The organism is Micromonospora sp. NPDC005194, assembly GCF_040608335.1.
In the GTDB taxonomy this organism is placed as follows: Bacteria; Actinomycetota; Actinomycetes; order Mycobacteriales; family Micromonosporaceae; genus Micromonospora.
This window is the reverse complement of record NZ_JBEXIA010000009.1, coordinates 114,404-171,239: the sequence shown is the minus strand read 5'-3', so window position 1 is coordinate 171,239 and position 56,836 is coordinate 114,404. Positions and strand designations below refer to the sequence as shown.

Genomic DNA, 56,836 nt, shown 5'->3' with positions numbered 1-56,836 from the left:
GCAGCGGCCGGGTCAGCGTGGTGGAGGGCGTCTCACCCCGCTACGCCACCACCATCGGCACCGTCTGCGCCGGCTCCAGCTCCGGCATCCAGCGCCACGAGGACGTGCACATCTTCCAGGCGCGGCTGCTCGGCCCGCTCTACATCCCGCTGGTGCTGGCGAACTACGTGCTGTTCACCATCGCGCCGGTCTGGCTGCTCTACCACGACCACACCAACGCGCCGATCAACCGGTTCACCCGCTACTTCGAGATCGGCGTCTACCCACACGTGTGGAACGAGGCCATCGCCTACCGGATCCAGGGGACGCCGCCGCGATGACCACCGACGGGCGCGGACCGATCGAGACGGCCACCGCCGAGCTGGCCGCATGGCTGACCGGCGTGGCGGGGCAACCCGTCCCGATCGGCCCGCCCCACGCGGGCGTCGACGCCGACGGGCTGACCCTGTGGCCCCTCGAACTGCGCCCGGCCCAGCAGACGCGCTCCAGCGGCGCGGTCCGCGAGCCGTACCGGTTCACGGTCCGCTACCTGCTCTGCGTGGCCGGGCCGGCCGGGCTGGCCGTCCTGGACCGGGTGCTCACCGCCGCGACCAGCGACGGCAGCTACCCGCTGGTGCTGGAGGCCGGCGACGCCGCGCTGTGGAACGCGTTCGACGCCGCGCCCCGACCGGCGCTGCTGATCGACGTGCCCACGCAGGTGGAGCACCCGACGCCGGCCGCGCCGCCGGTCCTGCAACCGCTGCGGCTGCGCCAGCTGTCGATGCGCACCCTCGCCGGCCGGGTGGTCGGCCCCGCGGACCAGCCGCTCGCCGCCATGCGCGTCGAACTGCCCGGCACGGCGTCCGCGACCCGCACCGGCCCCGACGGCCGGTTCCTGATCGCCGGGGTCCCGCACGACCCCGAACACCCCGGCCCGGTACGGCTGCGGCTCAGCGGGCGCGGTCTCGTGCTCACCGCCGACGTCGACGCCGGCGAGGACGACATCGTCATCGTCTGCGCACCACCGACCCACTGACGCCCACCCGCACAGGAGGACCGATGCCCAGCTACTTCTCCCCCGGCATCTACGTCGAGGAGGTCCCCAGCGGCGCCCGACCGATCGGACCGGCGAGCACCAGCATCGCCGCGTTCGTCGGCGTCGCCCCGAACCGCGGCGCCCACCTGGGCAAGGCGGTACCGGTCAACAACTGGACCGAGTTCCTGCGGCTCTTCGCCGACGGGAACCAGATCGAGAGCACCCCACTGGCCCGGGCCGTGTTCGGTTTCCTGGACAACGGGGGCGCCCGATGCTGGGTGGTCAACGTCGGCGAGGGCGGCGCCATCACCGGCACCGGCCAGCGACGCGGTGGCCTGCAACTGCTGGAGGCCATCGACGAGATCTCCATCATCGCCGCTCCGGGCTTTTCCGACGTGGTGTCCCACGAGGCGCTGCTCAGCATGGCCGAGCGCACCCGCACCATGGTGGCGATCTGCGACCCGGCCCCGGACATCGACGACATCTCCGCGCTGACCCGGGTCGCCACCCCGTCGTCCGGCAAGCCGCCCAAGCCCGCCGAGGGCGCGGCCGGCAGCGCGGGACCCGGTGGGTCCGGCGGCGGCGAGGGACCGGCGTACCGGCCCCGGCAGTCCGAGTTCGGCGCGTTCTACTACCCGTGGATCGAGGTACGCGACCCGATCAGCGGGGAGTTGGAACTCACCCCGCCGAGCGGGCACCTCGCCGGCATCTGGGCCCGCACCGACGCCCTGCGGGGCGTGCACAAGGCGCCGGCCAACGAACCCGTCCGCGGCGCGGTCAACCTGGGCTACCTGGTCACCCGCCCGGAGCACGACGTGCTCAACCCCAAGGGCGTCAACGTGATCCGCTACTTCGCCGGCGAGGGCATCCGCGTCTGGGGCGCCCGTACGCTCGCCGCCGAGGCCAGCGAGTGGCGCTACCTCAACGTACGGCGGCTCAGCATCGCCATCGAGCAGGCCATCGCCAACGGCACCCGCTGGATGGTCTTCGAGCCGAACGACTTCACCCTCTGGCGCTCGATCCGGCGCGACATCGGTGCGTTCCTCACCCGGGTGTGGCGCGACGGCGCGCTGCTCGGGCGCAGCCCCGAGGAGGCGTTCTTCGTCAAGTGCGACGAGGAGACCAACCCGGTGGACGTCCGCGACGCCGGCATGGTGATCGCCCACATCGGCATCGCCGTCGTCAAGCCCGCCGAATTCGTGGTGTTCAAGTTGAGCCAGTGGGCCGGCGGCACCGAGACCGAGACGATCGGAGGCTGACACATGCCCACCACAGCCACCCCGCAGCCGGGCGCCCCGGTCGACCCGTACCGGGCGTACAACTTCCGGCTCCTCATCAACGGCGTCACCAACGGCCACTTCACCGAGATGAGCGGACTGGAGGTGAACATCCCCGGGCAGCCGTACCGCGAGCACGGCCCCGGACCGACGCGGATGGTCCCCGGCCAGGCCGAGTACGAGCCGGTGACCCTGCACTTCGGCCTCACCGCGTCCCGCGAGCTGTGGGACTGGGTGAACGCCACCGCCCAGGGCACCCTCAACCGCCGCAACGTGTCGGTGGTGCTGCTGGACTCGGCGGGCACCGCCGAGGTGCTGCGCTGGAACCTGATCGACGCCTGGCCCACCCGGTGGCGCGGGGCGCACCTCAACACGGTCAGCCACGAGATCGCCATCGCGTCGCTGACGCTGCGCTACGAGGGCCTGGAGTTGGAGACCGGCGGTGCCGCCGCGCCGACGCCCGCGTAGCTGGCTGGCCGGTCGGCTCCGCTCCGCGGCCGGCGCGGTGCAGCGCCTCGCCGGACTCGTCGAGAACACCGGCGTACCCCCGGCGATTCCGGCGGAGGTGCCACGTCGTCTCGGGGAGCCGCCCCAGCACTGGCTGAACCTGGTCGCCGCACACGCCCCCGGCCTGCTGCGCGAACTGGACCTCGACGCGACCCCTGGCGGCGTCGAGCAGACGCCGGGCCGCGACGACCGGCAGGACGGCCGGGGAGAAGGTGGCCTGCCGTCGTCCGCTCAGGCTCACCCTTACGAGGTCGTGGAAGGAACCGGCTCTGCCGATGAGAAGGACCGGCGCCTCGCCGAGCGGGCCGGCCGCCGCGCTCGCGGCCCGGCCACCCAACCCGACGACGACGCACGCGGCGTCCGGGCATCCGGTACGGCGGACGACCTCGGCGCGACGGACGGCCCGAGCACGGTAGGCGGCCCCGGTGCACCCGACGGCCACGGCCTCAGCAGGACGGCCGGCCTCGGCGGGAGAGACGGCCTCGGCCGGACAGCCGGTCTCGCCGGGACAGCCGGCGTCGCCGGGACGGGCGGGTCAGACGTCCTCGGCCGGATGGGTGCGGTGGGGGCGGACGGGAGACCGGACGGATGGCGGCCATCGGGCCGGGATGGGAGGTCGGGTCGGGTGGTCGACGCCGGCCCGGACGGTCGACCGGGCGGCTCGGGGATCGGCAGCGTCAGCCCTGGTGGCGATTCCGACGCCGCCATTCACGTGTCGGGCGGGCACGGCGGGGAGGCGGCGTCCTCGCCGGCGAATCGGCGCTGGTCCGGCCGGATACTGGATCGTTGGCCCTCGCGCCCGTCATCGTGGTCGGGCGCGGCGACCCAGACGGCCACGTCCGCCGCACCGGTGGGACCGGCACGACGTGACACCACGACCACCGACGCACGCGTCCCGACCCGGGCAGGCGTGCCCGCCGCCCCGCCGCTGGCCACCCGGCGCGGCTCCCCGCCCGAGATCGTCGAGGAATTCGGCCCCTCCAGGGGCACCTTCCAGCCACGATCCACTACCGCCCCCACCGCCGTCGGCGGGATGGCGGTGGGCGGCGCTGACAGGTGGCCCGCCCTACCGGACGAACGAGCGCAGCAGGGCGGCGTACGGGCCACGCGGCCCGCCGAGCCCGACCGCAGCCACCGCGATCAACGCGAACCGAGTGCCGGGCAATGGTCGGTCGGCACGATGTTCCCGGCGTCCACGGCCGTCGACCCGTGGCCGGAACTGCCGGACGACACTCCGCTGTGGACGGTGCCCGGGGCGGCGCTCGACGCCGGTCACGTGGACCGCCTGGATCGGGAACAGGCGGGCAGCTGATGGAACGTGTCGCCTTCCTCATCGACTCCTCCGGGGAGCGGGTGGACTGCCTGCTCAACCCGGAGACCGTGCAGGTGACCCGGCTCGCCGGCGTACGTCATCGAGGCGCGGGCGCCGGGCAGCTCACCGGGTCCGGCCTGGCCGACGACCCGCTGGTCTTCACCGGCGGCGGCCGTACGGAGCTGGTGCTCGACCTGCTGTTCGACGTCGACTTCGTCCAGGCCCAGGTCCGCCCCACCGACGTACGGGTGCTCACCCGGCCGCTGTGGATGCTGGCCGAGAACTCCACCGCCGAGCACGGGTGGCTGCGCCCGCCGCTGGTCCGGCTGGTCTGGGGTAAGACCTGGAACGTGCCCGGCGTGATCATCGCGGTGGCCGAGCGGTTCGACGCGTTCACCGGCACGGGCTCGCCGCGGCGCTCCTGGCTGCGGCTGAAGCTGGTCCGGGCCGCCGAGACGGCCGACCAGGCGCAGGCGGGATTCGCCGAGGAGCTGGCCGCGGTGAGCACCCCGGCGGCCGCCCCGGGCAGCGCCGTGGTCGCCGCCGGTGACGGTGCCGCCGAACCGGGTCAGTCCGGGGTGCGCTTCGACCTGCTGGCCAACGACGCGCTCGGGTCGCCGCTGCGGTGGCGGTTGCTGGCCGAGCACAACCGGATCACCGACCCGCTCGCGGTGCCCGCCGGCACGACCCTCGCGGTCCCCACCAGCGCCTCGGGCGGTGGCGGGCCGGAGTCGACGCTGGCCGGGATGGCGCGGGCGGTGGCCGGCGCGGTGGGCGCCGGCGCGTCGTTCGTGGGCGCCTCGATCGCCACCGCGAGCTGGGCCACGCCGACCGGCACGACGACCGCCAGCACCAACCCGGACAGCACGCCGCTCGGCACCGGCTCGGGGAGTGCGCCATGACCAGCGTCGCGCCCCGCGCGCTGACCGTTTCGCTGGACGGGGTGGAACTGAACGCCGCGGCCCGCCAGCGGGTCCGCTCGCTGCGCGTGGCCGCTCGACTCGACCAGCCGACCCAGGCCGAGCTGGTGCTCGCCACCGCCGCCGGGGGTGGCGCTCTCGACCCGGCGGCGCGGCCGGGCACGACCCTCGACGTGCGGCTCGCCGATCATCCCGACGCGCTGTTCACCGGTGAGGTGACCGCCGTGGAGGTCGAGTACGCCGCCGACGGCGCGGCCGTGCTGCGCCTGCGGGCGTACGACGCGCTGCACCGCCTGCGCAAGCGGCAGGACCTGCGGGTCTTCACCTCGGTGACGGCGACCGAACTGGCCCGTGAGCTGTGCGGCGAGGTGGGGCTGACCGTGACGGCGGAGAGCGACGGGCCGCGACTGGAACGGCTGCTTCAGCACCGGCACAGCGACCTGGAGCTGCTCCGGGAGGTCACCGGCCGGGCCGGGCTGCACCTGGCCGTCGACGGCGACGACGTCCGGCTGATCACCCTCGCCGGCTACGGGGAGCCCGTCGCGCTGGCCCTGGGCGCGAATGTGCACACCCTGCGGCTGTCCACCAACGCCGACCAGGCCAGCGGCGCCAGCGCCGCGCTGGGTTGGCATCCGCAGCGGGCCGAGCCGATCAGCCAGCAGGCCGACGAGGCGCGCTGCGGCCGACCGGCCGGTGACCGGCCGGACCCGGCCGACGTCGGGGCGGACGGGGTACGCACCGCCGTCGACCAGCCGGGGCGCAGCGACGACGAGTTGGCGGCCCTGGCCCAGGCGCGACTGGACCTGCGCGCCGCCGCGCTGGCCACCGCCGAAGGGCTGGCCGAGGGCGATCCGGCGCTGCGGCCGGGCCGGCGGATCGACCTGACGGGTGTGCCCGACCCGCTCGCCGGGGCGTACGTGCTGACCGAGGTGGTGCACACCGTGGACGGCGACGGGCACCTGACCCGCTTCTCCACCGTGCCACCGCCCGCTGCCCCCACGACGGCGGGCGGCGCGGTGGTCACCCTGGGCACCGTCACCGACGTGGCCGACCCCGACGGGTTGGGCCGGGTGCGGCTGACCCTGCCGGCGTACGGGGACCTGGACGCCGGCTGGCTCGGCGTGCTCTGTCCCGGTGCGGGACGCGGCAAGGGCCTGGTGGCGCTCCCCGATCCGGACGACACCGTGCTGGTGGTGCTGCCCGGTGGCGAGCCCGCCTCGGGCGTCGTGCTGGGCTCGCTGTTCGGCGCCGTCGAGCCGTACGACGCGGGTGTCGACGACGGGAAGTCCCGCCGCTGGTCCCTGCGGACCGCCGGCGGGCAGTCGATCGTCGTGGACGACGTCCAGCGCAGCCTGCGGCTCGCCACCGAGGGCGGCAGTTGGCTGGAACTCACCCCCGACCTGGCCACCCTGCACGCGGCGAGCGACCTGGTGATCTCCGCGCCGGGCCGGGCCATGGTGGTCCGCGCCCGCAGCGTGGACTTCCTGCACGCCGAGGCGCCCGAGGACGCGACCACCGCGGCGCAGCAGGCCCGTTCGCTCGCCCGCGCCCATCACGAAGGAGGCGGCTGATGCGCTGGATCCACCGCGACTCGGTGATCACCTGCGACCACGACGGCCGGGTCGAGAACCAGCCCTCGCAGCGCTGGGTGACAGTCACCGCCGTGCCGGTGCTTGTGGACGACGACCCGGAGGGACGAAAGATCACCGCCTGCCCGAACTACGGCCCGACCATCAAGCCGTGCGCGAAGACGCTTACCGTCCGGGTCGGCTACAGCGACTGGCTGCGCGTCGACGGGCACCGGGTGGTGCTCTCGCACCTGGAGGGGTTCACCGACGGCACACCGCCGGGAGCGGTCCACCACACCGTCCGCGACCCGCGCCAGCAGTTCCTGGGGGCGGACCGATGAGGGCGTTCCGTTTCGTCGGCGCGGGCTTCGACGCCGGCCGGGGCGGCGGGCTGGCGCTCACCGCGGCCGGCGGCCTGGCCATGACCGAGGGCGACGAGAGCGTACGCCAGGCGCTGTTTCTGTTGTTGTCCACGACGCCGGGCGAGCGGCTGATGCGACCCGGGTACGGCTCCCGGCTGCACCGGCTGGTCTTCGCGCCCAACGACGACACGACGGCCGGGCTGGCCATCCACTACGTCCGGCAGGCCATCGCCCGCTGGGAGCCCCGGGTGGAGGTCATCGACACCGACGCCGGACCGGACCCGAACGACGCGTGGCGGCTGGTGATCCGGCTGGACTACCGGGTGCGGGCCAGCCTGACGCCCGGGCAGCTGGTGTTCTCCGTGGACCTGCTCCCCGCCGACGACGAACCGGGAGGACAGTCATGACGCTGCCCGTGCCGCACCTGGACGACCGTGGGTTCCTCGACCTCGTCACCGAGGCCCGCGAGCGGATCCAACAGTCCTGCCCCGCCTGGACCGACCTGTCGGCGCACGACCCGGGCATGGCGCTGGTGGAGGCGTTCGCGCACCTCACCGAAGTGATGATCTACCGGCTGAACCAGTTGCCGGAGAAGGCGTACGTCTCGTTTCTGAACCTGCTCGGGGTGGCGCGGCACGCGCCTACCGCGGCCTGGGCGGACGTCGTGTTCACCCGCGCCGGCACCGACCGGGACGCGGTGCGGATCCCGGCCGGCCTGCGGGTCGCGGCGGCGCGCGGCGCCGATCCCCGACCGGTCCTGTTCGTCACCACCGAACCGGCCCTGCTGGCAGCCGGGGAAGCGTCGGTGACGGTCCGCATGCACCACTGCGAGCCCGTCGAGGCGGAGCTGCTGGGTGTCGGCACCGGCCAGCCCGGCCAGGTGCTCCGGGCGGCGCACGCTCCCCTCACCCACACCGGCGAGCCGCTGGACCTGCTGCTCGGGGTGGAGGTGCCGGCCGGCTCGGTGGAGCTGGGGGTGGCAGCCCGCGAGCACGACGGCCGCACGTTCGAGATCTGGCAGCCGGTGGACAGCTTCGCCGGGCTCGGTCCGCAGGCCAAGGCCTACCTCGTCGACCGCTGCTCGGGCACCGTCACCTTCGCCCCGGCCCTCGACCTGCGACCGCCCGCCGGTGCGGGCGAGGCCGCCGGGCCGGGCGGGGCGGTGACGGTGGCGGCCGTGCCGCCGGCCGGGCGACAGGTCCGGCTCTGGTACCGGGCCGGCGGCGGTCCGACCGGCAACGTGGCGGCCGGCACGCTGACCAGCCTGCGCGATCCACTGCCCGGGGTACGGGTCGACAACCCCGCGCCCGCGGCCGGCGGCCGGGAGATGGAGGCGCTGGAATCGGTGCTGCTGCGCGGCCCGTACGAGTTCTTCGCCCAGCAGCGCGCCGTCACCGCCCGCGACTTCGAGGTGCTGGCCACCAGCTCCGGCGCGGTGGCGCGGGCCCGCGCGTTCACCCGCTCGGCCGTCTACAGCTTCGCCCGGCCCGGTGAGGTCGAGGTGGTGCTGGTGCCGTACGTGCCGCCGACGGCCCGTCCGGGCGGCCGGCTGCCGGTGGCGGTGCTGCGCGAGCACGAGGTGCCCGAGGCCCGCCACCGCGTCGAGGGCGACCTGGAACAGCGCCGGATGGTCGGCATCCGCTCGCGGGCCACCTGGGCCCGGTTCAAGGCGGTGTCGGTGCGGGCCCGGGTGGTGGTGCGCCGGGAGGAGGACGTGGACGCGGTCCGGCGACGCATCCACGACCGGCTGCACCAGACGCTCAGCCCGCTGCCCACCGCGCTCAACCCGACCGGGTGGCCGTTCGGTGAGCCGCTGCGCGCGTCCAACGTGTACCGGTTGTTGGAGCACGCCGAGCCGGGCGTGCGCTACGTCGAGTCGGTGCGGTTCGTGGTCGACGAGGCCCCCGACGCCGAGGTCCGCGCCCTCGCCGTCGACCAGTACCAGCCGCGCACCTGGTACGCCGGACGCGGCCCGGTGCTGTTCCGCTCCAGCAACGCGGGCTCCGGCTGGGAGCCGGCCGGCCGGTTCGACGACGAGACCGTGCTGCGGGTGGCGCCCGCGCCCGCGCCGGTGCGACCGGGCATCGTCGCGCGCCCCGGCTCGGTGGCCGTGGTGACGCTGCGCGCCTCGGGCGGCTCCCGGGTGCACCTGAGCACCGACCTGGGTGAGACGTGGTCGCTGCTGACCGACCTGGACTCGCGCATCTCCGACGTGGCGTGGCTGGACCGCGACGGCGCCGGCGCGCTGCTGGTGGCGACCGACACCGGGCTGTACGAGGTGTCGCTGCTGCCCGGCGCGGTGCCGCTGCAGATCCTCGTCGATTCGTCCGACGCCGACCGGGGCTTCTACGCCGTACGCGCGTTCGTCTCCGAGCGGGGCGCTCCCGGTGTGGCGGTCGCCGCGCAGGCGGGCTTCGGGGTGTACCTGTCGACCGCCGGTGGCCGGCCGGGCAGCTTCGCGCACGTCGGCCTCTCCAACGTGGACAACCGGGTCCTCGCGGTGCAGTACGACGGCCCGGCCACCCTGCTGTGGAGCGGCGCGGGCGAGCCGGACCCGAAGAAGCCCGGCCAGGGCTGCCACCGCACCCGGCTGTTCGAGTCCGACGTGCAGTGGCAGACCGTGCAGAGCGGCTGGATCGGCGGGACCTGCCGCGACCTGGCGTTCGCCGGATCGCAGGCCCTCGCCGCCACGCAGAGCGGCGGGGTGCTGCGGCTGGACACCCTCGCGGCCCAGCCGCAGTGGCAGTCGGTGTCGGTCAACTGCGGGCTGCCGCTGCGCGACCGGACCCGGTTCGTGCCGGTGGACGCCGTCGCCGTGAGCGGCCCGGCGACCGTCGGTGCGAACGGTCCCACGGCGGGCGACCGACTGGTCCTGGCCTGCGGTGAGCGCGGCGTGTACCGCAGTGCCGACGCGGTCAACTGGACCGCCAGCGCCAACCAGGCCACCGCCGACGTGGTGACCGTCCCGGACACGTGGCTGCTCTGCTCCGGCGAGCACGACATCGAGGTGGTGCGCCAGGATGCGACGCTCGGCGATTGAGCGGCTGCTGCCCGCCGCCTACCAGCGGGCGTGCGTGCCGGGCAGCGTGCTCTGGGCGCTGCTGGACGTCATGGAGGGGCTGCACGCTCCGGACGAGGCGATCCTCGCCGAGGTGGACGCCCTGTTCGACCCGTACCGGGCGCCCGACCACCTGGTCGTGCGGTTGACCCGCTGGGTGGCGATGGACCACGTGGTGGCCTCGCCCCGACCGGACGCCCCGCTGCCGCTGCCGGTGGGCCGGCTCCGTGACCTGGTGGCCAACGGCGCGCTGCTGGCCCGGTGGCGCGGCACCCCGTACGGGATGCGCCGAGCGCTGGAGCTGGCCACCGGGTTGCCGGGGTTCGTCATCGACGAACCCGACGAGCGGCCCTTCCACATCGTGGTGCGGGTGCCGGCGGCCGCCGCCGGTCAGCTCGCCGTGATCACCCGAATCGTCGAGGCGGAGAAGCCCGCGTCGACCACCGCCGAGATCGTCGTCGCCGCTTCGCCGCCACCCAGCCCGCCGAGCGCGACACCGTCCGCAGAGGAGCCGTCATGACCACCGAATGGACCGTCGTCGCCGCCGCGTCGCAGTTCACCCTGGATGCCGCCAACCACGGCGAGCTGACCTTCACCGTCTCCAATCCGGGCCTGGCGCCGGACACCGTGGTCTTCGACGTGGCACCCGGCGAGGGCAGCCAGCGGGCCTGGTTCACGGTCACCGAGCCGCAGCGGGTGGTCCCCGGGCAGGGCTCGGTGTCCTTCCTGGTCCGCCTCGCCGTGCCGGCGGGCACCGCGCCGCGCCGCTACGACATGACCGGGTTCGCGTACTCGGCGAACACCGCGCCGGAGGAGAGCTCGCGCTCCAGCGGCCGGGTGACGTACGAGGTCCGCGCGGTCGCCGCGCCGAAGCGGACGCCCTGGCCGTGGATCGCCGCCGCGGCGGCGCTGGTGCTGGTGGTCGGCGGCGTGGTCGGCTACCTGCTGACCCGACCCGACGGCACACCCACGCCGGGCACGCCACGGGTCGTGACGGTGGAGGCGGAGAGCCTGGTCGACGGCGCTCGAATCGAATCCCCGGCGAAGACCGCCGCGGCGGTCGGGGCGCAACCGAACTGCTGCGACGTGACCTGGTCGGGCGACAAGCAGCTGTTCTTCACCGGCCTGGCACCCGGCGACCGGGTGAGCGTCACGGTCGAGCTGCCCGCCGACGCGCTCTGGCGGTTCTCCACCAGGCGCACCACGTCCTTCGACTACGCCAACACCATCTGGCAGGTCGACGGGGTGCAGCTCGGCGGCACCTTCTTCGGCTTCACGCCGACGGTCGTCCTGCAGGACTTCACCGACGTGGGCACCGTCCGGCTCGGGCCGGGTCGGCACACGCTCACCCTGGTCGCGGTGGGCAAGACGCAGGGCTTCGACAGGTACTTCGCCGGCGTGGACCAGATCCGGTTCACCGAGGTGACCGGGGCGGTCGCGCAGCGATGAGCGGTCGGCAGAAGGTGGTGCTGGTGACCCTGGCGGCGCTGCTGGTGGCGTTCTTCGTCCTCGCCGTCGGTGTCTCCGGCGGCGACCAGGGCCGCGCGGACGATCCGCCGGGGGTCGTCGAGCGGCTCGGCCGGCTGGCCGGCGCGAGTACGAGCGTCGACCCGGCGACCGTTCAGGCCGACTGCGACCGCACCGGCGACGTGCTCAGCTTCGTCGGCGGCTGCGCGGTGCGCATCGCCGACCCGGGCGAGCTGCGGACGCTGGTGCTGCGCAGTGGTCGCCCGTTCGCGGTGCGCGCTCCGGCGCCCCGCGACGCCGACCTCACCGTGCGCTCCGAGGTCGAGCCGGACGACGGCGGCGAGGCGGTCGCCCGGATCGCCGTCGACCGTGCGGTCACTGTGCTGCTGAGCTGTCCGGGAGGTGTCGGATGCACGGTCACCGTCGCCGCCGACTGACCCGTCCCCCGGCCGGGCCCGTGCCGGCCGCCGGCCCCGGCCGCGCACCTGTCGGCCGGCACGACCGCGAGGAGGCCCGACATGGGTGACCTGCGCAAGCCCTTCCTGCTGCTCGCGCTGGTCGCGGTCACGCTGGTGGTCCTCGTCGAGGTCGGATCGTCACTGCTCACCGGGGGCGGGGACGCCACCGGCGCGCTGCTGGCCGGCGCGGCGGACCTCGGCGTGGAGGTGGACGCCGGCGGAATCAGCGAGCCCTCCGGGCGGGGTACGAGCTACCTGGCGCTGATCGACGTGGTGGCGCTGTGGACCACCGGTCTGTTCTGCCTGAGCCTGGTCGTGCCCGAGCGGGTGCAGGGCCGGATCCAGGGTGTGGCGACGCTGATCTTCTCGATCCTGCTCATCCTGGGCTCGCTCGTGCTGCTGATCATCGCTTTCGTGGAGCTGACCATCATGGTGTCGCTGTTTTTGGCCGTGCCGTTCGGCACCCTGGCGTACCTGGCGTTGTGGGGCTTCTTCCCGGTGGGTGAGGCGAGCCTGCTGCTGGGGCTGGCGCTGCTGCTGAAGCTGGTCTGGGTGGTGCTGCTGCTGATCGCCCAGCCACGGTTCGCGCAGAACAAGGGCCTCGTGCTGCTGGCGCTCACCACCCTGCTTTGCACCGTCGTGCTGGAGTTCCTGCACCGGCTCGTCCCGGTCATCGTGGTGAGCATCCTCGACGACGTGGGCGCGCTGGTCTTCGCCATCGTGGCCATCATCTGGGGTCTGGTCCTGCTGATCGGCTCCATCCCCGCCATCGTCAAGTCCGTGCGGGTGACCGCCGCCCTGCCCACCCGCTGACAAACGCGACCCCCTGTGCGGTTGATCCACACCATATCGCCGAAATGGGGGCATCCAGACGCCCGGACACCCCCATGTCGGCGACCTGGAGTGGATCAACCGCTCGTTGACCTCTGTTTCACCACATGATCACCGCTCACCACGTCAACACGGGCGGAGTTCGCGGCCACTGCCGCGGCGGTGGCAGGGTCCAGGGCTCCATCGGCGACGACCACGCCGTGCCGGCCCTGCCGCTGCAGGCCAGCCGCGATGGTGACCGGCCGTTCGAAGGCGAACGCCACCCCCACACCCGGGTACATCGCGGTCCGCACGAACCACCGGTCGTCGACCCCGAGACCGGTAAAGACCAGGGTGTACGCCCGACCGTCCGGCCCGGTGCCGCAGAGCGCAATCCACGGCTCGGCGGAGCCGTTGACCGCCTCCTCCCCCGTCGCCGAGGCGCTGAACACCGACGCGGGCGAGGCCGAGACCGCCCGCCAGAAAAACCCCCCGTAGCCGGCCCCGCCGGGGCGGCCGTTGGTGGCGGGGCTGCCCAGCCGCACGTCCTGCTCCGCCGGGGCGCTGAGCGTGTAGTCCATCTCCAGCCGCCAGGCCGACACGCCGCCGGTCAGCGGAACGGCGGCGAGCCGCCGCTGCTCCGTGAGCAGCACCGACCCGTGCCGGTCGCGCCACTGCAGCCGGTGCGCCAGCCGGTCGACGGCCCGCTCGGACCAGCCGGTGTGCGCGATGACGCCGTGGTCGTCGCGCCACGTGTAGCCGACGTCGCGCACGTAGGTGCGCCCGCCCCAGAGGTTGCTGCCGTTGACGTCCTGCACGGCGAGGGAGGCGCCGAGGTGCCACACGTGGTCGGCGGCAAGCGCGTCGGTGACCACCGTGCCGCCGAGGGTGCGTACCGGGTGCAGGTACGGCCGGGGCCCGTGCCGCGCGTCCAGCGCCGGGTCCACCACGTACCGGGCCACCTCCGTCCCGCCGACCAGCAGTCGCGCCGGCTCCTCGGCGGCCGTCTCGACCTGGTCGGGGCCGGTACGGGCCGCCGCGTCACCGCCGGCGGCGGCCGGGTCGGCGCTCACGGCAGCTCCGGCTGGGCGGAGACCGGCCGGTGGCCGGCGACGGGAGCGGAGACCGGCCGGGGATTGGCGACGCCGGCAAGAGCCGGGCGGCCGCCGTCGGTGCCGGCGAGGGCCGGGCGGCGGCTGGCGACGGCGTGCAGGGCGGCCACGGTGTAGCCGGCGAGGATCGGCACGGCGACCGGGGATACCAGGACGGCGAGCAGCCCGGCCAGCGCCGTCACCCCGGTGAGCGCGGCCCAGCGGGTCGGCGCGTCGAGGCAGGCGCGGGCGGCGGAGCGGGCCGCGACCCGCCACCGCCCGCCCCCGTCGCCGCCCACCTCGACGACGACCAGCCCGGCGTACCCGGCCAGACCGGCCGCGACCAGCGCGGTCACCGCCAGCGCCGGCGGGCCGCCCGGCACCCGGCCGGCGGCCAGCGCCGCCAGGTCGGCGGCGAGCAGCCCGGCCACGGCGAGCGCGAGCAGACTGACCGGCACGCCGGGCAGCACCGCGCGGCCGAACCGGCGGGCGGTGGCCCGCGCCGACGGCCAGCTGCCGGTACGCGTCCAGTCGTGCACGGCCGCGCTGGCCGCGCCGACGGCCGCGGCGGCGGTGAGCACCGGTGCCGCGGCGAGGGTCAGCAGGATGCCGAGCAGCGCGAGGTCGGCGGCGTCACGGGCGACGTCCCGCCAGTCCCGCCGCCCGCCGGTGTCGACCGGTTCAGCCCTTGATGCCACTGGTGTTGATCCCCTCGACGAGCATCCGCTGGAAGGCGACGAAGAACAGGAAGACCGGCAGCAGCGACAGCACCGACATGGCGAACATCGGCCCGACCGCGCTCTGGCTGGTCGAGTCGATGAACAGGGTCAGCGCGACCGGCACGGTGTAGTCCTCCAGTTGGGACAGGAAGACCAACTGGCGGAAGAAGTCGTTCCAGGTCCAGATGAACGAGAAGATCGCTGTGGTGACCAGCGCGGGACGGCTCAGCGGCAGGATGATGTGCCGGAAGATGCCGTACGGGCCGGCGCCGTCGATCCGGGCCGCCTCGTCCAACTCGCGCGGGACGCCGCGCATGAACTGCACCATGAGGAAGACGAAGAACGCCTCGGTGGCCAGGAACTGCGGGATGAGCAGTGGCAGGTACGGCCAGTCGCCGCCGACCAGCCCGAGCGTCCGGAACAGGATGTACTGCGGCACGATCAGCACGTGCTGGGGCAGCAGCAGCGTGCCGATCATGACGGCGAACCACATGCCGCGCAGCCGGAACCGCAGCCGGGCGAACGCGTACGCGGCCAGCAGGCAGGAGAGCCCGTTGCCAACGACGGTGAGCAGGCTGACCATCGCGCTGTTGAGAAAGAACCGGCCGAAGCTGACGTCGAAGTTGGACCACCCGGCGGTGTAGTTGCCCGGGGTGAAGCGCTCGGGCAGCAGCCCGACGTTGTTGACGATCTCCTCCTGGGACTTCACCGACGTGCCCACCATCCAGATCAGCGGGTAGAGCACCACGACGACGATCACCACCAGGATCAGCAGCCGCAGCAGGGACCGGCCGCCCGGCCGTCGACGCGCGTTCGGCGGCGCTGTGGTCGACGCCGCGGCCGCCGGGTTCACCGCCACCATCACCGGTCCTCCCCGTCGGAGTAGTGCACCCAGAACCGTCCGGTGCTGAAGAAGATCGCGGTGATGACCGCGATGGCGAGCAGGAACACCCAGGCCATCGCCGAGGCGTAGCCCATGTTGAGGTCGGTGAAGCCGGTGATGTAGAGGTTCAGCGTGTACATGAGGGTGGAGTCGACCGGGCCGCCGGTGCCGTTGCTGAGCACGAACGCGGCGGTGAAGCCCTGGAAGCCGTTGATCGTCTCCAGCACCAGGTTGAAGAAGATGACCGGGGAGAGCATCGGCAGCGTGACGTTGCGGAACTGGCGGAACCTGCCGGCGCCGTCGACCGAGGCGGCCTCGTACAGCTCGGTGGGCACCTGCTTGAGCCCGGCCAGGAAGATCACCATCGGCGCCCCGAACTGCCAGATGGCGAGCACCATCAGCGTCTCCAGCGCCCAGTCGGGGTCGTTGACCCACGGTCTGCCGGTGACGCCGACGAGGCTCAGCAGCGAGTTGAACGCCCCGTCGCGGTTGAACATGTTGACCCAGACGATGGCCAGCGCGACGCTGCCGCCGAGCAGCGACGGCAGGTAGAACAGCCCGCGGAACAGCCCGACGCCGCGCCAGGCACGGTTGAGCAGCAACGCCACGCCGAGCGCGGCGGCCAGCTTCAGCGGCACCGCGACCAGCGCGAACGTCAGGGTGACCCGCACCGCGTGCCAGTACGACGGGTCGGCGGTGAACATCCGTTCGTAGTTGGCCAACCCCACCCACCGCACCTCGGAGAAGGGGGTGAGGATGTCGTAGTTGGTGAAGCTCAGGTAGAGCGACAGCAGCATGGGGACCGCCGTGACACCCATCAGGCCGATGAGCCACGGCGACAGGAAGACGTACCCCGCCAGACCTTCGCTGTGCCGGATGCTGCCGGGCCCACGCCTCTCGGCGTGAGCCCGGCCGGATCCGGGGCCGCGTCGGGTCGGGTCGGGCGCCGTGGTCAATGCCACGAACAGCTCCTCTCCTCGCCTCGTGCGGCGGTCAGGCGATGGCGGACTTGCACGCCTCGACGAACTGGGCGGCGGCCTGCGCGGACGTGGCCCGGCCGTACTGCACGTTCTCGGCGGCCTTGACCAGCTCGGACTTGACCTTGCTGTGTCCCTTGATCGGCACCTGCGGGGACTGGCCGAACTTCTGCGCCAGCTCGGTCTCGACCGCGATGGACTGCTTCATCGCCGGGTCGGTGGTGTCGTCGCTGACCACCCGACGCAGGTCCAGGTTGGACGGCAGACCGCGGTCGGTGCCGAGCAGCTTGACCGCCTCCTGGTCGTTGTTCAGGAAGTTGATCACGTCGACGGCGACGTCCTTGTTCTTGCTGCCCTTGAAGACCGACCAGTACATGGAGGCCCGGGCCCACTGCGCGCTGGGGTCACCGGGATAGGCGACGACCCCCAGCTCGTCCTTGGTGTTCTTCTTCAGGTCGGGCATCTGGTTGGCCCAGACCCAACTGGTGCCGGCCTTGCCGGTGACCACCAGCTGCTTGGTGACGTCGCTGGAGTTGCCCTCGTGGATGACGTCGGGGGTCGGGGTGGCCTTGCGGTCGCGGGCGCCCTTCCACAGGTCGAACCACGCGGTCACGTCCTCGGCCGTGAAGCCCAGCTCGTTGCCCTTGTAGAGGTCCTTGCCCTGCTGGCGCAGCCAGATCCAGTACGCCTTGTAGTCGGCGCTCGGGTCCTGGGTGCCGGGCACCTTGGTCTTGGCGGTGACCTGCTCGGCCCAGGCGATGTGCTGCTCCCAGGTCATCCCGGTGGTGGGCTCGGGCAGGTTGTGCTTGGTCAGCAGGGTCTTGTTGTAGACCAGGCCCTGGGTGTTCTCCCCGGCGGCCACCCCGGCGAGCTTGCCATCGACCACGCCGTACTCCAGCAGGCTCTTGGGGAACTTGGTGACGTCGAGCTTGCCGGAGTCCTGGTAGCTCTTCAGGTCGAGGGTGGTGCTGCGGGCCGCGTACTCGGCGAGGTAGTTGTCGTCGATCTGGAACAGGTCCGGCGGGTTGCCGCCGGCGGTGAGCGTGGCGAGCTTGTCGAAGTAGCCCTGGTTGGCCTGCCAGGTCTTCTCGAAGGTCACGTTCGGGTGCTTCTTCGTGTAGAGGGCCAGGGCGTCCTCGGTCAGCTTGGCGCGGGCGTCGCCGCCCCACCAGAAGATCGAGAGCTTGACCGGGGCGTTCGGGTCGGCGGCGCCGTCGTCGTCTCCGCAGGCGGCAGCGCCGAACATCAGCGGCGCGGCGACGGTCGCGGCGAGCAGGCCGCGCAGGAGTCGCCGACGGGGCACCGGGGTACCGTGATGGCGCCCGACGGGCGTGTCAGTGGTGGGGGGCGTTGCGGGGTGCATGTGCGCTCACTCCTCGGCATTAGGAGGCGACGGCGTCACCGGTGGCCGCGGTCGGGACGCCCGGGCCCGCAGGGCAATGCGGGTCCGGGCCAGGCGGCGCGGCCAGGGGACGTGCCGGTCGGGCGTGCGGGCCCGGGCCGGTCGAGTCGCGGATGACCAGGTCGGTCTGGAGCATTACCTGTGCGGTGGTACGACGGACGCCGAGCGCCGTGCCGGCACCGGGGCTCCGCGCGCCGCGCGGTGACTCGATGTCCTGTTGCAGCAGCATGTCGACGGCCGTCCGGCCAGCGGCCCCGGTGGGTGTGGCCACCGTCGTCAGTTTGGGGCGGGTGAGCCGACTCAGGGCGATGTCGTCGACCCCGACGACGCTCACCTCCTGTGGCACCCGGACCCCGAGCGCGTCCAGCCCCTCGATGAGGCCGATCGCCATCAGGTCGTTGTAGGCGAGCACGGCCGTCACGCCACTGCGCCGCACCTGGTCGGCGACGGCGAGGCCGCCGGTCTCGGTGGGCGCGTTGGGGCCGAGCACGGTCAGCTCCGCGCCGCCGCTGCGGGCGGCCGTGGCGGCGGCGCGGCGCATCTCCCGGTTGGTCCACGAGCTGCGGGGGCCGCCGAGCAACGCGATGCCGCGGTGACCGAGACCGATCAGGTGCTCGATCGCCGCCCGGGCGCCCTGCCCGACGTCCATCAGCACGCAGGGCAGGCCGGTCACCTGGCGGTTCACCACCACCAACGGCACCTCCCGGCTGAGCTGCTCGATCAGGCTGTTGCTCATCCGTGGGCTGCACAGCAGCACCCCGTCGACCTGCTTGGCGAGCGCGTGGACCAGTTCCTCCTCGGCGGTCGGGTCCTCGTTGGTGTCGGCCACGAAGACGTGGTAGTCGCGATGGCGGGCCTGGCTCTCCGCCGCCTTGATCAGCGGCGGGAAGAACGGGTTCGCGATGTCCGCGATGATCAGGCCGATGTTGTGCGTCCGCCCGGTGATCAGGGCCCGGGCGGCGCGGTTCGGCCGGTAGCCCAGGTCCTCCGCGCAGGCGAGCACCCGGACCCGGGTCTCCGGGTTGACCAGGTGCGGGGCGGAGAAGGTGCGGGACACGGTGGAGATGTGCACCCCGGAGGCGCGGGCGACGTCCCGGATGGTGACTGGCACGGCGGGCCCTTCGTCCGATGTGGCGACGGTCACGTGGGTGCCGCCAATTAATGCAAACGGTTGCGCCAGTGTCAACGGTCAATGGTTGCGGTTCTGTTGCGTCGACGCTCCCCGTGGTGACCTACAACGCCGCAAACACTGACATTTATCGCCGATTGCGCCGTTGGCGTTGACGCGATCGCATCGATCGTGGTTACTTCACTGCAAACCTTTGCAGGGATCACCTGGGGGCGACCACATGTCACCGAGATCCGACGGGCGAGTCCGGTACGCCGTCGTGGGCACCGGCGCACGGGCCGAGATGTTCGTCCGGGCCCTGGTGCTCGACCACGCCGACACCACCGAGCTGGTCGCCTTCGCCGACGTGAACCAGGCCCGGATGGACGCGCACAACCGCTGGCTCGCCGAGCTGGGCCACCGCCCGGCGCCGACGTACCCGGCCGGTGAGTTCCGGGCCATGCTGGACAAGGAGCGGGTCGACGTCGTGCTGGTGACCAGTGTGGACGTCACCCACGACGAGTACGTGGTGGCCGCGCTGCGCGCCGGCCGGGACGTGGTCACCGAGAAGCCGATGACCGTCGACGCCGCGCGCTGCCGACGCATCCTGGACGCGGTGACCGAGACCGGCGGCCGGGTGACGGTCGCCTTCAACTACCGCTACAACCCGCTGCACGAGCAGGTCCGCCGCCTGCTCGCCGACGGCGCGGTCGGTGAGATCGGCTCAGTGCACTTCGAGTGGCTGCTCGACGTTCGGCACGGCGCCGACTACTTCCGGCGCTGGCACCGCGACAAGGCCACCTCCGGCGGGCTGATGGTGCACAAGGCCAGCCACCACTTCGACCTGGTCAACTGGTGGCTGGGGGCCACCCCGGTCGAGGTGTACGCCGCCGGCCGCCTGTTCTTCTACGGCGAGGACGGTCGCCGGCACGGCTACGCCCGCGACTACGAGCGGGCGTACGGCTCCCCCGCCGCCGTCGACGACCCGTTCGCGCTGCGGCTGGACGCCCACCCCCGGCTGCGCGAGCTCTACCTCAACGCCGAGGCCGAGGACGGCTACCAGCGCGACCGCAACGTGTTCGCCCCGGGCGTGAGCATCGAGGACGACATGGCCGTGCTCGCCCGCTACTCCACCGGCGCCACGATGACCTACCACCTCACGGCGTACGCCCCCTGGGAGGGCTACCGGGTGATGGTCAACGGCAGCCGGGGTCGCCTGGAGCTGGAGGTGACCGAGAACGACTTCGTCGACCGGGGCACCGCGGGCGCGGTCAAGGGCGCCGCGCTGCACGGCGTCGAGGCGCCGGCCGAAGGGGGCGGCGCGACGCTCACCCTGCGCCCGTTCTGGGAACCGCCCCGGCAGATCCCCGTCGAGGGTCGTACCCGACACGGGCACGGCGGCGCGGACGCCCGGATGACCGCGGTGCTCCTCGGCGGCCAGCCCGATCCGCTGGGCCGCGCCGCGACGGCCGACGACGGCGCGCTGGCCCTGCTCACCGGCCTGGCCGCCAACCGGTCCTTCGAGACCGGGCAACCGGTCCGGGTCGCCGATCTGCTCACCCCCCGCTGACCACCGACGAGGAGCCCAGCCCCGTGCCGACGTCCGACCACACCGACCTGCTCCTGCCCTCCGAGCCCGGGCAGCGCGCGATCGCCCGGGAGCTGTACGCCCTCGCGGCGCAACAGCCGATCATCTCGCCGCACGGGCACGTCGACCCGGCCCTGCTCGCGCAGGACCAGCCCTTTCCAGACCCGGCGCGGCTGCTCATCGTGCCCGACCACTACCTGACGAGGATGCTGCTCAGTCAGGGCGTCCCCCCGTCGGACCTGGGCGTGCCGACCCGCGACGGAAGCCCGGTGGAGACCGACGGGCGGGTGATCTGGCGGCGCTTCGCCGCGCACTGGCACCTGTTCCGGGGAACCCCGTCGCGGCTCTGGCTGGAGCAGACCTTCCGCACCGTGTTCGGGGTGCAGACTCCGCTGCGCCCAGCCACCGCCGACACCGTCTACGACGAGATCGCGGCCCGGCTCGCCGAGCCGGACTTCCGGCCCCGGGCGCTGTTCGAGCGGTTCGGAATCGAGGTGCTCGCGACCACCGAGTCGCCGCTGGACGACCTCGCGCAGCACGCCAAGCTCGCCGCCGACGGGTGGGGCGGGCCGGGCGGCCGGGTGGTCACCACGTTCCGCCCGGACGACGTGGTGGACATGGAGTACGAGGGCTGGGCGTCCAACGTGGCGCGCCTCGGCGCGCTGACCGGCGAGGACACCGGCACGTACACCGGTTATCTGGCCGCGCTGCGGGCCCGGCGGGCCGCGTTCATCGCGGGCGGGGCGACCTCGTCGGACCACGGCCACCCCACCGCCCGCACCCTGGACCTGACCCCGGGTGAGGCCGCCCGGCTGTACGACCGGGGCCTGTGCGGCACGGCCGACGCGGCCGACGCGGAGGCGTTCCGGGCGCACATGCTCATGGAGTTCGCCCGGATGTCGCTCGACGACGGCCTGGTCATGCAGCTGCACCCCGGCGCGGTGCGCAACCACAACCGCTGGCTGTACGACCGGCACGGCCGCGACGTGGGCGGCGACGTGCCGCAGGCCACCGAGTACGTGCACGCGCTCGCGCCGCTGCTGGAGCGCCACGGCAACGACCCCCGGCTGCGGGTGGTGCTCTACACCCTCGACGAGGACACCTTCACCCGTGAGCTCGCGCCCCTCGCCGGCGGCTACGCCGCGCTGCTGCTCGGCGCGCCCTGGTGGTTCCTCGACTCCCCCGAGGTGCTGCGCCGGTTCCGGGAGACGGTCACCGAGAGCGCCGGCTTCTACAACACCACCGGGTTCGTCGACGACACCCGGGCGTTCTGCTCCATCCCGGTACGCCACGACGTGGCCCGCCGCGTCGACGCCGGCTTCCTGGCCCGGCTGGTCGCCGAGCAGCGGCTGCCGCTGGACGAGGCGGCCGAGACGATCGTCGACCTGGCGTACCGGCTGCCCAAGCGGGTCTTCAACTTCGGAGGGGTCGACCAGTGAGTGTCACCATCACGTCCGTCGAGGTGCACGACGTGCGGTTCCCGACCGCCGCGCGGGGCGACGGGTCCGACGCGATCAACCGGGGCGACTACTCGGCGACGTACGTCGAGCTGGGCACCGACGCCGGGGCGGTCGGCGCGGGGTTCACCTTCACCAACGGCCGGGGAAACGAGATCACCTGCGCGGCGGTGCGGGCGCTGGCCCACCACGTCGAGGGTCGGACGGTCGAGGAGATCGCGGCTGAGCCCGTGGCGTTCTGGCGCTCGCTCAGCGCCGACGTGCAGTTGCGCTGGCTGGGGCCGGAGAAGGGCGTCATCCACATGGCGACCGGCGCGCTTGTCAACGCCGTGTGGGACCTGCGGGCCAGGATCGCCGGCAAGCCGATGTGGCGGTTCCTCGCCGAACTGCCCACTGACGAGCTGGTCGCCAGCATCGACTTCAAGCACATCACCGACGCGCTCACCCCGGACGAGGCGGCGGCCATCCTCGACAAGGGACGCGACGGCCTGGCCGACCGACTGAGCACGCTCGAACGTGACGGTTTTCCTTCGTACACCACCTCGGTCGGTTGGCTCGGCTACCCGGACGACAAGGTGCGGGCGTTGACCCGGCAGGCGTACGACGACGGGTGGCGGGCGATGAAGATGAAGGTGGGCGGCCCGCTCGCCGACGACCTGCGCCGGGCCCGGATCATCCGCTCCGAGATCGGCCCGGACGCGCTGCTGATGATGGACGCCAACCAGGTGTGGGACGTCGACGAGGCGATCACGGCGATGACCGCCCTCGCGGAGGTGGACCCGTACTGGATCGAGGAGCCGACCCACGCCGACGACATCCTCGGTCACGCCCGGATCGCGCGCGCCGTCGACGAGCTGACCGGCGGGCGGTGCCGGGTGGCCACCGGCGAGGTCGCCGCCAACCGGGTGATCTTCAAGCAGCTGCTCCAGGCCGAGGCGATCGGCGTGATGCAGATCGACGCGTGCCGGGTCGGCGGCGTCAACGAGGTCCTGGCCGAGCTGCTGCTGGCGGCGAAGTTCGGGGTGCCGGTCTGCCCGCACGCCGGCGGCGTCGGCCTCTGCGAGTACGTCCAGCACCTGGCGATCTTCGACTACCTGCGGGTGGGCGCCACCCTGGACGGTCGGATGATCGAGTACGTCGACCACCTGCACGAGCACTTCGTCGACCCGGTACGCACCCGCGGCGGCCGCTACCTGCTGCCCGACCGGCCCGGCTACAGCGCCACCATGAACCCGTCGTCGATCGCCGAGTTCCGCTTCCCGGACGGTCCGGCATGGCGGTGACCGTCGGCGCGTCCCGCCTCGGCCTGGGGGTGCTGCGCCACCTGCCCGTCGAGTCCCGTCCCCTCATCCGGCCGGGCACCGTGCCGACGGGCGTCGTACACCTGGGGTTGGGTGCGTTCCACCGGGCGCACCAGGCCGTCTACACCGAGGCGGCGGTCGGCGCGGCCGGCGGCGACTGGGGCATCATGGCCGTCGCCCCGCGCAGCACCGCCCTGGTCGAGGCGCTCACCGCCCAGGACAACCTGTTCAGCGTCAGCGCCCTCTCCGCCGCCGGCACCACCACCCGGGTGGTGGGCGCGCTCAGCGGCGTACGGCATGCTCCCAGCGACCCGGACGCCGTGGTGGCGTTGCTCGCCGACCCGGCGGTCCGCGTCGTGACGCTCACCGTCACCGAGAAGGCGTACCACCTCGATCCGGTGACCGGCCGACTGTCCCCGGACGCCGCGCTCGCCGCGGACCTCGCCGGTCATCAGGCGCCGACGACCGTGCCGGGGCTGCTGCTGCGCGGGTTGGCCGCCCGCGCCGCCGCCGACGCCGGGCCGCTGGCGCTGGTGAGCTGCGACAACCTGCCGGCCAACGGCCGGCGGCTGCGCGGTCTGGTCGACCAGGCGGTCGAGCGGGCCGCCGGGGTGCCCGCCGGGCTCGTCGACTGGGTGGTCGCCAACGTGACCTGCCCCGGGACCATGGTGGACCGCATCGTGCCGGCCAGCACCCCGGAGACCATCGACGCGGCCCGCCGGGCGCTCGGTGTGACCGACCTGGCCGCGGTGGCCGCCGAGCCGTACGCGCAGTGGGTGATCGAGGACGACTTCCCCGGCGGGCGGCCGGGCTGGGAGCACGCCGGGGCGGTGCTCACCGGCGACGCCGGGCCGTGGGAGCGGTTGAAGCTGCGCACCCTCAACGGCGTGCACTCGGCCGTGGCGTACCTCGGCGCGCTGGCCGGCCGGGAGACCATCGCCGACGCCCTCGAGATCCCGCACCTGACCGACGTGCTGCGCCGGCTGATCGCCGAGGACGTCGCGGCCAGCTTCACGCCGCCGGACGGGGTGCGCGTGGTCGACTACGGCGAGCAGGTCCTCGCCCGGTTCGCCAACCCGGCGATCCGGCACCGCACCCTGCAGGTCGCGGTGGACGGCTCGCAGAAGTTGCCGCAGCGCATCCTGCACACCATCGCCGACCTGCGCGCGGCCGGCCGGTCCGCGCGCTGGGGCGCGCTGGTCGTGGCGTCCTGGTTGCGCTTCGCCCTGGGGTACGCCGACGACGGCGGACCGTTGCCGTTGCAGGACCCCCTCGCGGGGCCGATCCGGTCCGCCCTGGACGCCGGAGCGCGGAGCCCGGCCGGCGCGGTGGACGCCGTCTTCGCGCTGCGCGAGGTCATCCCGGCCGAGGTGGCCGACGACGACGAGGTACGCGCCGAGGTGACCGCCTGGCTCACCGCGCTCGGTCGACACGGCGTCGAGGCGACCCTGGCCGGTGCCCGGTGAGCGGTGCCGCGTGGGCCGGTGCCCCGGGGGCCTCGGCAGTCTTGACCGGCGTCTCGTGAACGGGTCGGCGCCGCCGCCGACGGTGGCGGTGATCGGGGCGAACGGGCACGGCCACTGGCACCGGCGGGTGATCGCGCCACTGCACGCCGGCGGCCGGCTGCGGCTGGTCGCCCTGGTCGACGTTCAACCGGTGCGCGACGAGCGGGAGGCGCCGGTGCCGCCCGGGGTCGGGGTGTTCACCGACCACCGGGCGATGCTCGCCGCCACCCGACCGGAGGTGGTGGTGATCTGCACCCCGCCGCACACGCACCTGCCGATCGCCCGCGACGCCCTCGCGGCCGGCGCGGACCTGCTGCTGGAGAAGCCCCCGGTGCTGTCGCTGGCCGAGCACGACCAGCTGACCGACGCCATGGCGGCGACCGGCCGGGTGGCCCAGGTCGGTTTCCAGGCGCTCGGTTCGGCGGCGCTGACCGCGCTGACCGACGCGCTGGCCGCCGGCCGCCTCGGCGCGGTCACCGGCATCGCGACCGTCGCGGCGTGGCAACGGCCGGACGCCTACTACGCCCGCTCCCCGTGGGCCGGCCGCCGGAGCGTGGACGGCCGACCGGTGCTGGACGGCGCGCTGGCCAACCCGCTCGCGCACGCGGTGATGCAGTGCCTGGCCGTCGCCGAGACGCTCGGCGGGGCACCACCGTGGCCGGTCGCCATCGAGGTGGAGCGCTACCGGGTGCGGCCGATCGAGGTGGAGGACACGGCGGTGCTGCGGGTGCGGTTCCGCGCCGGTCCACCGGTGCTGGCGGCGGTCACCCTGGCATCCGAGGAGTTCGTGGCGGGCGAGGTGGTGGTGACCGGCACGACGGGACAGGCCGTGCTGGAGTACCCGACGGACCGGTTGCGCCTGCCCGGTGACGTGGTGACCCGCCGCGTCCCCGGTCGACGGGGCCTGCTGGAGAACCTGCTCGCCCACCGCGCCGACCCGGCCGGGGTGCCGCTGATCGCCCCGCTGGCCCGTACCGCGCCGTTCACCGCCCTGCTGGACGCGTTGCGGGCCGCGCCCGAGCCCCAACTGCTCGGCGGAGAGTTGGTCGACGTGGTGGGCGACGGTGACGAGCGGGTGTTGCGGATCCGTGGCGTGGTCGAGGTACTGCGTCGGGCGGCCGAGCAGGGCGCGCTGCCCAGCGAGCAGGGCGTGCCGTGGGCCGTGCCGGCGTACCGCGCGGACCTGGCGTAGTGGTGTCGCCCCGCGGTGGCGAGGGTGCTCCGGTTGTCCTTTGCTCTGCTTCAACCGAGGCAACACTTTTGCCCCGCAGGTGTTGCCTGGGTTGAAGCAGAGCAAAGGAGGCGACGGGTTGGTGCCCGCCCCTCCTCCGACACTCGGGGCAGGCGGCCGACGTCTAAAGAGGCGGCCCTCGGAGCGACTGTCCGTGCGATAACGTGCGTCCACATGGGAACAGTTGACCTGGCCCTGGCCGTCGCGGTCGGCGTGGCCAACCTGGCCGTCGCCGCCGTGCTGCTCGCCAGGAGCCGCGGTGGCACCGTGGCACCCCGGATCCTCGGCCGCCCGCAGCCGCTCCCCCGCCTGCGGGCCGCGATGCACGCCTGCCTGGGGCTGGGGCTGGGGGTCGGCTGGCTCGTCAAGGACATCTTCCCGCCCCACTCCACGGGCGACGCGGTGCTGTTCATCGTCATCAGGGTCCTGCTGGTGGCTGCTCTCGTCACCGCCCTGCTGGTCGCCTTCCGGCACGTTCGACCCGCGCGGGATGAGACCGCCCACTAGCGGCCGGCACCACTGCAACATTCCTGCAAACAATTTATATTGACCGATACAAAACCGCGAACCTACCGTTCCTGGTGAATGCCGAAACCACCACCAGCGAATGGGAAAATCAATGCGCGCACCCCTCGTCGGGGCGACGGTGATCGCCGTCCTGGTCGGTGCCACACCTGCCGCCGCCGCTCCCCGCCCCGACACTTCCGCCGCCGATCGGCTCTCCTGGTCGGCCCGTCACCTCGGTCGGCAGGCCCTGCCGGAGCGGGACGGCTGGGCGGCCGAGGGCGTCGGCACCACAGGCGGTTCGGCGGCGCCGCCGGAGCGGACCCGGGTGGTCCGCAGCAGGGCCGAACTGGTCGCCGCCCTCGGTGGCGACAACGCCGCCAACGCCACCGACGCCACGCCGAAGCTGATCTACGTGGCGGGCGCGGTCGACGGCTTCGAGGGGCCCGACAGCACAACACTGAGCTGTGCCGACCTGGCCGACCCGGCGTACCGGCTGGACGCCTACCTGGCCGCGTACGACCCGGCGGTCTGGGGTCGGGTGGCACCGGCCGGGCCGCTGGAGGAGGCCCGGGTGCGCTCGGTGGCCAACCAGACCCGCCAGACCCAGATCAACGTCGGCCCCAACACCACAATCGTCGGCCTGCGCGGCGCGCGACTAACCGGTCTCACCCTCATGATCGACCGGGCGTCCAACGTCATCGTGCGCAACCTGACCTTCGTCGACGCCCGGGACTGCTTCCCCGCGTGGTCGCCCACCGACGGCGACACCGGCAACTGGAACAGCCAGTACGACCAGATCTCGGTACGCCGCAGCGAGCACGTGTGGGTCGACCACAACACGTTCACCGACGGCGACAACCCGGACAGCGCCCAGCCCGTCTACTTCGGCCGGCCGTACCAGGTGCACGACGGGTCGCTGGACGTCACGCACACCGCCAGCGGAGTCACCGCCTCATGGAACCGCTTCACCGGACGGGACAAGCTGATGCTGATCGGCTCGTCCAACACGGTCGGCCCGGACGTGGGTCGGCTGAAGGTCACCCTGCACCACAACCTCTTCGACGGCGTCCTGCAACGGCTACCGCGGGTGCGGTTCGGTCAGGTCGACGTCTACAACAACCTGTACCGGCTGGGCGGCGACGGCTTCCAGTACGCCCTGGGCGTCGGTGTGCAGTCGGCGATCTACGCGCAGAACAACTTCTTCGCCCTCGACGCGGGCGTGGACCCGGCCGACCTGCTCTACGACTGGGGCGGCACCGCGCTCACCGAGCGCGGCTCCTGGGTGCGCCAGGGCGCCGGCCCGGCCCGGCCGGTCGACCTGCTCACGGCGTACAACGCGGCGCACGACCCCGACCTGGGCGCCGACGCCGGTTGGACACCCACCCTGCGCCGCGACCCGGTCCTGCCGGCGCCGCTGCTCCCGCTCCTGGTGGGCCCGCTCGCCGGGGCCGATCGGCTGCCGCTGTGACGACTCGCCATGGTCGGGTCGGCGACGTACCGGGCCATCGATGGGGGGAAGATCGGCTATAAGTGACGCATGGACTTCCCGCCGCACCTGGGCAGCATGCCGATGCACGCGATCACCGAGATCCACGGCGAACCGGGCCTGCTGGAGCGCTTCCGGCTGGAGGTCGAGCGCTTCGACGACGGCGAACGCGCCCGCCTGTCCGCCGCGCTCGACCTCGCCGCCGAGCTGCACCGCGACGACCGGCGGGTCCGCGAGCCGTACCTCAACCACCTGCTGCGGGTCGCCATCCGGCTCATGCACCACTACCAGGTCCGCGACGTCGACGTGATCGTCGCGGGTCTGCTGCACGACGCGGTGGAGGACCACCCGGCCGAGCTGGCCGACGGCGGCGGCGACCCGAGGGCCGCGGCGCTGGCCGCGCTCGCCGCGCGGTTCGGGCCGCGGGTGGCCACCCTGGTCGCCGCGGTCACCAACCCGATGTACGACCCGCAGCGCGACCGCAACGAGCAGTACCGGGAGCACCTGGCGGTCAGCCTGGACCGGGAACCCTGGGCGCGGGTGATCAAGGTGTCGGACTTCACCGACAACGGCGTCGGGGTGATCCACACCGTCGGGCCGAAGGTCGTCTCGTCGGCCCGCAAGTACCGGCCGCTGGTGCCGCTCTTCCGGGACCTGATCGGTCGTGCGGACACCCCGCTCTCGCCTGCGGTGAAGGCCCACATCTTCGGCCAGCTCGACCTTGCCGAGGAGCGGTTCAGCGCCATCCTGGACCGGCCGGCCCACACGCGCTGAGCTGAGCTGAGCCGGGACGCGCGCCCGACGGGTCAGGCCTGCGTACCGCCGCCGGGACCGGGCGCGGGCACGAACCTGTCCCGGCGCAGGCCCTCGCGCACCAGGTGCTCCAGCCAGGAGGTCGGGGCGACACCCAACTCCCGGCCCAGGTCGGCGCGGAACAGCTCCAGCCGGCGTACCGCCTCGTTGATGTTGCGTTCGGCCAGGTGCACGGCGATCAGCACGCGGGTGGCGCTCTCCCGCAACGGTTCCAACTGCACGGCGGTCAACGCCACCTGCACCGCCTCGCTGAAGCGTCCCTGCGCGGTCAGCCGTTCGGCCAACGCCTCCAGCGCGTACAGCTGGGTCTGGCGCAGCCGCTCCCGCTCGGTCAGCACCCAGTCGTCGTACCAGCCGGGCAGCAGCTCGCCCGTCGCCAGCGCCGGCACCCCCGCGCCGACACCCGCCGGCGCCCCGCCGGCCAGCAGCGCCGCGGACGCCGCGCCGAGCGTGGCGACGTCGCTGGTCACACCGGCGGCGAGGGCCAGCCGGTCGTCCTCCTCGACGAGGGGCTCGGGGGTGACCCGGTGCAGCCGCCAGAGCATGGTGCGCAGGTTGGCGCGGGCCCGCTCCTCGTGCGAGCCGGGCCAGAGGGTGCCGGCAGCCTCCCAGCGGGCGCACCGCTGGCGTACGCCGAGGTAGGCGAGCAGCCGGCGCGCGCCCTGCGGCACCACGACGGACCGGCCGTCGCGTTCCAGCCCGAAGCCGCCGAGCAGACGCAGCGTGTACCGGGTTGGTCGCGCCACGCCGGCCTCCTGCGCCCCGGAGCGGACGTCCTGCGTCACCTCGTGAACTGCCATCCCTGCGCCCTTCGCACCCGATCACCGGTGTGGGAGTTCCACGCTCGGGTGTGGACGGTCCGCACGCCAGCGCAGTGTCGTCACACCGACCCGGCGAACGGCGGGGATCAGCCGTTCGCCGGAGCGATGACCGGCCGTTCAGCGCAGCTTGCTCAGCGTCCGGGCGTAGCCGGTCCACTCGGCGGCGTCGCCGACGTCGGCGCGTACCCCGGCCTCCTTCATGATGCCGAGCACCCGCTCGGCCGGCGCCTCGGCCAGCTTGCCGAGCGTGCTGATCCCGGCGCGGGTCAGCGCCGCGCGGGCCTTGGTGGGCACCCCGGCGAGCATGGCGATGTCGGCGTCGGCGACGTTCTCCAGTTCCGCGTCGATACCGAGCGCGGCGGAGACCGCCGACTGGGCGCCCGCCGTGGTCCGGACGATTGCCGCCTCCCGTTCGCTGACCTCGACGACCATCGCGTCCACGCTCGGGTAGCTGCTGTCCGCCGGCAGCACCTTGAGCACGTCGCGGATCGTCCGGCCGTCGGCCACCTGGTCCTCACCGAAGGTACGGATGAACTCCACCACCTTCACCTCGCGCGGGAAGCGCTGCCGCACGTCGGCGTTCTCGACGGCGTACCGGTCGAGGTAGGCGGCGCCCCGGACCTTCGGGCCGGCGACCACGTCCACGCCGAGGGTCTCGACGGCGGGCAGCACGATCGTGCCGGCCTTGGTCTGCCAGATGCTGACCTTCTTGTCCATGAACATCGTGGTGCCCATGTACCGGCCGAAGTCGAGCGTGCCGATGTAGTTGGGGATCTGCTCGAGCTGGTACGGGCCGGGGCTGACCTTCGTCTCGTGCACCGTGGAGTGCAGCCGGTTGATCTCGGCGCGGATCTCGTCGAGCAGCCGGCGCAGGCTCACCCGCATCGCGGCCATGCAGGAGAACGCCTTGGCCAGGTCGGTGCCGAGGTGGTCCAGGTCGTGCTCGATGCGGTGGAACCGCTCGTTGAAGCCCTGCTCGCCGGGCGTCTGCCCGGCCTGCACGACGTCCTCGCCGTCGACCCAGTCGGTGTGGGCGAAGGTGCGGGCGAACGGTGGAGGCGCGCAGCCCGGCTCCACCGCCGGGAACGGCTCGGCGTAGCTGAACACCCGCTTCGCGGTGCCCACGTTCTCGTAGATCCAGGAGGAGACCAGCACGCTGGCGTCCGACTGCGGGATGCCGTGTTCGGTGAACATCCGGTAGAGCTCGGTGACGGTCACCCCGTCGTAGTTGATCTCGCTCGCCATGATGATGTCCCTCTCAGAGCTGGTCGTACACGCCGCGGTGCCGGCGCTGCTGGAAGGTGCGGAAGGTCCGGGCCACCGCCGGGCGCAGCGGCTCGGCGTCGCCGTCGGCGTCGAGGTCGACGTGGTCACGCCGGATGCCGAAGGTGTTGATCTCCACGCCGAGCGGGCAGACCCGCGTCAGGGTGTTCATCAGCCGCTCGTACTGGGCCAGGGTCAACGCCACCCCGTCGGGCAGCTCCACCCGGAACTCGTACGGGTCGGTCAGCCCGGTCCGCACGTAGGACAGCGCCACCACGGCGACCAGACCGGCGTGGGTGGGGCGCAGCGTGGTCCGCGCGCCGACCGCCTTGATGTCCGCGGTGCCGCCGCCGAGCCCCACGGTGTACCAGCGGAAGCCGGTGGCCCGCCGCTCGGCCAGGTTGAGCCCGGCCTGGGGCAGCCCGATCACGCTGCACACCAGCAGCACCCGGTTGCCGGTGTCGACCAGCGGCAGCGCGGCGGCGAGATGCTGGTCGCGGAGCAGGCCGACCAGCCGGGCCAGCCGGTCGGCGGCGGCCGGCTGCCCGGCGATCAGCGCGGACGCCAGCGCCGCCGGCAGCTCGATGGTCTCCACCAGCTCGTCGGGGAGCCGGTTCAGCGCGGCCACCACGGGCGCCGGGTCGCGTACCGCGGGCAGGCCGGCGGCGGCCAGGACCGCATCGACCGGCTGCCCGGCCGGCCGGGTCGGTACGCCCGCCCACCGGGTCCGGGCCGCCGCGTCGGTCATCGGCGTCCACGCCGGCTCCCCCGCGCCCGTCCACGCCGTCGCCGCGGCGGCCAGGCCGGCCAGCAGCAGCGCGTTGCCACCCGGGTCGCCCGGCGCGTGGAACTGCGCCTCGACGGCCACGTCGGCGCCGACCGTGGCGGCCGTCGGCGCGGTCACCGCCAGCCCACGGGTGGGCAGGTGCGACAGGTACATCCTGGTGGTGCTGATCCGGTGCGTCGTCTGCACCCCGCACACCCGCCACAGCCACGCCACCTCGCCGTCGGCGGCCACCGTGGGCACACCGGCGGCGCGGGCGGCGGCGATCAGGGCCTCGGCGGTCCGGTCGCCGGTGACCGCGCGACCGGTGTCCAGCACCCGGTTGCGCAGGTCGGTGGCCTGCGCGGGGGTCGGCCAGCTCACGTCCACGCCGAGGCCCAGCTCGTAGCGACTGCCACCGGCGTCGTCCTGGGCCCGGGTCACCTGCCACACCAGGGTCGAGCCGAGCGCCCGGCAGACGCGCCCGGCGCGGTCCAGCGCGGTGGCCAGCGGCGGCGCGATGGCGTGCGCGCTGTCGAAGGCGTACGACTGCCGCAGGCTGGCGCGCAGCGCCGTGACCTCGGTCAGCCGGCCGGACGGCAGCGCCCGAGCGGCGTGCGTGGTGTTGTTCGGCGGGGTGTTGGCGGGCAGCACCAGGCGGTCGCGGCGCAATTGGGCGAGGAAGTTGGTGCGGTGCTGCGGATCACCGGCGGCGACCAGCCGGATCGCCACCGCGAACCGGTCGTCCTCCTCGCGCAGCGTGAACCGGGCGCCGCCGGGCAGGTCGGCGAAGAGCCCCGCGTTCGGGTCGGTGTCCGCGCCGGGGCCGTTGAGCAGCCGGCGTATCGCGCCCGGAGTGGGCAGCAGGAACCGCCGGTAGAGCCCCAACCGGTGGGCGTACGCGGCGTCCGCCTCGCGGGCCGGCGGCGCCAGCCGGCGGGCGTACACGTCGCCGCTGGCCGGCTCGTGCACCAGCTCGTCGACGAACCGGGCCACCCCGACGTCCGCGCCGATCCGGTCCAGCGCGTCACGTCGGGCGTGCGCGAGGGTCCGGTAGGCGTGCACCTCCCGCGCCGTGCGGCGCAGCCGGTGCTTCTCGTACGACACCAGGTAGAGCAGCCGGCCCAGGTTGCCCTCCACGACGGCCAGCTCGACCAGGGCGGTGAGCGCCGCACCGGTGACCGCCGTGGCGGCCGCCCCGTCGACGGCCCGCTCGGCCGTCACAGCGACGGAAAACGGCGCTACCAGCGGCTCGTCGGCGGTGTCCGGCGCGTATGCCGGCACCGACGCTCCCGCGGCGGACCAGGGCGCGAAGACCACCGGCGGCAGCACCCGCTCGTCCCCGCCGCCGCCGGGGTTGACGGTGACGCTCACCCGGACGGTCTCCTCGACCAGGTCGCGACGCAGCACGACGGTGAGCAGGGGGTGCCGACTGGTCCAGTCCACCGCGGCGGCGCCGGTGGTGGCGAGCGGCACGACGACCCGGCGGACGGTCCCCGGGTAGGGGCCCTCCAACTGGTCGACGAGGTTGCGTTCGACGGACGGATCGGCGCCGTCCACCGGCACCCGGATGTCGGTCATCGCGCCCCCGCTCAGACGATCCGGAACGGCCGGGGATCGTCCCGGTCGACGTAGACGGGCACCTGGTTGGCGGCGAGCACCGCGTTGTCGCCGACCGGCAGCCGCTGCACCCCGTCGCCGGTGGGCGCGCTGCCGGTCACCACCACCGCCGAGTCGGCCGGGAAGCGCACAAGGCGCAGCCCGCGTACGTCGGCGACGCCCGGCTCGTTCATCAGCGTCCAAATCACCTCGGCGGCCCGGACCGGCTCACCGAAGGGCAGCTCGTCGACGTAGCGGCGCAGCCGCGCGTGCAGCCGGGCGCGCAGCTCGGTGGCGGCGGTGGACGCGTTCACCGTCTCCTTCGAACCGGTGGGCAGCGGCAGGCCACGGATCACCAGGTCCGCCTCGACGCCGATGCCGACCTCGTCGGCCCGGTCCACCGAGGCGAAGATGCCCACCGGGCGCAGGTCCTCGATGACGGACTCGACGGCGGCGTGCAGCCCGTCCGGCCCGTCCCAGATGGCGGCGGCGGTCGGCGCGACGAGCACCGTGACGTAGTACGGGTTACCCAGGTCGCGTTCGGTGCTGAAGACCCGCTCGATGAAGTTGAAGTTGCCAAAGATCGACTGGTTGAGGTCCAACCCGCCCCGGCCGTCGAAGACCTGCACCTGACGTACGCCGGGCACGGTGGCCACGGCCAGGCCGATCGCCTCGGCCGTCCAGATCGAGCGGGGCGCGGCCAGCAGCAGTTGCCGGTAGCGGGCGTCGGAGACCTGCTGTTCACCCCCGGTCAGCGCGACGGTGTGGGTGATCTCGACCAGCTCCTTGCCGGCCGCCTGCTCGGCGTCGTCGAGGTCGGCCAGCAGGGTGTCGGCCCGGTTCCAGCGGTCGATCTTCTGGTTGGCCTGCGTCGGGTCGAGGTTGTGCGCCGGGCCGGGATAGAAGGCGGCGACGGCCGGTTCGCGCTCGCCGACGGCGGCGGAGAGCACCACTGTCTCGTCCAGGGCCACGTGGTGCCCGCCGGGGGTGGACAGCCGGGCGCCCCGGGGCAGCGTGAGCGGGGTGTGGCCGGCGGGCAGCGCCGCCTTCAGCTTCAGTTTCACCGTGCCCCGCGCGGGCAGGTACGGCCGGGCGATGCCGAGTTCCTCGCCGAGGCGGGTCAGCGCGTCGGCGGTCGCCGACACGACGAAGGAGTTGTCGTAGACCGCGCCGAGCGCCGCCCACAGTCGGGCGTCCTCCAGGGCGGCCAGTTCGAGGACCTTGCGCAGCACCGCGCCGCTGGTCAGGTCGACGTCCTCGCCGAAGAGCAGCCGGGCGGTGGCCAGTTTCTCGGCGAGCAGGCGGGCGAAGGACTTGGGCACGAAGCCGGTCTCGACGATGCCGAAGCCGGTCGAGCCGGTGGCCCGCAGCGCGGCGGCGTCGACGGCGAGGACATCGGCCAGCTCCGCCGGAAGGGTCGGGTCAGACACTGGGCAGCTCCCCGAGGCGCACCGAGAGCCGGTCGTCGGTGATGGTTTCGAACTGGACCTGCACCTGCAGGGTGCGCGACGAGCGCAGGGCGGTCGCCGCCGCGTCGTCGGCACTTCCCGCGCCGAGTCGGCCGTCGTCGAGGTTCACGTCGACGATCTTGCGGACCCGGGGATCGCGGTCGAGCAGCGTGATGATGCCGATGCGGACCTGCTCGCGGATGAGATTCGGCTCGATCTGCTCGGCGAGGGCGTTGAGCCCGTCGAAGCCGAAGGTGGCGTCGAAGACGTTCGAGCCGCGCAGCGTGGTCAGCGCCACCGCGAGGCTCTGCGCCACGTTGCCGGTGCCCTCGACGAGGGCCAGCGCCCGGCCGTTCGGGCCGTCGTCGAAGACGATGTCCCGGGCCAGGTCCACCCCGGGCATGGTGGGTTCGAAGGCGAGGCCCCAGCCGAGGTAGCGGCGCTGGGCGGCCTGCCGTTCGCGCTCGGTGCGGTCCATCTCAGACCGCCTTCAGTTTGCTCTGCCCGGCGGTGGCCGCGAGGCCGGAGGTGCTGCCGTTGGTGGCGCCGCTGAGGGTGTCCAGCGCCACCCCGGCGCCCCCGACGTGCAGCTTCTGCGCGGCCCCGGACGCCGACACGACGTTCTTGCACTGCACGGTGGAGCTGCTGTCGGTGATCGCGCACCCGCTCACCGACTTGCCGGTGATGCCGTCCGGGCGGACGACCGGGGCGCCGGCCACCGTCAGCTTGGCCTGCCCGGCCGGGGTGACCGTGCCCTGGCTGGGGCAGTGCACGTTGCTCGACGTGGTGAGCACGAATGCCATGTCGTTCTCCTCAGTGGACGTTCATCGCGTTGTCGACCTGGACGTCGACGTCGTCGGCGGCGATGCTCACCGTGCCGCCGCTGATGTTCACCGCGCCGTTGCCGGCGTCCAGGTCGATCCGGGTGGCGGTGATGGTGATCGAGCCGTCCTGCTTCATGACGATCGACGACCCGCCGGCGGCGTGCTCGATGGTGATGCTGTCGGCCTCGTCGGCGCGTTGCGGGCGCTGCCCCCGTCCCTGCAGCTGGTCCCGGCCCACCCGCACGGTCAGCTCGCCCAGCTCGATGACGCGGTTGCCGTCGCCGTCGGTGAGGTCGTGCGTGACCTTGCCGTCGTGGTCGGCGGGCACCACCGAGTCGCCGATCGACGAGCGGCTGTTCGTAGCCACCCCGACCGGCAGCGACAGCCACCAGTCCCCCGGCTGCGACACCGGGGCGTGCCCGGTGGGCCAGAGCGCGCCCACCTCGACGGGGTCGTCGGGGGCGCCGTTGCGGTAGGCCAGCGCCACCCGGGTGCCCGGATAGCGGGGCAGGATGAGCCCGCAACCGCCCCAGGCGAACGGGGTCAGGTAGGTCACCCCGGGCAGCGGCGCGGGCTGTTCCCGGCGTACCGGCAGACGGCGGGCGGCGTTGGGCCGGCCGTCCGAGCGGACCAGGCCCTCCCACACCGTCTCGGTCTGCGCGGGCGGCTCGACCGCGCCGCTGGCGTTGGTGGCGGCGGCGCGTACCTCGCCGATCTCCAGGCCACGCGTCTCGCCCCGGGCCGCGCGGGCCGCGCGACGCACCGCCTCGGCGGCGGCCACACCGGGCGACGACGCCGGGCCGGCCGGCTCGGCGGCGGCCACACCGGACGCGTCGCTCCAGGTGTCCCACGCCTGGGCGCCCGAGGTGACCTCGACGCCCTGCACCACAGTGACGAACCCGGCGGTACGCGACAGGGTGTGCCGGGCGGCGCTGAGGTAGAGCAGTTTCGCCCCCGCGCCCAGCTCCCCCGTCGACGGGGCGAACGGGGCGGCGAACGAGCCGAGCAGCGCCGCGCCGACACTGCCCAGCGTGGTGGCCTCGTCGGTCGCCGGTGGGTCGAAGCGCACCAGGTCACCGGGCTTCAGGTCGGGGCGGCCCTTGAGGGTCAGCGTCCACGCCCTGCGCCGCGGTGCGGCGGTGCCGCCGGTCTCGGTGGCCGCGTACGGGTCGGTGTCCTGGGTGCCGTTCTCGGTGCACTCCAGCAGGCCGGTGGCGAGGGTGAGCGGTTTCGGCTCCCCCTCCGGGTACGGGATCGGCCGCTTCCCGACGTGCACGGTGCCGTCGCGGATCAGCAGCATCCCCCGCCCGTACGCGTTGAGCGACTGCTGCAACGCGCCGCCGATGCGCTCCAGGGCGGCGCGGTAGAGCAGCCCGGCCCCGAAGGCGACCCGCTCGTCGCCGGCCGCCTCGGTGGCGCCCCGGGTCATCGTGCCGTCGGGGTTGGCGCCCCACCCGGTCACGTCGACCCGAGTCCGGTCGCCGATGGCCTGGATCGCGGCGGTGAAGGTGGCGGCCTCGAACCGTTCGGCGACCCGCTGCCCGAGGCGGGCGTACGCCTGCTCGACGAGGGTCAGCTCGGTGTCGTACGTCCGCTCCCCGGTGAGCCGGCGCACCTTCGTCACCCGCAGCACGGCGACCAGCGCCTGGGTCAGCTCGGCCGGGGTCGGGCCGGCGTTGACGCCGACCAGGTTGGTGAAGAACGCGCCGACGGAGGTGTTGGCGTCGCGCCAGTACAGGTGCAGTTTCGCCACCAGCGGCGGCTGCCCCTCGGCGGTACGCAGCGCGGCGAAGTGCTCGTCGATCAGGCCCTGCACGGTGATCGTGTACGCGCCGGGGCCCAGCCCTTCCGGCAGCGCGGCGTCGATGGCCGCGTAGTAGTCGGCGCTGGACAGGGTGAGCGCGACGTCGGGGCTGAGCCCGGTCGGGGTCTCCCGGTGAAACGTCAGGGTCCAGCCGGCGTCGTTGCCGACCGCGCCCTGGCGCACCTGGCCGGTCTGGAACGGCGTGAGCGTCACCGCAGCACCCTCCGCATCTTCTTGTCGAGCAGGTAGCGGTAGCGCAGCCTGCCGGGGCCCAGCTCGGATTCGACGCGCTGCGCGGGTGGGCGGCGACGCCAGACGAACTCGTTGATAGGCGGCGGCCCGAAGGTGTCGACCGCGCGGTCGGCGGGTCGCCACGCCACCGTCAGGGTGGAGCCGTAGTCGCCGGAGCCGCGTACGGTCCCGGCGTGCAGCAGCCAGGCGAGCACCACCACCTCGACGGCGACCGGGGTGGTCCCGGCGGGGTCGACGGGTGTGCCGGCGTCGGGGCAGACCCGGCGCAGGCCGGCGGCGAGCGGCACCGAACCGAGGATCCGGGTGCCCTGGCGGACGACCAGGCGCAGCGGCACGCGACCGACCAGGGCCGGCGCCCGGGGCGTGGCGGGCGGCGCGGGTCGGGGCGTCAGGTCGTCGGCGGAGCTGCTCACCACGGCGAGGGGGTCGGTGTTCAGCCACTGCCGGGCCAGCCCGGTGGGCAGGATCAGCACCGCGTGCACGCCGGCGCCCAGCTCGACGCGGTGCGGCAGGCCGGCGGTGAGGCTCTGCCGGACCTCGGTGAACCCGGGGGGCACCTCGATGGGCGTCTCCGGCAGCAGGTAGCGGTCGATCGGGAACGGTGGCATCAGTTGCCCAACCCGTCGGCGAGCGCGCCGACTCCGATGCTGGCCACGTCGAGCAGCTTGCCGAGCAGGCTGGGACGGGGCACGTGGACGAGGGTGATGGTGGTGTCCAGGACGTCGCGGCGGGCGGCCGAGGCGTTGAAGGTCAGTGACTGCACCTGCATGTCGGTGCGGATGGTCATCGAGGTGACGAGGATGAGCCCGCCGAACTTCCCCCCGGAGTACGCCGCGAGGGCGGTGCCCCGCTTGCTCGCCTCGGCCATCGTCTCCAGGGCGAACTTCCAGGCGTAGCGTTCCGCGCCGACGAGCACCCCGGTCAGGGTGATGGTGTCGTCGTGGGTGGCCACGATGGCCTTGTGCGCGGTGGAGCCGATCGGCGGCAGGTGGTAGGTCTGGGCGAGGGAGATGGCGGTGACCGCCCAGAGCGGGATCGGCAGCACCCCGTCGCTGATGATCGCCGACGGGACCGTGCCGTAGCGCATGAAGCTGCTGGTGATGGCCATGCTCAACGCCCTCCGACGGGTGGCAGCGGCACCGGCGTACCGGTGGGTTCGACGGCCAGGCCGAGGTCGCGCAGCGCCTGGGTGATCTCGCGGACCTCGCCCGCGGCGCTGGTGACCCGCAGCCGCAGCCGGCGTTCCTCAAGCGCCGCGCTGATGCGCGCGGGTCGAGTGGACGCGGAGCCGCGCCGGTTGATCCGGTCGATCTCGGCGGCGGCGTCCTCCATCCGGGAGATCGCGTCGAGGATGCGCGGGTCCGGGGTGAAGCCGGGGTCGTCGCGTTGCAGCCGCGCGATGGCGTCGCGGAAGTCGGCGGCGTCGCGGCGCAGGTTGACCACGAGGTTGTCGGTGAGCGCGCTGACCCCGGCGACGCTGCTCGCCCGGTGCGACTTGTCGTCGACGAGCCACACCCAGCCGTCGTGGCCGATGCCGACGAGGTCGGTGCCGGCGACCTTGACGTTGGCGTCGGGTCCCTTGAGGAACAGCTCAATGCTGCTCAGGGAGAACGCGGCGCTGTACTCACCGAGGACACCCCGGCCATAGGTGACCATGTCGTGGCGCAGGTAGGCGCGGAAGCCGGGGCCGTCGTCGGCGCGTCCGCCCCCGTCGCGAAAGCGCCGCCACAGGGTGGCCAGGGCCTCCGGGTTGTGCACGGCGAGTTGTTGGGTGAGCCAGACGTCGCCGCCGGCCACCACGGCCCGCAGGTCCGGGTCACCGATGCGGGCCAGGGCGTCGGCGAGGCGGGCGTCGCTCATCTGCAGGCCGCGCGAGCGGGCCCGGCCCAGGTCGTCGACGGCGGTGCGCAGCCGGGCCAGCTCGTCGGGCGTGAGCCGGCCGCCGAGGCGGCTCTCCAGATCGGCGACGGCGGCCCGCTTGCCACCCTCGCTCTCGGCGGCCACCGCGCGCCACAGCGCGGCCGGTTCCAGCTCGGCGGCGCGGCGCAGCGCCGCTTGCCGGTCCGCCGGCATGGCCCGGAACGCGTCACCGACGATCGCGGCCGGCTCGGTGTGCCGGCCGGCCGCGCCGCCGCCGCCGTCGAACTCGCGCAGCAGCGAGTCGGCGTACGCGCCGGCGTCGTCGGCCAACCGCAGCGGCGCGTCGCCGACGATGCCCTCGCGAGGTCGGCTCAGCTCGCGCATCTCGGTGCTGAGCTGGTCGAAGTACTCCCCGAGGGTCGCCACCCGCACCCCCTCGGGCAGGGTGCCACCCTCCAGCACGTGGTCGAGGATCGCGGCGATGTTGTCCCGCAGGACGGCGATGCGTTCCAGCCGGTTGAGCGCGTTGCCCAGGTGCAGGTCGCCGACGTCGTCGACGATGCGGCGGATGAGGTGCTCCAGCAGCCGCCGCGACCGCACCTCGCCGGCCTCGCTGTGCTCGGCGATGGTCCGCATGAACCGGCGCAGCCGGGGGTTCGCGTCGGCGGCGGCGTGCACGGCGGCGGCGTCGAGGAACCGGCCGGCGCGGAACCGGCGGGGCCCGGTCACGGCCGCACCACCGGCACGCGCGGGCCGGACGCGGCGGTGTGCTGCGAGTCGAGCACCATGAGGATGAACCGGGCGCCCTCCGGGCCGCCGACCGCGCCGCTGAGCATCGCCTCGCGCTCCACGTACGCGAGGATCGGCTCCATCAGCTTCTGCACGACCCGTTCCAGCACCTCGTTGAGCAGGATCTCGGTGAGGAACGCCTGGAGCAGGTCGCGGGAGGCGGCTTCGACGATCTGTCGGGTGACCCGGCGTACCACGTACCCCCGGGCGGCGCGCAGCCCCGCGCGGACGCCGAAGCGCAGCGCGACCCGGCCGCCGCGCACGGCCGCGCCGCCGATGGTGCCGGCCTCCGGGATCAGCGACATCGCCAGCCCGAGGTACGCGGCGAACAGCTCGACCTCGACCTCGGTGCGGGTGAGCACCAGCTCCGGGTCGAGCATGGAGGAGTAGAGGCGCGCCCGCTGGTGGGCGTGCGCCACGTCGACGGCGGCGACGGCCACCCCGACCACGAAGCCCAGCGGTGGGCAGAGAATGGACAGCGCGATGATCCCCACCATGATGGCGAACGCGCTCAGCGCCTCCCGGCCCAACTCGGTGTGGAACAGGCTGTCGACGCCTGTGGCGTAGTAGAGGTTACCGCCGAAGAACTCGCCGATCTGCTGGTGCGTGACCAGGTGGATGCCCTGCAACGCAAAGCTCGACCCGGCGATGGTGGCCGACGGGATGTGCTCGCTGATCCGGCTGGACCGGAAGGCGAAGTGCGCGTCGGTGCGGGCGCGGCCCAGCATCTCGGTGTTGTTGCGCCGCATGTCCTGCAGCACCCGCCACAACTCGTCGCGGATCGCCGACCGGTTGCCGGCGAAGCGGGCCAGCACGTCGGGCAGGTCGGTGATCTGCTTGACCAGCGGGTCGACGCCCTCGGCCTCGCCGCGCTGGATGACCAACGCCTGTTCGATGTCGGCGAGGGTCCACAGCACCGCGTGCGAGTCGCGGATGCGCGTGACGCCGTCGCGTTCGACGATCTCGCCGGCCGCGCCGGGGCTGGTCAGGGCGGCCTCGGTGGCGAGGAACGCGGTGGAGATGGCGCGGGCTGCCCCGTACCAGGCGGTGGACGGGTTGGCCATGCTCACCGTGGCGAGGACGCCGCCGCCGGCGTCGGTGTGCTCGGCCGTCCACCGCGCCGCCTCGTGCCGGCGCAGCCGCTCGCGCAGCCCCTGCAGTTCGGCGTAGTCGGTGAGCTGGGAGACGATCAACCGCTCGAAGATCGGCGCGTACTGGTCGAAGTGGGCGATCCGCGCGTTGATGCCGGTCTGCGAGCTGAGCAGCAGTTGCACAAGCATGGCCTGGCTGCCGACGATGAACAGCTGCCCCACCGCGGCCTTGACGGCTGGGCTGAGCGCCTGGACGAAGTGCAGGTTCCAGGAGGCGGACGAGTCGATCCAGCCACCCTGGACGCGGGCGAAGTGCTCGGGCTGGCTGTAGCGGCCCATGACCAGTTGGGCGAGGTGGTCCAGGCGGGGCACCACTCCGGCCAGGTGGCGCAGGAACTGCACGGCGGGCGAGGCGACCGGCCGGAAGTCCAGCGGGCCGAGCCCTCCGGTGCCCTCGGGGACGGGCCGGGTGAACGCCTCGCGTTCGGCGGAGCCGACCAGCAGGCTGATCGCCGCGGCCCGGCCGCGCAGCACGGCGGCGGCCTGGAGGCAGAAGTTCGCCGGATAGCGGCACGGCTCACCCATCTGCAGCCGGAACGCGATGTCGTCCATCAGCCGACGCAGCTCGTCGCCGTCCGGCCCGAGCGCGGCCAACTCCGGCTCGCCGTTGAACGGCGCGCAGGCGGGCATCGTCGAGTGCCCGCCGCCGACGACGGGGAACCGACTGCCCTCGGCGCCGGCCGGCGCGCTCGGGCTGCTCGGGTCGAAGACGAACCCGCCCCGCCGGCCGCCACCACTGCCGTCCCCGCTGCCTCCGGTGCCGCCGTCCGCCCCGGTGCCCGTGCCGCCAGCGCCGCCCGACCCACTGCCGGACCCGGTGCCCGTGCCCGCGCCGGTGCCGGTGCCGGTGCCGGTGCCGGTGCCGGTACCCGTGCCGGTGCCGGTGCCGGTGCCCGTGCCCGTGCCGCCGGGTGGCGCGTTCGGGTCCGGCGGGGCCGCCGGGTGCTGCTCGATGGTGATCGGCAGCAGGTTGGCCGTGCCGGTCCAGTGCAGGGTGGCGTCGGTCTCCTCGGTGCCGACCAGCAGCAGGGACACCCCGCCGATGCTGACCACCACCAGGCACGTCGGCGTCGCCCCGCCCACCGAGGCGAGGATCGCGTCGACCCGCCGGGTCACCTCCGCGTCGACGGCCCGCTCGATCTGCGCCTGGTACTCCTGGGCGCTGGTGGTCTCGCCGCGCGGCGAAGCGGTCCGCAGCCGCTGCCGGATGTCGGCGCTCAGCTCCTCGTCCACCATGGCGACCAGGGCGCTCCGGTCGGCGACCGGCCGCCGCTGCACCGTCCCGGGCTGCGGGCTGGGCACCCGCTCCTCCACCTCGAAGTGCGGCTGCGGGGTGGCCCGGAACACCGTCTCGCCGAAGCGCTCGAAGGTCAGGACCGACAGTGGCGTGGTGGTCACCATGATCGCCCAGACCGGACGGCCGTCGGGGCCGACCACCCGCGCGATGATCCCCTGTGGTGCGCCGGAGGGCAGGCCACCGTGCTGGCGTACCGCCTCGCGGGCCAGCTCGGCGAAGTGATCGGCCAGGTAGGTGGCCGGTCGCAACAGCCACTGGTAGGTCACCGGAGGCGGCTCGTCTCCGTCCACCGGCACCTCGGCGGCGTCCCCGCCGTCGTCGTAGGACGGCACCCGGTATACCGCGAGGAGGTGGCGCATCCGCTGCGGGTCGAACAGCTCGGTCGCCGGTCGGCTCAGCGGCGCGGCCACCCCGGCGGGCAGCCCCGGATCCAGCCGCGCCGCGCCGACCACCTCGTCGACGCGCCGGCGCAGCCGGGCCTCGAAGGCCCGCCGCTCGTCCGGGGACACCCGCTCGGCGGCCGGGCCGGTCCACCGGAAGTCCGGCGCCGCGGCGCGTACCTCCAGATAGCCGCCGCGCGGCGCGACCACCTCCTGCCGCGAGCGTTCCAGGGCGCGGGCCAGGGCCGCGGCGAGCGCGTCGGTCACGGCCGCCGGCCGCTCGGTCACCGACCGGGCGTCCAGCCGGATCCGCACCGGCACGTGCACCGAGATGGCCACCGTCAGAACCGCCCGTCCAGGTGCTCGGCGAGCCGGGCCAGCGCGAGGTCGGCGAGCGCGTCGGCGTCGAGGGCGCCGCCGGCCGCGACCACCTCGATCTCCACCGGGAAGTGGTACGCGATGACCGCGCGATCGTCCTCGGCCACCTGCTCGGCTTCCGCCTCGCTGCCGGCCGCCGGCAGCACCAGCTCACCCGCGTGCACCAGGGCCAGCCCGGTACGGGTGACCCGGGCGGCGCGGCCAGCTCCGGTCGCCATCTGCTACCTCCGGTTCCTCGTCGGTCGGTTACGGCAGAACGGACGGGTCGCCGGTCTTCGGGTCGACCGAGGCGGCCAGGCTGAAGCCGCTGAAGGTCGCCGCCGGGGCGCCGGAGATGGTGGCGGTGGTGGGTGTCGCGCTGGTGATCAGGCAGTCCCGCAGCACGAAGGACGAGAACGCCCAGTCGTCGCCGGTGTGCTCCAGCAGCGCGATGTCGAACAGCTCGCCGTCGAGCGCCAGCTTGGTGAGCCGGCCGGCGACATCCCCGATCGCCTTGACGGTCATCGTGAAGTTCATCGACACCGGCGCGTGGATGACGCCCATGTGGGTCACCTCGCACGAGTGCAGCGCCTCGACGTTGAGCGAGAAGGACGGGCTGAACGAGTCGATCGGGCTGATCAACACCGTCTCGGTGCCCTTGGTGTACTGCACCGCGAGGCGGGTCTTCCACTCCATGGTCTGGTTCCTCCGGTCAGAACTTGGCCACGAGCGTGACCAGCAGGCGGCTCACGGCCGGGCCGTACGTGACGGTGACGACCAGGTCGACGGTGCGGTCGGCCCGGGCGGCGGTGACGATCGAGGTGTCGGTGGCGGTACGGGCGGCCTCGGGGATGGTGAGGATGTCGAGCACCGGGATCTCGACGCGGTAGTCGTCGATCACCGCCTGCCGCTTGAGTGGGCCGAGGATGCCGTCCACCTGGGTCTTGAGCAGGGTCATGCCCGGCTTGGTGATGCGGGCGTCGCCGACCAGGCCGATGAGACCTGCGCGGAGCATGAACTCGATCTGGTCGAGGGTGCGGACCAGGTCGACGTGCAGCAGGCTCGCATCGGTGGTGAAGAGCCGCCCGTCGGCGAAGTGCAGGCTCTCGCCGGTGATCAGCGTCGGGTCGATGATCGGAGTGAGGTTGGCCTCGGAGAGGCCCTTGATCTCGGCCGGGCTGTACTGCTTGGCCACCGGGATGGCCACCCCACGGATCTTCTTCAGCACGATGCTGTGGTGCACCGGCAGGCCGGCCACGGCCGCCATCGCGGCGGTGGCGGCGTCGCCGTCGGCGCCCCGGGCGGCGATCATCACCATCCGGCTGGTGCTGCTCTTGAGTGGGTTCGCCGCGGTGGTGATGTCGGCGACGTAGCTGGGGCCCTTCTCGGTGGCCGGGTTGACCATGGCGAAGCCGATCCGCCGCTGGCCGGCGGCCGACATCGTCTCCACGTGCGCCTTGAGCGCCTGCAACCCGGTGGGCGCCCCGGCTCCGGCCGGGTTGCCGACTGTCGACTCGTTGGCCAGCGACACCATGGTCACGTCGTCGGCGGCCTCCAGACCGCCGAGCGCGGCGGCGTAGTCGTCGCCGGCCACCTTGACCCCGTACACCTTGGCCGGCCGTGGGTCCTGCAGGAACGCCAGTTCCAGCGAGTTGTAGAGGGCGTTGCGGACCACGTTGCCGGCCTGCCGGCGGGCGAAGTTGGTGACCGCGTCGTCCAGGGTCTCGATCCGGACCGGCGTGTTCGCCGGGGCGGAGCCACCGTCGGCCGTGGACGGCGCCTTGCCCACCACGGCGATGACGCCCGGCGAGCGCTGGGCCAGCGGCGCCGGTGGCGGCACGATCCGGACCTCGATGAACGGGAATGCTGCTGTCGGTGCCACGGGTCCTCCCGGACGAAGTTGCTGCTGGTCTGGGTTCTCAGGTCGTCACGGCGGCCAGTCCGATGCCGCTGCGGGCGAGCCACTGGCCGGCGCGGGCGAACCGGGTGGCCCGCTTCTGCGCGGCGGTGCCGGCGTCGCCGCCGGGCCAACCGTCGTCGTCGAACGTCTCGATGGGGACCACCCAGACGGCGACCACCCGGTGCCGCCGCCGGACGTCGTCGGGTGCGGGCACGTCCAGGCCCAGCTCCTCGGCGCGGGCCCGGACCAGCCGCGTCTCGACGAGCAGGTCGGCGAGGGAGAAGCCCCGGTCGCGGATCAGCACGGCGGCGGCGAACGGCAGCGGACGGGGTGTGGGCGGCGCGGCCGGCGGCGCCGCGTAGCGCAGCCGTACGGTGGCACCGGCGGTCTGCCCGCGCATCCGCGCCACCAGGTCACCCGCGTTCGCGGCGCCGACGCCCGCGAGCAGCCGGTCCAGGTGCGCGTCGGTGAACGCGGCCGGCTGGTGCAGGCCCGCCCGCAGCCGGGCCACCAGTCGGGTGCGACGCTCGGTCTCCAACAGCGCCGGGTCGGTGGGCAACGCGCCGAGGTCGGCGATGATCTGCGGGTCGACGTCGAAGGCCGGCACCGCCACGTCGAGGTCCTCGACCCGGTCCCGGGCGAGGCTCGTGCGCACCACCAGGCTGCCCCGCCAGAGCGCGTCGATGCGCAGCGCCGACCCGCCGAGGCCGTGCAGCCGGACGCGCAGCTCGGTACGGGTGGTGCCGCCGGAGCCCAGCCACTCCCCCTCGGCCAGCGTCGCGGGCGCGGACGCGAAGCCGAGGGTCAGCTCGTCGAAGACCGCCGCGTACGGGGGCGCGACCGGCATCGCCTCGGTGTCGTACGCGGCCTCGACCAGGTGGGCCAGCGACGCGTCGTCGAAGACGGCGGCGCGGGTGCCCGGATCGGCCAACCGCACCAGCACCCCGTCGACGAAGTCCACCGCACCGGCCTCCCCGCTGCCCCTGCCAGGGCACGCCGCCCGGCTGGGCACGAGGATCGCGAAGGGGCCGTCACCCGAGCGTCACCACCACCGTCACCGCGCCTCGGCGAGGGCCGGACTGTCGGGAACTGAGCACCCACACAGTCAGCGGCGGCTTGTCGACTGACCGTCCTCGGCCTGACTGTCCTCGGCCTAGCTGTCCTCGGCCCGTCGGCTGGCTCTCCTCGGCGCGGCCGGGCTGGCGTTGTCTCGGCGGGAGGCACGATCCGGCGCGCCCGGCACCGTCCGGCCCCGGTCACTCGTGAGAGCGACATACCTCAGAGTCATATTCATTCCTCAGAGTCATAACGCTCATTGGAGTAACCACCCCGCCGGCCGTCACCGACCGCGACATTCCGTACGTGCCTCCCGATCCGGCCGGGGCGACGCCTCGAGGGCCGGCCGAGTGCGACCGGCCGGCCCTCGGGTCGGTCAGAGCCGGTAGAAGTCGGTGTAGTGGTTGGGCGAGAACCAGGTGGCGCCGCTGCTGCGATTCACCACGATCCGGTACGCGTCGCGGGCAGCGCCCTGGGTACGCGGGTACACGTCGTACTCGTAGTAGGTGGCGTTGGTGGGCAGTTGACCCTCGTTGTTGTAGAACCGGCCGCCGGCGAAGTTGGACAGCCCGCCGCTCCAGGAGTACCAGCCGCGGCTGGTCGGGAAGCCCTTGGCGGACCAGCCGGAGCGTGCGGTGCGCGCGTCCGCGCAGCGGCTGACGGTGCAGGAGCTGTAGACCGCCGCCGACGCGGAGTCGGTCAGCCGTGGGGCCACCACGGACGGGCCGACCAGCGCGGCGGCGACCATGGTGAGGAGCAGGGCGAGGGTGGTGGTACGCCGGCGGATCGCGCCGAGCGTGGCCAGCGGGGACACGAGGGTGGACACAGGCTGCCTCCAGACCATCCGATGCATCGATCCGCGTGATTGGCGGACCGGAGTCAGTCTCGCCGTTGCCGGCCGTCAGCGACAGCCCGCGCACCCCAACTGCTCCACAATGCTCGATGAACCCCGGACCATCGGTCCCCCCACCAGCGGGGGCAGCGCGAGCATCCCGACGCGGACCCGACCTGGGGCTATCGGCGCGGCTACGGGCATATCGGTCATCGGTTGTTAGCGTGACATGCGGATCGGTGACCGTGAAGGGGTGCCATGACGGACGCTCCCAAGGAGAGGCCGAGGCCCGCGGACCTGTGGCGTCGGCGGGGCATCCGTGGGCTGACCATCGCCCGGGACGTGAGTGTCCGGGGTTGGCGGTGGTGGGCGCGGACGTGGGATCGGCTGGTGGCCGCGCTCCAGGACGAGGCGCCCGTCGGGGCCGGGGTCGGACCGTCCCCGCCGGGCCCGCTCATCGAACAGCGTGACGCGCCCCGGCTGATCGCGGTCCCCTCGCGCGGGTACGTGTACTCGTTCTACGTCCGCGCCACGTTCGCCTGGTCGTCACCGGCGAGCCTGCGCGCCGAGGTCTTGAGCTGGTACGTGCAGTACTTCCAACCGAACGCCATCCAACGGCTGACCCGGCTCGCCGCCGACGCCGCCCGGGACCTGCCGCCGCACCGGGCAGCCGATCTGGAGGTGGCGTTGCAGCGGGCGCTCGCCGACGATCCCGAGTGGCGCTACCAGCGCGGTGACGTCCTCATCACCTGCCGACCCGACGCCGCCGTCCGGCTCGACGAGCGGATCATGCCGGCGCTCCAGCCGCACGTCGACCGGATGGTGAAACTGGAGTACCAGTTCGACGAACAGTTGCGCAGGGCGACGTACGCCGAGGAGCTGAGCCGACGGTGGACGACGATCCTGGGCGACCACCTCGACGCGGACGCCGACCAGGAGGTGGCCGACGCCCGCCAGCACCTGCTCGCCGCCCAGCGGGAGGCCGCGCGGTGGATCGGCGAACTTCTTCATCTCCGCGCTACCAAATCTTGATCGGGTCGGCATAGACCTTCATGCCGATTGTTCCCGATCCGCGCGTTCTGCCATGAACGCCAACGCTGGCCCGGCTGGCTAGCATCCTTTCGTCCACCTCCGAGTAGCACCGCATCCCGCTCATGATCACTTGATGCTGAGCAGTTGTCAGGGGCTCCGGAAAACTAGTCAGCATCAAGTGATCATGAGCGAGCGCGGCGGCTGGCGAGGATTGCCAGGGTCTGCTGGCGGACCTCGGCGGGGTTCGCCAGGAGGCGGCGGTGGGTGAAGCGGACGACGAGGATTCCCCTGGTGGCCAGCAGGGCGTCGCGGCGGAGGTCGACCTCGCGTTCGACCGGATCGCCATGGGTGGTGGCACCGTCCAGTTCGACGTTGACGCGCTCCGCCTCGGCGAACATGTCGAGGTAGATGGTTCGGGCACCGACCCGTACCCGCGCCTGCCGGATGAAGGTGGGCATACCCGGACCCGTGAAGACGTGGTCGTGACCCCAGATCTCAAGCGGGCTACGGCAACCGGCGGCGAGCCGATCCAGCAGACCGCGCAGCGCCGCGCGATCGGCCAACCGGGGCACGTCGGCCAGGGCGACGACGAGCCGCTGTGGCGTGGTGAGCCGGTCGTTGACCGCCCTGATGAGGGGCCCGGCGCGGTCGACCGGTGGCAGCAGCGGCCAACAGTCCACCAGGGTCCGGTCGAGCCGCGTCACCGGCAACCCACCCCGTACCACCACCTGCGGCGGCCCGACCGCGAACCCGGCGCGATGGCGCACCACGAGATGCGGCCGACCCCGCAGGCCCGATCCGGCGGGCAGATCGAGGTGTACCGGCTCACCAGGTGGCTGGCGGCGTAGGCCCCACACGTCGAGCGCGGTCAGTCGGCCGAGCGCGCCGCGGCCGTCGGCGTACGCGAGGACTGCCCGGCGTGCCAGCTCGGGCTCGATCCGGGCCAGGATCGGCACGTCCACGCCCGTGCTCCGGATCAGGGCGGCGTCCAGGTAGACCCCGGGCAGCGGGCGCGCCAACCGACCCGCCCGCCGGGCGGCCTGAATCGTCCACTCGGGTGCCACTCGCACCACTTCTGACCAGGTGCACAGCCCACCGCCCCGAACCAACAGGGCACGCAGTCGCGAATCCACGGGCCCGACCGTGCCGCACGGAGCCGTCGACCATTGCCTGTGCGGGCACCGCTGTGGACAGTGCAGGAGCCTGTGGACAGCACACCACTCCGCGGATCCCCGTGGTATGCGGTGGTGATCCGTCGGGGCCTGCCCGGCCGTCGCCGCGCCGTCCGGGTCGGTCGTGGGAAAGAGCATGAATGAAGAAAGACGTTCGTCGGACGGGATGAGATCGTGGCTGCGCGGCGCCTGTCACGTCGCCCCGCACGGGCAGTCGTCGCCGGCAGAGGCGTCCTCCCGGTCGGGCCGGTTCACGGCTGGAGGGCAGATCACCATGGCGCACATCGATCTGGGGATCGACGAGAAGGAGTTTCCCGGCGTCACCGGCCCGATGCGGTACCGTCCGGAGACGGCGAAGCCGCTCAACGAGTTGGCCGAGGTGCTGCTGCGCGCCCCGCACACGCTCCCGCGCGGCGAGCGCGAGCTGATCGCCGCGTACGTCTCCGGGCGCAACGAGTGCACCTTCTGCTGCGCGTCGCACTCGGCGTTCGCCGCCGCGCAGCTCGATGAGGGCATGACCCTCGTCGACCAGGTACGCGCGGATCTCGACACCGCCCCCATCTCGGCCAAGCTGCGGGCGCTGCTGCGCATCGCCGGCGCGGTGCAGATCAGTGGCCGCAACGTCACCACCGAACTGGTCGCCGACGCCCGCGCCGAGGGCGCCACCGACCTGGAGATCCACGACACCGTCCTGATCGCCGCCGCGTTCTGCATGTTCAACCGGTACGTCGACGGGCTCGGCACGTTCGCGCCCGAGGGCCAGGAGGCCTACGCCGGGATGGCACACCGGATCGTCGACGTCGGCTACGGGTCCGCGGCTCGTACACCGGCAGTCTGAGCACAACCACGGGTGACCGCACCCCGATCCCCCTGCGATGGTCGACGGGCACGCCTGATGAAGCCCGTCGGCCGTGCGGTTGGAGGGATCGATGGACCGTCCCCGCTTCCTGCTCGACGCCGCCCAGCGGCTCCGAGCTGACATGGTCGACCGACTGAGCACATTCGTCTCCTGCGAGTCGGCACCGGGCTCGCTGCCTGAGCTGGAGTCCTGTGCCGACCTGCTCGCCGACTGGGGGGAGGACGTGCTCGGCCGGCCCGCCCACCGGGTCGTGATCGACGGCCTGCCGCACCTGCTGTGGCCGGCCGTCGACCAGCGCGTGCTGCTGCTTGGGCACTTCGACACCGTCTTTCCGGTGGGCACGATCCGGTCCCGGCCCTTCGCCGTCCGCGGGGACGTGGCGACGGGGCCCGGTGTGTGCGACATGAAGGCCGGCATCGTGCAGATGTTCACGGCCCTGAGCCTGATCGAGGACACCTCGGCGGTCGGCGTGCTGCTGACCTGCGACGAGGAGAGCGGGTCCGGCACGTCGCGGCACCTGATCGAGCGTGCGGCGCGCCGCTCGGGCGCGGTTCTCGTCTGCGAGGCGGCCACCCCGGACGGGCACCTGAAGGTGGCCCGCAAGGGTGGCTCGGTCTACCGCCTCACCGTCTCGGGTCGGGCGGCCCACGCCGGCGTCGAACCCCAGCGCGGAGTCAACGCCACCGTCGAGGTCGCCCACCAGGTTCTCAGCCTGGGCGCGCTCGGCGCGGCCGACAGCGGCGGCACCTCCGTCACACCGACAGTGCTCTCCGCCGGCACCACGACGAACACGGTGCCCGAGCGCGCCAGCGTGGCCGTCGACGTCCGGGCCTGGACGAGGGACGAACTCGAACGCGTCGACCACGCCATTCGCGGGCTCGTCCCGTTCCTGCCCGAGGCGACGTTGGCCGTGCAGGGTGGGATCAACCGCTACCCGATGGCTCCGGAGCTCGCGCGGCCACTGCTGGAGGTGGCCCAGTCGATCGCCCGCCGGCTGGGCATCCCGCGCCTGACCGGCGCGTACGCCGCTGGCGCGTCCGACGGCAACTTCACCGCCGCGCTGGGCGTACCGACCCTCGACGGCCTGGGTGCGGTCGGTGGCGGAGCGCACGCCGCCGACGAGTACGTCTGCCTCGACCGGATGCCCGAACGGACGGCGCTGCTCGCCGGACTCGTCGACGCGCTGTCCACGATGGATTATTTCGGGCCGCGACTCATCGACGACATCCCGTAACGTGCTTCTCGCCGGTGCGTGACCGGCAGCGAGGGGTGGGCTTCGGCATGCCTACGGGACAGCACTCGGAATCGCTCATTCCCCCGCTCGGCGTCGAGGAGGAATTCCTCGTCGTCGACGCCGACCGGGGCGAGGTCGTACCGGAGGCGGCCACCGTCGTCGACGGCGCGCGAGCGACGCTCGGCCCTCGGGTCGGCGGCGAGATCACCAGGTTGCAGATCGAGACCCGCACCGACCCGTGCCAGAGCCTCGACGACCTCGCCGCGCAGCTCGTCGAGGGCCGGGCCGCCATCCAGACCGCGGCCCGTTCGGCGGGTCTGCGGGTGATCGCCAGCGGCTCGCCGGTGCTGGGCCGTGCCGTGCCGCCGCCGCTCACCGAGGGGCCGCGGCAGGATCGGGGCACCGCCACCTTCCGTGGGCTGCACGACGAGCTGGCGATCTGCGCCGTGCACGTCCACGTGCAGCAGCCCGACCGGGACCGGGCCGTGCTGATCGGCAACCACCTGCGCGCACACCTGCCGGTGTTCCTCGCCCTCTGCGCCAACTCGCCCTACTGGGCGGAGCGCGACACCGGCTACGCGAGTTGGCGCAGCGTCACGTGGGGGCGCTGGCCGGTGGCCGGCCCGCCGCCGTACCTGACGTCCGCCCGGCAGTACGACGACCACGTGGACATGCTCCTCGACGCCGGCGCGCTGGTCGACCACGGCACGATCTTCTGGGACCTGCGCCTGTCCACACACCACCCCACGCTTGAGGTACGGGTGGCCGACGTGCCCGTCACCGCCGCCGAGTCCGCGGCGCTCGCGGCCCTGGTGCGGGCCCTGGTGGTCGCCGCCGGGGAGGCCGTCGACCGGGGCGACGAGGGCCCGCGGCTGGCTCCCGAGCTGCTGCGACTCGCGTACTGGCGGGCCGCCCGCGACGGGATGGGCGGCCACGGCGTCGACGTCGGTACGGGCCGGCTGCTGCCCGCGGCGGCCCTGGCCGAGCGGCTGGTCGAGCGCGCCCGCCCGGCGCTGGACGCGGCGGGTGACCGCGAACGGGTGGAGGGCTGGCTGAAGTGGCTCGCCGCGGACGGCGACGGCGCGACCCGTCAGCGTGCCGCCCAGGCGGTGCGCGGACGTCTGACTGACGTGGTCGACGAGCTCGTCAGCCGGACCGCCCCCGACCTGCCCACCTGTGAACAAGGCACGCCTGCGTAACGACAGGCGGCGTCGGCTCCGCGATGCTGGAGGGACCGGAGACCGGCACAGTTTCATCAGGGAGGCCACAGGTGAACGACACCGACCTGGTACCCAGGGTCCCCGTCCAGCACCACCGCCGACCGCCGGCCGACATGGTGCGCGAGGCGGAGGCGTTCGCTCAGCGGATGGCGCAGCGCCGGTCGGTGCGGGACTTCGCCAGTGACCCGCTGCCCGACGGGGTCGTCGAGGCCGCGATCCGGGCGGCGTCGACCGCGCCCAGCGGCGCCAACGTGCAGCCGTGGCGGTTCGTCGTCCTGACCGACCCGGCCCGCAAACGCCGGCTGCGCGAGGCCGCCGAGGCCGAGGAACGGGCGTTCTACGACCGCCGCGCCTCGCCGGAGTGGCTGGGTGCGATCGCCGGGCTCGGCACCGACTGGCGCAAGCCGTTCCTGGAGACCGCACCGGCCGTCATCGTCGTATTCGAGGTGCACCAGGGGCCGCACAGCCCCAAGCCGTACTACGTCAAGGAGTCCGTCGGCATCGCGGTCGGCCTGCTGATCACCGCGCTGCACCACGCCGGCCTGGTCACACTGACCCACACGCCCAGCCCGATGCGGTTCCTCAACGAGGTGTGCGAGCGACCTGCGGAGGAGCGCCCGTACGTCGTGATGCCCGTCGGTTATCCCACCCCGGACGCCCACGTCCCCGATCTGGCCCGCAAACCCCTCGACGAGATCATGATCCGTTGGTGAGGTCCCCGGTCAGGAACCCGACCAACGGCTCGACGTGTCGGTCCGGGCGTCGCCACTCGGCGAGCAGATCCTCCAGCAGGTGCTGTTCGTGGACGAGTTCCGTGCCGCGGTAACGCCGGATCACCGGGTGGATGAAGGCGCTCTCTCGGGCCCGGTCGGGGGTCGGGTGCCGGTCGATGGCGAAGACGTCGCCGTAGTCGTCGCGGCCCCACCGCAACGCGAGCGTGTACCACTGCGTGGCCGCCGCGAACCGCTCCACGGCGTAGTCCTCCGGCAGGTCCTCGTAGTGGTGGATGTCGCCGGTGGCGTCGTCACGGACGAAGACGTCACAGAGGTACTCGAACTGGGTCCACAACGCCGAGGACCAGTTGACGCGGTCGAGCATCAGCTTGGTCAGCGACACGGCGTCGGCCGGCGTCGTGGCGTACGCCAGCGGCACGCCCTCGTAGCGCTCCCGCAGGATCCGGGTGAACGTCCGGAGGTTGTACCGGAAGCCGTCGATGAACGGCGACGACGCGTGTTTCGCGTCCCGCGCCTGGGCGATCGTGCCGGCGAAGTACAGGTCGTCGATGGTGCTGGACTGCCAGTCGGGGCGTAGGCCGGGCATGCGGCCTTCGCGCACCATCTCGGGTCGGGACGTCTCGTCGAACATCGTCGTGTCCATCCGGAACCCGGTGCACCGCAGCACCGTGTGGTAGTCCAGTTCGGCGGTCTCCCCCTCGGCGTGGGTGTACGTGATCGACACCCGGAACCGACCGTCGACGGGCCGGATCTCGTCGATCGTGCAGTCCAACACCGAGTGCAGCGTCTTGAACTGGTAGCTGTCGAGGATCGCGCCGTACTGACCACGCACGTCCCCGGGGTGCTTGGTGTTCCACGCCAGTCGCAGGGGCTGCCGGCTGGCGAGGTGCACCATCGACGCTCGGCCGAGGATGGCCGACGCGGTCTCGAAAGCCGAATTGCCCTTACCGATGATCAGGACCCGCTGACCGTCGTACGCCGTGGGGTCGACGACCATGTCCTCGTACCCGATGGCATGCTCGATGCCCTTGATGGCCGGCACGAAGGGCCGGCCCCAGCCGGTCGCGACGACCAGGCAACGCGCGCGCACCTCTCCCTGGTCGGTGCCCACGACGAAGCCGTCACCGGTCCGGGTGAGCCGCTCGACCGTCGTGCCGAACCGGATGTTGAGCGCATGGACCCGCTGGAACTCGGCGAGGTAGCGCACCAGGTCGTCAGCGGCCGGCAGGTACTCCTCGCTGAAGCGCGGGAACAGCAGGTCCGGGGAGTCGTTGAGCAGCGAGTTCCAGTCCCAGCGCAGGCGGATCTCCGGATCGGCGCTGTCGGTGTGCACCTTGTTCAGCGAGATGAGCCGGCGGTGGCGCGGGAACCGCCGGAAGAAGCCGCCGGGCTCGTCGCCACTCTCCAGCGTCAGGTAGTCGGCACCGTGCTGCTGGAGGTAGTAGCTCAGTTGAAGGCCGGCGGGCCCCGCCCCGACGATGACGTACCGGTGTTCACTGCTGAGCATCCTGCGGCCCTTCGACGGAGGGATGAATCCATCGACCATGGGATGCCAAGCGATATGTGTCAATGCCGTTCGTCATCTTCCCGGAAACGCGGAGAGGGCCGGTCGTACCGGAAACCCAATGCCTTCCGGGAGTCCCGATCCGCCTTGTAGGCGGCGCCGAGCGCCAGGTTGATCGCGACCCGTTCCGCGGTGTCGTCGAAACCCTCGATGTCGAACGCCCGGAACAGCTGGATACCGTCTCCGGGCCCGTTCCGGACCTCGATCCGCCCGTCCACGTCGATGTAACTGGACGCCGTGACAGAGCCCTTCTCGAAGACGTCGTTCGGGCCGGCGACCACGGATTTGTCCACGACGCTGGTCAACTCGTGCGGAGCCGCGAGGAGCTGTTCCAGCCGGGACTGGGCTCGCCGTACTCCCGCAGCATCGTCGGGCTCGAACACCCACACCCAGATCTCCTCCGGGCGGGCGTTCCAGCAGATGAGTTCGGGCCCGGCGAACGCACCCTCGACATCGCACGTCACGAACGCGTCGGGGAAACGCCGTCGCAGCTCAGCCACCCGTGTGGCGAGGCCGCCCGCGTACGCGGCGTGTTCCGAGATGTCCCACGCCACCTACGGCTCGCGCATCCAGGTCTTCGGGTCGGTCACGAAAACGCCCTTGCCCTGCTGCCGCCGGATCACCCGCAGCGCCTCCAACCGGGCGTAGGCCATCTGCACAGTCCCGTGGCTGACGTCGTATCGCACACGTAGTTCAGCGATAGAGGGCAGCTTGTCCCCCGGCTTGACTTTCTTCGACCTGACATCGGCGATCACATCATCGGCGATGCGCCAGTAATCCGGCACTTCTCGCATGGCACTCCTCGCGTGGCAACCCGATTTGATCACACCGCGACGCACCTAACAAGCAGCGTTGACTTAACTAGCATGTCTAGATATGTTGGAGCGGAGCCGGTCCTCGCGTGGCAACGAGTGCGGCTCATCCCCTCGGTCGGGGCGGGTGCGTGTGCCCGTCCCGACCCCACCACCGCGATCTCGCGCTCCCGCCTGCTCTCAGAAAGGACTGTCGTGGCTCAGGTGTATCGAGGTGGCCGGCCCTACCCCGCCGGCTACGCGGCCCGGTTGACCCCGTACGAGGTGCGGACCCGCGAGTTCGCCGCGCATCGGCGCGGCGTCGACCCCGTGGAGGTACGCGAGTTCCAAGCCCGGGTGGCCGATGAGCTGGGCATGCTCAACGAGACGGTACGGCTGCTCAGCCGGGAGAACGACCGGCTCGGACGGGCACTACGGGACTGGCAGACCATGCACGCGCGGGAGTGCCGGCCGCCGCACGAGCAGCATCCCAACTCCGGCCACTGGTGACCGCGCGCCCCTCCCCCGGCGACCTTCTCGTCATCGACGGTCGAGCCTCGGTGCAGTTTTCCGGGGACCGCGCCCTGACCTTCCGCGTCGTGTCGGTGTCGAACCAGCCGACGTACGAGGGCTGGGTCTGGTTGACGGGCTACGTCCTCGACCGCCGAGGCGACGCGACCGTCAAACGCGAGGTCTTCGTACAACTCGCCGGTCTCCGGACTCCGAACGGCACCGGGGAGATCCCCTCCACGGTTCGTCACACGTCGTCGACGCGTACGGCGCTCTCGGCCGGTACGGTCGTCCGGCCGGCGAGCGCCTGACGTAGCGCGGCCGACTGCTCCACCGAGCCGCCCCGGACGCCGAGGCTCCGTCGGGCCGCCCGGTAGTAGCCGTCCCGGGCCTCGTTGACCCTGTCCAGTTGTGCCGAGATGTCTTCCGGAACTTGGACGATCCCCCGGGCCAGCCGCTCCAACTGCCAGATCGCGTCCCGCCAGGCCGCGGCGGCGAGCAC

The 56,836-nt window shown here is 73.0% G+C and carries 55 protein-coding genes (2 of these 55 cut by a window edge); 28 read left to right on the top strand and 27 right to left on the bottom strand.

Going from position 1 to position 56,836, the window contains the following annotated elements; translation table 11 throughout:
* From ABZU53_RS10630 to ABZU53_RS10565, 14 genes are all read left to right on the top strand, one after another.
* Positions 1-320, top strand: partial view of a glycine zipper family protein gene (locus ABZU53_RS10630; protein ID WP_355065265.1) — the 3' portion only. Its footprint begins 289 nt before the window's first position; 320 of the gene's 609 nt are visible here — the last part of the coding sequence; its start codon lies off the left edge, out of view; the stop codon is at positions 318-320.
* Positions 317-1,015 carry a carboxypeptidase-like regulatory domain-containing protein gene (locus tag ABZU53_RS10625; RefSeq protein ID WP_355065263.1) on the top strand — a complete coding sequence of 233 codons (699 nt, stop codon included), beginning with the start codon at positions 317-319 and terminating at the stop codon, positions 1,013-1,015. The genes ABZU53_RS10630 and ABZU53_RS10625 overlap by 4 nt, the downstream gene beginning before the upstream one ends.
* 23 nt (positions 1,016-1,038) lie before the next feature.
* Positions 1,039-2,274, top strand: a complete 1,236-nt coding sequence (locus tag ABZU53_RS10620; RefSeq protein WP_355065261.1) for a phage tail sheath subtilisin-like domain-containing protein — start codon at positions 1,039-1,041, stop codon at positions 2,272-2,274.
* Between the two features lie 3 nt (positions 2,275-2,277).
* A complete protein-coding gene (locus ABZU53_RS10615; RefSeq protein ID WP_354862842.1) occupies positions 2,278-2,760 on the top strand; it encodes a phage tail protein in 483 nt (160 codons plus the stop codon).
* 949 nt (positions 2,761-3,709) lie between these two features.
* Positions 3,710-4,111 (top strand): hypothetical protein, encoded by a 402-nt coding sequence (locus ABZU53_RS10610; RefSeq protein WP_355065259.1) that lies wholly within the window; start codon positions 3,710-3,712, stop codon positions 4,109-4,111.
* The gene (locus ABZU53_RS10605; protein WP_355065257.1) at positions 4,111-5,013 is read left to right on the top strand and encodes a hypothetical protein; all 903 of its coding nucleotides are present in this window, start codon (positions 4,111-4,113) and stop codon (positions 5,011-5,013) included. Before ABZU53_RS10610 ends, ABZU53_RS10605 begins: the two co-directional genes overlap by 1 nt.
* Positions 5,010-6,602 (top strand): contractile injection system protein, VgrG/Pvc8 family, encoded by a 1,593-nt coding sequence (locus tag ABZU53_RS10600; protein WP_355065255.1) that lies wholly within the window; start codon positions 5,010-5,012, stop codon positions 6,600-6,602. The genes ABZU53_RS10605 and ABZU53_RS10600 overlap by 4 nt, the downstream gene beginning before the upstream one ends.
* Positions 6,602-6,940 (top strand): hypothetical protein, encoded by a 339-nt coding sequence (locus ABZU53_RS10595; protein WP_355065253.1) that lies wholly within the window; start codon positions 6,602-6,604, stop codon positions 6,938-6,940. Before ABZU53_RS10600 ends, ABZU53_RS10595 begins: the two co-directional genes overlap by 1 nt.
* Entirely contained in the window at positions 6,937-7,368 is a 432-nt protein-coding gene (locus tag ABZU53_RS10590) for a GPW/gp25 family protein (RefSeq protein WP_355065251.1), read from the top strand. The genes ABZU53_RS10595 and ABZU53_RS10590 overlap by 4 nt, the downstream gene beginning before the upstream one ends.
* Positions 7,365-10,001, top strand: a complete 2,637-nt coding sequence (locus tag ABZU53_RS10585; RefSeq protein ID WP_355065249.1) for a putative baseplate assembly protein — start codon at positions 7,365-7,367, stop codon at positions 9,999-10,001. Before ABZU53_RS10590 ends, ABZU53_RS10585 begins: the two co-directional genes overlap by 4 nt.
* Complete coding sequence (locus ABZU53_RS10580) at positions 9,982-10,539, top strand: phage tail protein (protein WP_355065247.1); 558 nt, start codon at positions 9,982-9,984, stop codon at positions 10,537-10,539. Before ABZU53_RS10585 ends, ABZU53_RS10580 begins: the two co-directional genes overlap by 20 nt.
* Positions 10,536-11,468 (top strand): hypothetical protein, encoded by a 933-nt coding sequence (locus tag ABZU53_RS10575; protein WP_355065245.1) that lies wholly within the window; start codon positions 10,536-10,538, stop codon positions 11,466-11,468. The genes ABZU53_RS10580 and ABZU53_RS10575 overlap by 4 nt, the downstream gene beginning before the upstream one ends.
* Complete coding sequence (locus ABZU53_RS10570) at positions 11,465-11,923, top strand: hypothetical protein (protein ID WP_355065243.1); 459 nt, start codon at positions 11,465-11,467, stop codon at positions 11,921-11,923. Before ABZU53_RS10575 ends, ABZU53_RS10570 begins: the two co-directional genes overlap by 4 nt.
* A gap of 81 nt (positions 11,924-12,004) precedes the next feature.
* Positions 12,005-12,757: a hypothetical protein gene (locus tag ABZU53_RS10565; RefSeq protein ID WP_355065241.1), complete on the top strand. Its 753-nt coding sequence runs from the start codon at positions 12,005-12,007 to the stop codon at positions 12,755-12,757.
* 95 nt (positions 12,758-12,852) lie between these two features.
* On the opposite strand, the gene ABZU53_RS10560 is transcribed toward ABZU53_RS10565, so the two are convergent.
* The 6 genes from ABZU53_RS10560 to ABZU53_RS10535 are packed head-to-tail and all read right to left on the bottom strand — an operon-like array spanning position 12,853 to position 18,937.
* Positions 12,853-13,827 carry a PmoA family protein gene (locus ABZU53_RS10560; RefSeq protein WP_355065240.1) on the bottom strand — a complete coding sequence of 325 codons (975 nt, stop codon included), beginning with the start codon at positions 13,825-13,827 and terminating at the stop codon, positions 12,853-12,855.
* Complete coding sequence (locus ABZU53_RS10555) at positions 13,824-14,543, bottom strand: hypothetical protein (RefSeq protein ID WP_355065239.1); 720 nt, start codon at positions 14,541-14,543, stop codon at positions 13,824-13,826. Before ABZU53_RS10555 ends, ABZU53_RS10560 begins: the two co-directional genes overlap by 4 nt.
* Positions 14,527-15,426: a carbohydrate ABC transporter permease gene (locus ABZU53_RS10550; protein ID WP_355065322.1), complete on the bottom strand. Its 900-nt coding sequence runs from the start codon at positions 15,424-15,426 to the stop codon at positions 14,527-14,529. Before ABZU53_RS10550 ends, ABZU53_RS10555 begins: the two co-directional genes overlap by 17 nt.
* Positions 15,426-16,409, bottom strand: a complete 984-nt coding sequence (locus ABZU53_RS10545; protein ID WP_355065237.1) for a sugar ABC transporter permease — start codon at positions 16,407-16,409, stop codon at positions 15,426-15,428. Before ABZU53_RS10545 ends, ABZU53_RS10550 begins: the two co-directional genes overlap by 1 nt.
* A gap of 31 nt (positions 16,410-16,440) precedes the next feature.
* A complete protein-coding gene (locus tag ABZU53_RS10540; protein ID WP_355065235.1) occupies positions 16,441-17,787 on the bottom strand; it encodes an extracellular solute-binding protein in 1,347 nt (448 codons plus the stop codon).
* Positions 17,788-17,806: 19 nt separating this feature from the next.
* Positions 17,807-18,937 (bottom strand): LacI family DNA-binding transcriptional regulator, encoded by a 1,131-nt coding sequence (locus tag ABZU53_RS10535; protein WP_355065233.1) that lies wholly within the window; start codon positions 18,935-18,937, stop codon positions 17,807-17,809.
* Between the two features lie 238 nt (positions 18,938-19,175).
* Here ABZU53_RS10535 and ABZU53_RS10530 point away from each other — a divergent pair, with 238 nt between their 5' ends.
* The 8 genes from ABZU53_RS10530 (at position 19,176) to ABZU53_RS10495 (ending at position 28,783) form a co-directional block, all read left to right on the top strand.
* Complete coding sequence (locus ABZU53_RS10530) at positions 19,176-20,504, top strand: Gfo/Idh/MocA family oxidoreductase (RefSeq protein ID WP_355065231.1); 1,329 nt, start codon at positions 19,176-19,178, stop codon at positions 20,502-20,504.
* Between the two features lie 23 nt (positions 20,505-20,527).
* Entirely contained in the window at positions 20,528-21,961 is a 1,434-nt protein-coding gene (gene uxaC / locus ABZU53_RS10525; RefSeq protein WP_355065229.1) for a glucuronate isomerase, read from the top strand.
* Positions 21,958-23,262, top strand: coding sequence for an enolase C-terminal domain-like protein (locus tag ABZU53_RS10520; RefSeq protein WP_355065227.1), 1,305 nt, complete (start codon positions 21,958-21,960; stop codon positions 23,260-23,262). The genes uxaC and ABZU53_RS10520 overlap by 4 nt, the downstream gene beginning before the upstream one ends.
* Entirely contained in the window at positions 23,253-24,746 is a 1,494-nt protein-coding gene (locus ABZU53_RS10515) for a mannitol dehydrogenase family protein (protein WP_355065225.1), read from the top strand. Before ABZU53_RS10520 ends, ABZU53_RS10515 begins: the two co-directional genes overlap by 10 nt.
* Positions 24,747-24,801: 55 nt before the next feature.
* Positions 24,802-25,977: a Gfo/Idh/MocA family oxidoreductase gene (locus ABZU53_RS10510; RefSeq protein WP_355065223.1), complete on the top strand. Its 1,176-nt coding sequence runs from the start codon at positions 24,802-24,804 to the stop codon at positions 25,975-25,977.
* 213 nt (positions 25,978-26,190) lie between these two features.
* On the top strand, positions 26,191-26,523 hold the full coding sequence (locus ABZU53_RS10505; protein WP_354862302.1) for a hypothetical protein: 333 nt from the start codon (positions 26,191-26,193) through the stop codon (positions 26,521-26,523).
* A gap of 112 nt (positions 26,524-26,635) precedes the next feature.
* Positions 26,636-27,991, top strand: a complete 1,356-nt coding sequence (locus ABZU53_RS10500; protein ID WP_355065221.1) for a polysaccharide lyase family 1 protein — start codon at positions 26,636-26,638, stop codon at positions 27,989-27,991.
* 69 nt (positions 27,992-28,060) lie between these two features.
* Positions 28,061-28,783: an HD domain-containing protein gene (locus tag ABZU53_RS10495; RefSeq protein ID WP_355065219.1), complete on the top strand. Its 723-nt coding sequence runs from the start codon at positions 28,061-28,063 to the stop codon at positions 28,781-28,783.
* A 32-nt stretch (positions 28,784-28,815) separates the two neighbouring features.
* On the opposite strand, the gene ABZU53_RS10490 is transcribed toward ABZU53_RS10495, so the two are convergent.
* The 16 genes from ABZU53_RS10490 to ABZU53_RS10415 form a co-directional block, all read right to left on the bottom strand.
* Positions 28,816-29,622, bottom strand: coding sequence for a BTAD domain-containing putative transcriptional regulator (locus ABZU53_RS10490; protein WP_355065217.1), 807 nt, complete (start codon positions 29,620-29,622; stop codon positions 28,816-28,818).
* Positions 29,623-29,760: 138 nt separating this feature from the next.
* Entirely contained in the window at positions 29,761-30,888 is a 1,128-nt protein-coding gene (locus ABZU53_RS10485; protein ID WP_355065216.1) for a hypothetical protein, read from the bottom strand.
* Positions 30,889-30,901: 13 nt separating this feature from the next.
* Positions 30,902-33,250, bottom strand: a complete 2,349-nt coding sequence (locus tag ABZU53_RS10480) for a hypothetical protein (protein ID WP_355065214.1) — start codon at positions 33,248-33,250, stop codon at positions 30,902-30,904.
* 11 nt (positions 33,251-33,261) lie between these two features.
* The gene (locus tag ABZU53_RS10475; protein ID WP_354862312.1) at positions 33,262-34,698 is read right to left on the bottom strand and encodes a baseplate J/gp47 family protein; all 1,437 of its coding nucleotides are present in this window, start codon (positions 34,696-34,698) and stop codon (positions 33,262-33,264) included.
* On the bottom strand, positions 34,691-35,194 hold the full coding sequence (locus ABZU53_RS10470; protein WP_355065212.1) for a hypothetical protein: 504 nt from the start codon (positions 35,192-35,194) through the stop codon (positions 34,691-34,693). Before ABZU53_RS10470 ends, ABZU53_RS10475 begins: the two co-directional genes overlap by 8 nt.
* Before the next feature lies 1 nt (position 35,195).
* Positions 35,196-35,519, bottom strand: a complete 324-nt coding sequence (locus tag ABZU53_RS10465; RefSeq protein WP_354862316.1) for a hypothetical protein — start codon at positions 35,517-35,519, stop codon at positions 35,196-35,198.
* Between the two features lie 10 nt (positions 35,520-35,529).
* Positions 35,530-37,557, bottom strand: coding sequence for a hypothetical protein (locus ABZU53_RS10460; protein WP_355065210.1), 2,028 nt, complete (start codon positions 37,555-37,557; stop codon positions 35,530-35,532).
* Positions 37,554-38,204, bottom strand: coding sequence for a hypothetical protein (locus ABZU53_RS10455; RefSeq protein WP_354859584.1), 651 nt, complete (start codon positions 38,202-38,204; stop codon positions 37,554-37,556). Before ABZU53_RS10455 ends, ABZU53_RS10460 begins: the two co-directional genes overlap by 4 nt.
* On the bottom strand, positions 38,204-38,704 hold the full coding sequence (locus ABZU53_RS10450) for a hypothetical protein (protein ID WP_053659787.1): 501 nt from the start codon (positions 38,702-38,704) through the stop codon (positions 38,204-38,206). Before ABZU53_RS10450 ends, ABZU53_RS10455 begins: the two co-directional genes overlap by 1 nt.
* Positions 38,705-38,706: 2 nt before the next feature.
* Positions 38,707-40,185: a hypothetical protein gene (locus tag ABZU53_RS10445; RefSeq protein ID WP_355065208.1), complete on the bottom strand. Its 1,479-nt coding sequence runs from the start codon at positions 40,183-40,185 to the stop codon at positions 38,707-38,709.
* Positions 40,182-43,412 carry a hypothetical protein gene (locus ABZU53_RS10440; protein WP_355065206.1) on the bottom strand — a complete coding sequence of 1,077 codons (3,231 nt, stop codon included), beginning with the start codon at positions 43,410-43,412 and terminating at the stop codon, positions 40,182-40,184. The genes ABZU53_RS10445 and ABZU53_RS10440 overlap by 4 nt, the downstream gene beginning before the upstream one ends.
* A 2-nt stretch (positions 43,413-43,414) precedes the next feature.
* Positions 43,415-43,669: a hypothetical protein gene (locus ABZU53_RS10435; protein WP_088989350.1), complete on the bottom strand. Its 255-nt coding sequence runs from the start codon at positions 43,667-43,669 to the stop codon at positions 43,415-43,417.
* 28 nt (positions 43,670-43,697) lie between these two features.
* Positions 43,698-44,126, bottom strand: a complete 429-nt coding sequence (locus tag ABZU53_RS10430; RefSeq protein ID WP_234582446.1) for a hypothetical protein — start codon at positions 44,124-44,126, stop codon at positions 43,698-43,700.
* Between the two features lie 16 nt (positions 44,127-44,142).
* Entirely contained in the window at positions 44,143-45,312 is a 1,170-nt protein-coding gene (locus tag ABZU53_RS10425; RefSeq protein WP_354859592.1) for a hypothetical protein, read from the bottom strand.
* 37 nt (positions 45,313-45,349) lie between these two features.
* Positions 45,350-46,291 carry a hypothetical protein gene (locus ABZU53_RS10420; RefSeq protein ID WP_355065204.1) on the bottom strand — a complete coding sequence of 314 codons (942 nt, stop codon included), beginning with the start codon at positions 46,289-46,291 and terminating at the stop codon, positions 45,350-45,352.
* Positions 46,292-46,762: 471 nt separating this feature from the next.
* The gene (locus tag ABZU53_RS10415; RefSeq protein ID WP_354859597.1) at positions 46,763-47,212 is read right to left on the bottom strand and encodes a ribonuclease domain-containing protein; all 450 of its coding nucleotides are present in this window, start codon (positions 47,210-47,212) and stop codon (positions 46,763-46,765) included.
* Positions 47,213-47,476: 264 nt separating this feature from the next.
* Here ABZU53_RS10415 and ABZU53_RS10410 point away from each other — a divergent pair, with 264 nt between their 5' ends.
* Entirely contained in the window at positions 47,477-48,250 is a 774-nt protein-coding gene (locus tag ABZU53_RS10410; protein WP_355065202.1) for a hypothetical protein, read from the top strand.
* Positions 48,251-48,432: 182 nt separating this feature from the next.
* Here the strand turns inward: ABZU53_RS10410 and ABZU53_RS10405 are convergent, their stop codons facing one another.
* Positions 48,433-49,383: a DUF559 domain-containing protein gene (locus ABZU53_RS10405; RefSeq protein WP_355065200.1), complete on the bottom strand. Its 951-nt coding sequence runs from the start codon at positions 49,381-49,383 to the stop codon at positions 48,433-48,435.
* A gap of 313 nt (positions 49,384-49,696) precedes the next feature.
* On the opposite strand from ABZU53_RS10405, the gene ABZU53_RS10400 reads away from it, so the two are divergent.
* From ABZU53_RS10400 to ABZU53_RS10385, 4 genes are all read left to right on the top strand, one after another.
* A complete protein-coding gene (locus tag ABZU53_RS10400; protein WP_354859603.1) occupies positions 49,697-50,260 on the top strand; it encodes a carboxymuconolactone decarboxylase family protein in 564 nt (187 codons plus the stop codon).
* A 91-nt stretch (positions 50,261-50,351) separates the two neighbouring features.
* Positions 50,352-51,515 carry a M20/M25/M40 family metallo-hydrolase gene (locus tag ABZU53_RS10395; RefSeq protein ID WP_355065199.1) on the top strand — a complete coding sequence of 388 codons (1,164 nt, stop codon included), beginning with the start codon at positions 50,352-50,354 and terminating at the stop codon, positions 51,513-51,515.
* A 47-nt stretch (positions 51,516-51,562) separates the two neighbouring features.
* Entirely contained in the window at positions 51,563-52,714 is a 1,152-nt protein-coding gene (locus ABZU53_RS10390) for a glutamate--cysteine ligase (RefSeq protein WP_355065197.1), read from the top strand.
* A 134-nt stretch (positions 52,715-52,848) separates the two neighbouring features.
* Complete coding sequence (locus ABZU53_RS10385) at positions 52,849-53,448, top strand: nitroreductase family protein (RefSeq protein WP_355065321.1); 600 nt, start codon at positions 52,849-52,851, stop codon at positions 53,446-53,448.
* Here the strand turns inward: ABZU53_RS10385 and ABZU53_RS10380 are convergent.
* The 3 genes from ABZU53_RS10380 to ABZU53_RS10370 are packed head-to-tail and all read right to left on the bottom strand — an operon-like array spanning position 53,432 to position 55,827.
* Positions 53,432-54,976, bottom strand: coding sequence for an NAD(P)-binding domain-containing protein (locus ABZU53_RS10380; RefSeq protein WP_355065195.1), 1,545 nt, complete (start codon positions 54,974-54,976; stop codon positions 53,432-53,434). The two genes, ABZU53_RS10385 and ABZU53_RS10380, sit on opposite strands and share 17 nt — an antisense overlap.
* Before the next feature lie 59 nt (positions 54,977-55,035).
* Positions 55,036-55,587 carry a hypothetical protein gene (locus ABZU53_RS10375; protein WP_355065193.1) on the bottom strand — a complete coding sequence of 184 codons (552 nt, stop codon included), beginning with the start codon at positions 55,585-55,587 and terminating at the stop codon, positions 55,036-55,038.
* Positions 55,588-55,827 carry a winged helix-turn-helix domain-containing protein gene (locus ABZU53_RS10370; RefSeq protein WP_354859612.1) on the bottom strand — a complete coding sequence of 80 codons (240 nt, stop codon included), beginning with the start codon at positions 55,825-55,827 and terminating at the stop codon, positions 55,588-55,590.
* A 213-nt stretch (positions 55,828-56,040) separates the two neighbouring features.
* On the opposite strand from ABZU53_RS10370, the gene ABZU53_RS10365 reads away from it, so the two are divergent.
* Positions 56,041-56,334, top strand: coding sequence for a DivIVA domain-containing protein (locus ABZU53_RS10365; protein WP_354859613.1), 294 nt, complete (start codon positions 56,041-56,043; stop codon positions 56,332-56,334).
* Positions 56,335-56,581: 247 nt separating this feature from the next.
* Here ABZU53_RS10365 and ABZU53_RS10360 read toward each other — a convergent pair whose 3' ends face one another.
* Positions 56,582-56,836: the 3' end of a hypothetical protein gene (locus tag ABZU53_RS10360; RefSeq protein ID WP_355065191.1), read on the bottom strand. It continues 330 nt past the right edge of the window; only the last 255 of its 585 coding nucleotides appear in the window; its start codon lies beyond the right edge, outside the window; the stop codon is at positions 56,582-56,584.

Coding starts and splice junctions, on each gene's coding strand:
- ABZU53_RS10480 (WP_355065214.1), bottom strand. CDS start 33,250: ATGACCGACATCCGGGTGCCGGTGGACGGCGCCGATCCGTCCGTCGAA.
- ABZU53_RS10390 (WP_355065197.1), top strand. CDS start 51,563: ATGCCTACGGGACAGCACTCGGAATCGCTCATTCCCCCGCTCGGCGTC.
- ABZU53_RS10570 (WP_355065243.1), top strand. CDS start 11,465: ATGAGCGGTCGGCAGAAGGTGGTGCTGGTGACCCTGGCGGCGCTGCTG.
- ABZU53_RS10410 (WP_355065202.1), top strand. CDS start 47,477: ATGACGGACGCTCCCAAGGAGAGGCCGAGGCCCGCGGACCTGTGGCGT.
- ABZU53_RS10435 (WP_088989350.1), bottom strand. CDS start 43,669: ATGGCGACCGGAGCTGGCCGCGCCGCCCGGGTCACCCGTACCGGGCTG.
- ABZU53_RS10395 (WP_355065199.1), top strand. CDS start 50,352: ATGGACCGTCCCCGCTTCCTGCTCGACGCCGCCCAGCGGCTCCGAGCT.
- ABZU53_RS10470 (WP_355065212.1), bottom strand. CDS start 35,194: ATGGACCGCACCGAGCGCGAACGGCAGGCCGCCCAGCGCCGCTACCTC.
- ABZU53_RS10430 (WP_234582446.1), bottom strand. CDS start 44,126: ATGGAGTGGAAGACCCGCCTCGCGGTGCAGTACACCAAGGGCACCGAG.
- ABZU53_RS10400 (WP_354859603.1), top strand. CDS start 49,697: ATGGCGCACATCGATCTGGGGATCGACGAGAAGGAGTTTCCCGGCGTC.
- ABZU53_RS10595 (WP_355065253.1), top strand. CDS start 6,602: ATGCGCTGGATCCACCGCGACTCGGTGATCACCTGCGACCACGACGGC.
- ABZU53_RS10490 (WP_355065217.1), bottom strand. CDS start 29,622: ATGGCAGTTCACGAGGTGACGCAGGACGTCCGCTCCGGGGCGCAGGAG.
- ABZU53_RS10530 (WP_355065231.1), top strand. CDS start 19,176: ATGTCACCGAGATCCGACGGGCGAGTCCGGTACGCCGTCGTGGGCACC.
- ABZU53_RS10580 (WP_355065247.1), top strand. CDS start 9,982: ATGCGACGCTCGGCGATTGAGCGGCTGCTGCCCGCCGCCTACCAGCGG.
- ABZU53_RS10385 (WP_355065321.1), top strand. CDS start 52,849: ATGGTGCGCGAGGCGGAGGCGTTCGCTCAGCGGATGGCGCAGCGCCGG.
- ABZU53_RS10585 (WP_355065249.1), top strand. CDS start 7,365: ATGACGCTGCCCGTGCCGCACCTGGACGACCGTGGGTTCCTCGACCTC.
- ABZU53_RS10455 (WP_354859584.1), bottom strand. CDS start 38,204: ATGCCACCGTTCCCGATCGACCGCTACCTGCTGCCGGAGACGCCCATC.
- ABZU53_RS10575 (WP_355065245.1), top strand. CDS start 10,536: ATGACCACCGAATGGACCGTCGTCGCCGCCGCGTCGCAGTTCACCCTG.
- ABZU53_RS10600 (WP_355065255.1), top strand. CDS start 5,010: ATGACCAGCGTCGCGCCCCGCGCGCTGACCGTTTCGCTGGACGGGGTG.
- ABZU53_RS10590 (WP_355065251.1), top strand. CDS start 6,937: ATGAGGGCGTTCCGTTTCGTCGGCGCGGGCTTCGACGCCGGCCGGGGC.
- ABZU53_RS10620 (WP_355065261.1), top strand. CDS start 1,039: ATGCCCAGCTACTTCTCCCCCGGCATCTACGTCGAGGAGGTCCCCAGC.
- ABZU53_RS10495 (WP_355065219.1), top strand. CDS start 28,061: ATGGACTTCCCGCCGCACCTGGGCAGCATGCCGATGCACGCGATCACC.
- ABZU53_RS10615 (WP_354862842.1), top strand. CDS start 2,278: ATGCCCACCACAGCCACCCCGCAGCCGGGCGCCCCGGTCGACCCGTAC.
- ABZU53_RS10500 (WP_355065221.1), top strand. CDS start 26,636: ATGCGCGCACCCCTCGTCGGGGCGACGGTGATCGCCGTCCTGGTCGGT.
- ABZU53_RS10625 (WP_355065263.1), top strand. CDS start 317: ATGACCACCGACGGGCGCGGACCGATCGAGACGGCCACCGCCGAGCTG.
- ABZU53_RS10505 (WP_354862302.1), top strand. CDS start 26,191: ATGGGAACAGTTGACCTGGCCCTGGCCGTCGCGGTCGGCGTGGCCAAC.
- ABZU53_RS10465 (WP_354862316.1), bottom strand. CDS start 35,519: ATGGCATTCGTGCTCACCACGTCGAGCAACGTGCACTGCCCCAGCCAG.
- ABZU53_RS10565 (WP_355065241.1), top strand. CDS start 12,005: ATGGGTGACCTGCGCAAGCCCTTCCTGCTGCTCGCGCTGGTCGCGGTC.
- ABZU53_RS10605 (WP_355065257.1), top strand. CDS start 4,111: ATGGAACGTGTCGCCTTCCTCATCGACTCCTCCGGGGAGCGGGTGGAC.
- ABZU53_RS10550 (WP_355065322.1), bottom strand. CDS start 15,426: ATGGTGGCGGTGAACCCGGCGGCCGCGGCGTCGACCACAGCGCCGCCG.
- ABZU53_RS10450 (WP_053659787.1), bottom strand. CDS start 38,704: ATGGCCATCACCAGCAGCTTCATGCGCTACGGCACGGTCCCGTCGGCG.
- ABZU53_RS10485 (WP_355065216.1), bottom strand. CDS start 30,888: ATGGCGAGCGAGATCAACTACGACGGGGTGACCGTCACCGAGCTCTAC.
- ABZU53_RS10515 (WP_355065225.1), top strand. CDS start 23,253: ATGGCGGTGACCGTCGGCGCGTCCCGCCTCGGCCTGGGGGTGCTGCGC.
- ABZU53_RS10370 (WP_354859612.1), bottom strand. CDS start 55,827: ATGCGAGAAGTGCCGGATTACTGGCGCATCGCCGATGATGTGATCGCC.
- ABZU53_RS10540 (WP_355065235.1), bottom strand. CDS start 17,787: ATGCACCCCGCAACGCCCCCCACCACTGACACGCCCGTCGGGCGCCAT.
- ABZU53_RS10380 (WP_355065195.1), bottom strand. CDS start 54,976: ATGCTCAGCAGTGAACACCGGTACGTCATCGTCGGGGCGGGGCCCGCC.